At 71.2% G+C, this 56,857-nt stretch carries 47 protein-coding genes and 2 pseudogenes; 22 read left to right on the top strand and 27 right to left on the bottom strand.

Going from position 1 to position 56,857, the window contains the following annotated elements; genetic code table 11:
* Window positions 1-95 precede the first annotated feature (95 nt).
* The gene (locus ABZ484_RS18545) at window positions 96-509 is read left to right on the top strand and encodes a VOC family protein (RefSeq protein ID WP_358866951.1); all 414 of its coding nucleotides are present in this window, start codon (window positions 96-98) and stop codon (window positions 507-509) included.
* 52 nt (window positions 510-561) lie between these two features.
* Here the strand turns inward: ABZ484_RS18545 and ABZ484_RS18540 are convergent, their stop codons facing one another.
* Window positions 562-1,713 (bottom strand): MFS transporter, encoded by a 1,152-nt coding sequence (locus ABZ484_RS18540; protein ID WP_358866966.1) that lies wholly within the window; start codon window positions 1,711-1,713, stop codon window positions 562-564.
* 216 nt (window positions 1,714-1,929) lie between these two features.
* Here ABZ484_RS18540 and ABZ484_RS18535 point away from each other — a divergent pair, with 216 nt between their 5' ends.
* The 3 genes from ABZ484_RS18535 to ABZ484_RS18525 all read left to right on the top strand — a co-directional run bounded on the left by ABZ484_RS18535 (window position 1,930) and on the right by ABZ484_RS18525 (window position 3,315).
* A complete protein-coding gene (locus tag ABZ484_RS18535) occupies window positions 1,930-2,409 on the top strand; it encodes a hypothetical protein (RefSeq protein ID WP_358866950.1) in 480 nt (159 codons plus the stop codon).
* A 101-nt stretch (window positions 2,410-2,510) separates the two neighbouring features.
* Window positions 2,511-2,954 carry a pyridoxamine 5'-phosphate oxidase family protein gene (locus tag ABZ484_RS18530; RefSeq protein ID WP_358866949.1) on the top strand — a complete coding sequence of 148 codons (444 nt, stop codon included), beginning with the start codon at window positions 2,511-2,513 and terminating at the stop codon, window positions 2,952-2,954.
* 10 nt (window positions 2,955-2,964) lie between these two features.
* Window positions 2,965-3,315 (top strand): cupin domain-containing protein, encoded by a 351-nt coding sequence (locus tag ABZ484_RS18525; RefSeq protein WP_358866948.1) that lies wholly within the window; start codon window positions 2,965-2,967, stop codon window positions 3,313-3,315.
* 493 nt (window positions 3,316-3,808) lie between these two features.
* Here the strand turns inward: ABZ484_RS18525 and narI are convergent, their stop codons facing one another.
* From narI to ABZ484_RS18500, 5 genes are all read right to left on the bottom strand, one after another.
* Complete coding sequence (gene narI / locus ABZ484_RS18520; protein ID WP_358866965.1) at window positions 3,809-4,549, bottom strand: respiratory nitrate reductase subunit gamma; 741 nt, start codon at window positions 4,547-4,549, stop codon at window positions 3,809-3,811.
* Between the two features lie 35 nt (window positions 4,550-4,584).
* Window positions 4,585-5,262: a nitrate reductase molybdenum cofactor assembly chaperone gene (gene narJ / locus ABZ484_RS18515; RefSeq protein ID WP_358866947.1), complete on the bottom strand. Its 678-nt coding sequence runs from the start codon at window positions 5,260-5,262 to the stop codon at window positions 4,585-4,587.
* Complete coding sequence (gene narH, locus ABZ484_RS18510; RefSeq protein ID WP_358866946.1) at window positions 5,259-6,989, bottom strand: nitrate reductase subunit beta; 1,731 nt, start codon at window positions 6,987-6,989, stop codon at window positions 5,259-5,261. The genes narJ and narH overlap by 4 nt, the downstream gene beginning before the upstream one ends.
* A gap of 1 nt (window position 6,990) precedes the next feature.
* A complete protein-coding gene (locus tag ABZ484_RS18505) occupies window positions 6,991-10,671 on the bottom strand; it encodes a nitrate reductase subunit alpha (protein ID WP_358866964.1) in 3,681 nt (1,226 codons plus the stop codon).
* A 471-nt stretch (window positions 10,672-11,142) separates the two neighbouring features.
* Complete coding sequence (locus ABZ484_RS18500; RefSeq protein ID WP_358866945.1) at window positions 11,143-11,835, bottom strand: response regulator transcription factor; 693 nt, start codon at window positions 11,833-11,835, stop codon at window positions 11,143-11,145.
* Between the two features lie 214 nt (window positions 11,836-12,049).
* On the opposite strand from ABZ484_RS18500, the gene ABZ484_RS18495 reads away from it, so the two are divergent.
* The gene (locus tag ABZ484_RS18495) at window positions 12,050-13,201 is read left to right on the top strand and encodes a PP2C family protein-serine/threonine phosphatase (protein ID WP_358866944.1); all 1,152 of its coding nucleotides are present in this window, start codon (window positions 12,050-12,052) and stop codon (window positions 13,199-13,201) included.
* A 23-nt stretch (window positions 13,202-13,224) separates the two neighbouring features.
* On the opposite strand, the gene ABZ484_RS18490 is transcribed toward ABZ484_RS18495, so the two are convergent.
* The 4 genes from ABZ484_RS18490 to ABZ484_RS18475 form a co-directional block, all read right to left on the bottom strand.
* The gene (locus ABZ484_RS18490) at window positions 13,225-14,553 is read right to left on the bottom strand and encodes a GAF domain-containing SpoIIE family protein phosphatase (RefSeq protein WP_358866943.1); all 1,329 of its coding nucleotides are present in this window, start codon (window positions 14,551-14,553) and stop codon (window positions 13,225-13,227) included.
* 98 nt (window positions 14,554-14,651) lie between these two features.
* On the bottom strand, window positions 14,652-15,524 hold the full coding sequence (locus ABZ484_RS18485) for a carbohydrate ABC transporter permease (protein ID WP_358866942.1): 873 nt from the start codon (window positions 15,522-15,524) through the stop codon (window positions 14,652-14,654).
* Window positions 15,525-15,535: 11 nt separating this feature from the next.
* Window positions 15,536-16,483, bottom strand: a complete 948-nt coding sequence (locus ABZ484_RS18480) for a sugar ABC transporter permease (RefSeq protein WP_358866941.1) — start codon at window positions 16,481-16,483, stop codon at window positions 15,536-15,538.
* 15 nt (window positions 16,484-16,498) lie between these two features.
* Window positions 16,499-17,842 carry an extracellular solute-binding protein gene (locus ABZ484_RS18475; protein ID WP_358866940.1) on the bottom strand — a complete coding sequence of 448 codons (1,344 nt, stop codon included), beginning with the start codon at window positions 17,840-17,842 and terminating at the stop codon, window positions 16,499-16,501.
* A 280-nt stretch (window positions 17,843-18,122) separates the two neighbouring features.
* On the opposite strand from ABZ484_RS18475, the gene ABZ484_RS18470 reads away from it, so the two are divergent.
* Both ABZ484_RS18470 and ABZ484_RS18465 read left to right on the top strand, forming a co-directional pair.
* Window positions 18,123-19,964, top strand: a complete 1,842-nt coding sequence (locus tag ABZ484_RS18470; RefSeq protein WP_358866939.1) for a glycoside hydrolase family 2 TIM barrel-domain containing protein — start codon at window positions 18,123-18,125, stop codon at window positions 19,962-19,964.
* A gap of 40 nt (window positions 19,965-20,004) precedes the next feature.
* Window positions 20,005-21,024, top strand: coding sequence for a LacI family DNA-binding transcriptional regulator (locus ABZ484_RS18465; RefSeq protein ID WP_358866938.1), 1,020 nt, complete (start codon window positions 20,005-20,007; stop codon window positions 21,022-21,024).
* Between the two features lie 106 nt (window positions 21,025-21,130).
* On the opposite strand, the gene ABZ484_RS18460 is transcribed toward ABZ484_RS18465, so the two are convergent.
* Together ABZ484_RS18460 and ABZ484_RS18455 are read right to left on the bottom strand one after the other, a co-directional pair.
* On the bottom strand, window positions 21,131-22,333 hold the full coding sequence (locus ABZ484_RS18460) for a glycoside hydrolase family 3 N-terminal domain-containing protein (RefSeq protein ID WP_358866937.1): 1,203 nt from the start codon (window positions 22,331-22,333) through the stop codon (window positions 21,131-21,133).
* Between the two features lie 708 nt (window positions 22,334-23,041).
* Window positions 23,042-24,517, bottom strand: a complete 1,476-nt coding sequence (locus ABZ484_RS18455) for an MFS transporter (RefSeq protein WP_358866936.1) — start codon at window positions 24,515-24,517, stop codon at window positions 23,042-23,044.
* 681 nt (window positions 24,518-25,198) lie between these two features.
* Between ABZ484_RS18455 and ABZ484_RS18450 the strand changes: the two genes are divergently transcribed.
* Complete coding sequence (locus ABZ484_RS18450; protein ID WP_358866935.1) at window positions 25,199-25,849, top strand: TetR/AcrR family transcriptional regulator; 651 nt, start codon at window positions 25,199-25,201, stop codon at window positions 25,847-25,849.
* Window positions 25,850-25,941: 92 nt separating this feature from the next.
* Here ABZ484_RS18450 and ABZ484_RS18445 read toward each other — a convergent pair whose 3' ends face one another.
* The gene (locus ABZ484_RS18445) at window positions 25,942-27,156 is read right to left on the bottom strand and encodes a DUF6596 domain-containing protein (protein ID WP_358866934.1); all 1,215 of its coding nucleotides are present in this window, start codon (window positions 27,154-27,156) and stop codon (window positions 25,942-25,944) included.
* Complete coding sequence (locus ABZ484_RS18440) at window positions 27,153-27,623, bottom strand: YciI family protein (RefSeq protein ID WP_358866933.1); 471 nt, start codon at window positions 27,621-27,623, stop codon at window positions 27,153-27,155. The genes ABZ484_RS18445 and ABZ484_RS18440 overlap by 4 nt, the downstream gene beginning before the upstream one ends.
* A gap of 72 nt (window positions 27,624-27,695) precedes the next feature.
* On the opposite strand from ABZ484_RS18440, the gene ABZ484_RS18435 reads away from it, so the two are divergent.
* Window positions 27,696-29,189 (top strand): MFS transporter, encoded by a 1,494-nt coding sequence (locus ABZ484_RS18435; RefSeq protein WP_358866932.1) that lies wholly within the window; start codon window positions 27,696-27,698, stop codon window positions 29,187-29,189.
* A 190-nt stretch (window positions 29,190-29,379) separates the two neighbouring features.
* Here ABZ484_RS18435 and ABZ484_RS18430 read toward each other — a convergent pair whose 3' ends face one another.
* Both ABZ484_RS18430 and ABZ484_RS18425 read right to left on the bottom strand, forming a co-directional pair.
* Window positions 29,380-29,775, bottom strand: coding sequence for an NUDIX domain-containing protein (locus tag ABZ484_RS18430; protein WP_358866931.1), 396 nt, complete (start codon window positions 29,773-29,775; stop codon window positions 29,380-29,382).
* 129 nt (window positions 29,776-29,904) lie between these two features.
* On the bottom strand, window positions 29,905-31,152 hold the full coding sequence (locus tag ABZ484_RS18425; RefSeq protein ID WP_358866930.1) for an MFS transporter: 1,248 nt from the start codon (window positions 31,150-31,152) through the stop codon (window positions 29,905-29,907).
* A gap of 122 nt (window positions 31,153-31,274) precedes the next feature.
* Between ABZ484_RS18425 and ABZ484_RS18420 the strand changes: the two genes are divergently transcribed.
* From ABZ484_RS18420 to ABZ484_RS18400, 5 genes are all read left to right on the top strand, one after another.
* Entirely contained in the window at window positions 31,275-31,880 is a 606-nt protein-coding gene (locus tag ABZ484_RS18420) for a TetR/AcrR family transcriptional regulator (RefSeq protein ID WP_358866929.1), read from the top strand.
* A gap of 187 nt (window positions 31,881-32,067) precedes the next feature.
* Window positions 32,068-33,186 carry a PP2C family protein-serine/threonine phosphatase gene (locus ABZ484_RS18415; protein ID WP_358866928.1) on the top strand — a complete coding sequence of 373 codons (1,119 nt, stop codon included), beginning with the start codon at window positions 32,068-32,070 and terminating at the stop codon, window positions 33,184-33,186.
* Between the two features lie 254 nt (window positions 33,187-33,440).
* Entirely contained in the window at window positions 33,441-34,169 is a 729-nt protein-coding gene (locus ABZ484_RS18410; protein ID WP_358866927.1) for an IclR family transcriptional regulator, read from the top strand.
* Complete coding sequence (locus tag ABZ484_RS18405) at window positions 34,166-35,197, top strand: histidinol-phosphate transaminase (RefSeq protein WP_358866926.1); 1,032 nt, start codon at window positions 34,166-34,168, stop codon at window positions 35,195-35,197. Before ABZ484_RS18410 ends, ABZ484_RS18405 begins: the two co-directional genes overlap by 4 nt.
* 107 nt (window positions 35,198-35,304) lie before the next feature.
* Window positions 35,305-36,795, top strand: a complete 1,491-nt coding sequence (locus ABZ484_RS18400) for a cytosine permease (RefSeq protein WP_358866925.1) — start codon at window positions 35,305-35,307, stop codon at window positions 36,793-36,795.
* A gap of 219 nt (window positions 36,796-37,014) precedes the next feature.
* Here ABZ484_RS18400 and ABZ484_RS18395 read toward each other — a convergent pair whose 3' ends face one another.
* Both ABZ484_RS18395 and ABZ484_RS18390 read right to left on the bottom strand, forming a co-directional pair.
* Window positions 37,015-38,190 carry a teichoic acid biosynthesis protein C gene (locus ABZ484_RS18395; protein WP_358866924.1) on the bottom strand — a complete coding sequence of 392 codons (1,176 nt, stop codon included), beginning with the start codon at window positions 38,188-38,190 and terminating at the stop codon, window positions 37,015-37,017.
* Between the two features lie 732 nt (window positions 38,191-38,922).
* Window positions 38,923-39,279: a hypothetical protein gene (locus tag ABZ484_RS18390; RefSeq protein WP_358866963.1), complete on the bottom strand. Its 357-nt coding sequence runs from the start codon at window positions 39,277-39,279 to the stop codon at window positions 38,923-38,925.
* 219 nt (window positions 39,280-39,498) lie between these two features.
* On the opposite strand from ABZ484_RS18390, the gene ABZ484_RS18385 reads away from it, so the two are divergent.
* Complete coding sequence (locus ABZ484_RS18385) at window positions 39,499-40,335, top strand: MBL fold metallo-hydrolase (RefSeq protein ID WP_358866923.1); 837 nt, start codon at window positions 39,499-39,501, stop codon at window positions 40,333-40,335.
* Between the two features lie 50 nt (window positions 40,336-40,385).
* On the opposite strand, the gene ABZ484_RS18380 is transcribed toward ABZ484_RS18385, so the two are convergent.
* From ABZ484_RS18380 to ABZ484_RS18365, 4 genes are all read right to left on the bottom strand, one after another.
* The gene (locus ABZ484_RS18380) at window positions 40,386-40,949 is read right to left on the bottom strand and encodes a hemerythrin domain-containing protein (RefSeq protein WP_358866922.1); all 564 of its coding nucleotides are present in this window, start codon (window positions 40,947-40,949) and stop codon (window positions 40,386-40,388) included.
* A 478-nt stretch (window positions 40,950-41,427) separates the two neighbouring features.
* Window positions 41,428-42,459, bottom strand: a complete 1,032-nt coding sequence (locus ABZ484_RS18375; protein WP_358866921.1) for an NAD(P)/FAD-dependent oxidoreductase — start codon at window positions 42,457-42,459, stop codon at window positions 41,428-41,430.
* On the bottom strand, window positions 42,456-42,971 hold the full coding sequence (locus tag ABZ484_RS18370) for an isoprenylcysteine carboxylmethyltransferase family protein (RefSeq protein ID WP_358866920.1): 516 nt from the start codon (window positions 42,969-42,971) through the stop codon (window positions 42,456-42,458). The genes ABZ484_RS18375 and ABZ484_RS18370 overlap by 4 nt, the downstream gene beginning before the upstream one ends.
* A gap of 9 nt (window positions 42,972-42,980) precedes the next feature.
* Window positions 42,981-44,138, bottom strand: a complete 1,158-nt coding sequence (locus ABZ484_RS18365; RefSeq protein ID WP_358866962.1) for a 3-oxoacyl-[acyl-carrier-protein] synthase III C-terminal domain-containing protein — start codon at window positions 44,136-44,138, stop codon at window positions 42,981-42,983.
* 46 nt (window positions 44,139-44,184) lie between these two features.
* Between ABZ484_RS18365 and ABZ484_RS18360 the strand changes: the two genes are divergently transcribed.
* Window positions 44,185-45,048: a UbiA family prenyltransferase gene (locus tag ABZ484_RS18360; protein ID WP_358866919.1), complete on the top strand. Its 864-nt coding sequence runs from the start codon at window positions 44,185-44,187 to the stop codon at window positions 45,046-45,048.
* Window positions 45,049-45,157: 109 nt separating this feature from the next.
* On the opposite strand, the gene ABZ484_RS18355 is transcribed toward ABZ484_RS18360, so the two are convergent.
* Genes ABZ484_RS18355 through ABZ484_RS18345 form a run of 3 tightly spaced genes read right to left on the bottom strand, consistent with a single transcriptional unit; the run spans window position 45,158 to window position 51,299 of the window.
* Window positions 45,158-48,310 (bottom strand): FAD-linked oxidase C-terminal domain-containing protein, encoded by a 3,153-nt coding sequence (locus tag ABZ484_RS18355; RefSeq protein WP_358866918.1) that lies wholly within the window; start codon window positions 48,308-48,310, stop codon window positions 45,158-45,160.
* A 30-nt stretch (window positions 48,311-48,340) separates the two neighbouring features.
* The gene (locus tag ABZ484_RS18350) at window positions 48,341-49,504 is read right to left on the bottom strand and encodes an enolase C-terminal domain-like protein (RefSeq protein ID WP_358866917.1); all 1,164 of its coding nucleotides are present in this window, start codon (window positions 49,502-49,504) and stop codon (window positions 48,341-48,343) included.
* Entirely contained in the window at window positions 49,494-51,299 is a 1,806-nt protein-coding gene (locus tag ABZ484_RS18345) for a thiamine pyrophosphate-requiring protein (RefSeq protein WP_358866916.1), read from the bottom strand. The genes ABZ484_RS18350 and ABZ484_RS18345 overlap by 11 nt, the downstream gene beginning before the upstream one ends.
* Before the next feature lie 260 nt (window positions 51,300-51,559).
* On the opposite strand from ABZ484_RS18345, the gene ABZ484_RS18340 reads away from it, so the two are divergent.
* Window positions 51,560-52,006 (top strand): SPW repeat protein, encoded by a 447-nt coding sequence (locus tag ABZ484_RS18340; protein WP_358866961.1) that lies wholly within the window; start codon window positions 51,560-51,562, stop codon window positions 52,004-52,006.
* An 85-nt stretch (window positions 52,007-52,091) separates the two neighbouring features.
* Window positions 52,092-52,223, top strand: a complete 132-nt coding sequence (locus tag ABZ484_RS18335; RefSeq protein WP_358866915.1) for a hypothetical protein — start codon at window positions 52,092-52,094, stop codon at window positions 52,221-52,223.
* Window positions 52,224-52,282: 59 nt separating this feature from the next.
* Here the strand turns inward: ABZ484_RS18335 and ABZ484_RS18330 are convergent, their stop codons facing one another.
* Window positions 52,283-53,167 carry a DMT family transporter gene (locus ABZ484_RS18330; RefSeq protein WP_358866914.1) on the bottom strand — a complete coding sequence of 295 codons (885 nt, stop codon included), beginning with the start codon at window positions 53,165-53,167 and terminating at the stop codon, window positions 52,283-52,285.
* Between the two features lie 546 nt (window positions 53,168-53,713).
* On the opposite strand from ABZ484_RS18330, the gene ABZ484_RS18325 reads away from it, so the two are divergent.
* The gene (locus ABZ484_RS18325) at window positions 53,714-54,724 is read left to right on the top strand and encodes a PQQ-binding-like beta-propeller repeat protein (RefSeq protein ID WP_358866913.1); all 1,011 of its coding nucleotides are present in this window, start codon (window positions 53,714-53,716) and stop codon (window positions 54,722-54,724) included.
* A gap of 12 nt (window positions 54,725-54,736) precedes the next feature.
* Window positions 54,737-55,036: pseudogene (locus tag ABZ484_RS18320) on the top strand (TlpA disulfide reductase family protein); the annotation flags it as partial.
* Between the two features lie 361 nt (window positions 55,037-55,397).
* Here the strand turns inward: ABZ484_RS18320 and ABZ484_RS18315 are convergent.
* Window positions 55,398-55,829, bottom strand: coding sequence for a phage holin family protein (locus tag ABZ484_RS18315; protein ID WP_358866912.1), 432 nt, complete (start codon window positions 55,827-55,829; stop codon window positions 55,398-55,400).
* Window positions 55,830-56,163: 334 nt separating this feature from the next.
* On the opposite strand from ABZ484_RS18315, the gene ABZ484_RS18310 reads away from it, so the two are divergent.
* Together ABZ484_RS18310 and ABZ484_RS18305 are read left to right on the top strand one after the other, a co-directional pair.
* Window positions 56,164-56,709 (top strand): hemerythrin domain-containing protein, encoded by a 546-nt coding sequence (locus ABZ484_RS18310; RefSeq protein WP_358866911.1) that lies wholly within the window; start codon window positions 56,164-56,166, stop codon window positions 56,707-56,709.
* A pseudogene (locus ABZ484_RS18305) lies at window positions 56,706-56,857 on the top strand (hydrogenase expression protein HypE); the annotation flags it as partial. The gene ABZ484_RS18310 and the pseudogene ABZ484_RS18305, both read left to right, overlap by 4 nt.

The raw sequence follows: 56,857 nt of genomic DNA, 5'->3' as shown, positions 1-56,857 counted from the left end.
GCTTCGTGAGACCGCGTGCCGCGTCGACGGGCCGTTGTCAGTGGTCCGCGTTACTGTGCCCGCAAGTGACCCTAGGCCCCGTTCAGGAGGCACTCATGGCATCCCGTCTCAACCCCTACCTCAGCTTCGACGGCACCGCCCGGCAGGCGATGGAGTTCTACAAGGACGTCTTCGGCGGCACCCTGGCCCTCAACACCTACGGTGACGTCGGCCAGCCGGGGGGCGCGGACGCCGACCGGATCATGCACGCCATGCTGGAGACCCCGGGCGGCTTCACGCTGATGGCCGCCGACATCCCGCCCGGTATGGAGCACACCCCCGGCACGAACATCACGGTGAGCCTGAGCGGCGACGACGACGCCGATCTGCGCGGCTACTGGGAGAAGCTGTCCGCCGGCGGCTCGGTGGCCGTGCCGCTGGAGAAGCAGATGTGGGGTGATGTGTTCGGCATGTGCACGGACCGGTTCGGCATTCCGTGGATGGTCGACATCACGGGCCCGCAGAGCTGACGCCGACGCCGTAGCGCCGCCGGGCGGCCGGCCGAAGCCGTGGCGAACGCCGTCACCGGCCCGGTGATCGCACCGCCGCCGTGCGGTGGGCGAGGGCCAGCAGGGGCAGCCCGGCGGCCACCAGGACGGCCAGGGCGGCGTATCCGCAGGTGAGAGTGGCGGTAGCGGCGACGGCGCCGACGACCAGCGGGCCACCGGCGTCGCCGAGTTCCCGGCCCAGTTCGGCGGCGCCCATGGTTTGGCCGAGGCGCTCCGCGGGGGTGGCCGCCGCCAGGGCGGCGAAGCCGAGGGGTGTGATCACACCGGTTCCGGTGCCGATGAGGGCGGCGGCGAGGAGTACGCCGGCCGCGCCGGGCAACGTCGCGGCCGCGAGTCCGGCGGCGGTCACGGCGAGTCCGGCCGCCAGCCCGGTGCGCACGGTCAGGCGTCCGGCGTCCAGGGCACGGCCGGTGCGGAGCTGGACGACGGCCGCGCACAGCGCGAGCACGGAGACGGCCGCCCCGGTGGTGATGGTGCCGAGTCCGGCGGCGGCTCCGGAGACGGGCAGGAAGCCGACGCCGGCGGAGAGCGCGGCGGTGGCGGCCGCGAGGGCGCCGGTCGGGCCGAGGAAGGCGGGGTCGGCGAGCCGGCGGGCGAGGTCGAGGAGCGTCTGGCGCCCGCGCGGAAGGGGCGGCACGGGCGGGACGGCGGTCGCCACCCAGACGGCCACCGCCGTGCCGAGCACGGCCAGGACGCCGAACAGCAGGCGCAGCCCGCCCGCCCACACCAGGACGCCGCCGAGGAGCGGGCCCGCGGTGTAGCCGATGGACTTGCAGAAGCCGTAGCCGCCGAACGCCCGGCCGTGGGCGGCGGCGGGGCTGAGCCGGGCCACCGTCGCGGAGGCCGCCGGGGAGAACGCGGAGGCGGCCGCGCCCTGGCCGAGGCGCGCGGCCCACAGCCATGGCGGGCTGCCGGCCACGGCGTACGCGGCGGAGGCGAGCGCGAAGGCCACGAGGCCGCCGAGGACGACCGGGCGGGGTCCGACGCGGTCGGCGAGGCTGCCGAAGACCGGCTTGAGCAGAACCTCCGCCGCGTCGTACAGGGCGAGGAGCCCGCCGAGCACCAGCAGGGACCTGACCGCGTCGGCGGAGCGGCCGCCCAGGTTGGCGGCGATGCCGTGAGCGCCGAAGGCGGTGGTGAACCCGGCCGCGTACAGCGGCCACATCCGCGCCGCCGCGGTGCCGTCCCCGTGCCGGGCGCCGGCGCGCGCGGTGGGTGTGCCGGTCATGCGTCGCCTCCGTCCGCGGCGGGTCCGGCCCGGTGCTGGGCGGTGAGACCAAGTATCCGGCGCGCATCGCAATCCGTCGGGCTGCCTGCCACGTATGTACGTCAGCGGGAATTCCCTCGAAGACGTCCCTTCCAGTGCTCAGCAGGAGCCCCCTTGAACTCCACCCATGCCCAACACGTCCCGAACTCCACCCATGCCCAAGACGTGCCGAACTCCACCCATGCCAAAGACGTTCCGTCCTTGACCGGCGCGGCAGCGGGCTGCGCCGTGGGCAACGCCGTGCTGCACACGCTGATGATCCCCGATCATCTCGAGGAGAAGTTCTACATCGGCGTCCTGTTCGCCGTGGGCAGCGCGATCATGCTCGCGGTGGCGGCGGGGCTTGTGTTCAGGAAACACCAGGCGGTGGCCTGGCTCATCGGGGCGCTCGTCAGCCTCGGCATGATCGTCGGCTTCGCCCTGTCCCGCACCGTCGGCCTGCCGTACGGCTATCGCGAGGACGGCTGGGAGGCGCCGTACGGCCCCCTGTCGCTGCTCGTCGAGGGACTCTTCGTCCTCGCGTTCCTGGTGCGCCTCGGCACCAGGCCGACGCCCCGCACACTCAATCCACTGCGAGATTTCGCAATGCGTTAGGTGTGGGAACCCTCCGGCCTCTCGCACCGCTACGTCCCGGCGGCGCAGGACGGGGCCGACCGGCCCTATCCCGTCACCGCGGCCGCGCAGACGATGGAGGAATGCTCCAGAACGAAGGCTTTGACGCACTCGACCGGCAGGAGTGCCTGCGCCTGCTGGCCAAGGTGCCGGTCGGCCGCGTGGTGTACACGCGACAGGCGCTGCCGGCGGTCCTCCCGGTCGACTTCTCCCTGGACACCGACGCCTCCGTGCTGCTGCGCACCTCGGCGGCCTCGGACCTCGTACGCGCCATCGACGGCGTGGTCGTCGCCTTCGAGGCGGACGAGTTCGACGCCACGACGCGTTCCGGATGGAGTGTGGTGATCACCGGACGGGCCACTGTGGTGACCGACCCGGCGGAACAGGGACGGCTGTCCAAGGTCGGCCCTGACTCCTGGATGCCGCAACGGGAGGCGGTCTTCGTCCGGATCGAGTCGGAAATGGTCACCGGACGCGAGCTGGGGACCATGGGTCCGGTCGCCGTACCCACCCCGTCCCAGCCCTGAGGAGTCCCGTATGTCCGCCACCGTGATCAGCGACCTGGCCGCCGAGCTGACCGTGCCCGAGGACGGCACGCTCAGCCGCGTGCTGTACCGCGACGACCGGCTGCGCGTGATCGGCTTCGCCTTCGCCGCAGGCCAGGAGCTGACCGAGCACACCTCGGCCCTGCCCGTCGTCATCCAGGTCGTCCAGGGCCGCCTCGAGCTGGTCATCGGCGGGCAGAAGACCGAGGCACGGCCTGGGAGCTGGATCCATCTGCCCGCCCGGCTCCCGCACAGCGTGCGGGCCGCCGAACCCAGCGTCATGCTGCTGACCATGCTGCCCGGCGCCGAACCGTCGGCGTCAGGGGCGCCCACCGCGGACTGAACCCCGTTTCCGGCCGGCATCCGGCACCTGTCACGGATGCGCGCCGGTCCCGCGCTTCTTCCCGGTGCGCGGCGCCAGCCCCAGGCAGCGCGGCACATGACGAACAGGGACCGGGCTCGGGCCGCACGGCCGGTTGAGGGACGTTCGGCCCGGAGAGCTGCCCCGCGCCGGTGTCGGGGCGGAGAGCGGAGAGTGGAGAGCGGAGACCAGCCGTATGGCCCTGACCGGTCAGGGCCATTGGGCCCTGTCGACCCCGTCGGTCATCGTGATCTCCTGAGGGGGCGGCCGGGTGCGCCTGTGTCTGCGGCTCCCGATCCCCCGTCCGGGACCGGAGAGCGCACCCGGTCCGCACGGACGCGGCGGCACCCCGCCGGCCGGGCGGCGACCGACGACGAGCAGGCTCGCACCGGAGGACGGCCGCACCACTCCTCCGGCCGCGGGCCTGGGCAGCGGGCGCGCGGACGCGCCTCCGCCCGGCTCGGCGCTCGCCGGGTCAGCCGACGCGTTCCCAGCCCCTTCGGGGCGGCCTGGTGCCGAGTTCGGCGTCGCGGCTGCGGTAGACGATGTACGGGCGGGTGAGGTAGCCGAGCGGGGCGGTGAGCATGTGGACGAGGCGGGTGAAGGGCCAGATCGCGAAGAGCACCAGTGCGCTGACGGCGTGCAGTTGGTAGAGCAACGGGGCGTCGCTCATCAGGTTCGGGTCCGGCTGTACGGCGAAGATGGAGCGGAACCAGGGGGAGATGGTCTCGCGGTAGTTGTAGCCGCCGCCGGCGATGTTCGCGTCGACGGTGGCGGCGAGGCCGAGTGCGATCGTCGTGGTGAGCGCGACGTACATGGCCTTGTCGTTGCGGGTGGTCGCGGAGAACACCGGGCCGACCGTGCGGCGCCGGTAGATCAGGATGGCGAGCCCGCCCAGGGTGCACACCCCCGCGACCGTGCCCAGCGTGACCGCCACCACGTGGTACTGGGTCTCGGTGACCCCGGCCGCCGCGGTCCAGCTCTCGGGAATGAGCAGGCCGACGACGTGGCCGATCAGCACCACCAGGATGCCGAAGTGGAACAGCGGGCTGCCGATGCGCAGCAGCCGCTTCTCGTACAGCTGCGAGGAGCGGGTGGTCCAGCCGAACTTGTCGTACCGGTAGCGCCAGACGTGGCCCAGGACGAAGACCGCCAGGGCGATGTACGGCAGTACCACCCACAGCAGGATGCCGCCGGTGCCGGCCCCGGCAGCCATGGTGGGGGTGGGGTTCGGCCACGTCGTCGGGACGCTCATCGCGGGCCTCCTGCGGGGTCGGGCATGATCTGCGGCGGTGTGTAGGGGGCAAGTCCCACCTCTTCCCCGGGCGGCCCCTCGGCGGCGAGCCGGGCGACCGCGTCCCGCTCGTCGCCCTTGAGCGGTGGCAGCGTCGCGGAGACGGACCGCAGCACGGACGCCCAGGGCGAGTCCTCCTCGCTCAGCGCCAGCCGCAGCAGCTCCAGACCGGCGCGGTGCTCGGTGAGCAGGCGGTGCCCGGCGGCGGGTTCGGCACCGGCGAACTCCAGGACGACCGCGAGGTGGTCGGGCAGTTCGTCGTCGGCAGGACGCAGCCCGGCGGCCGCGTAGGCCTGCTTGAGCCTGAGCAGCGCGATACCCCGCTTACGGGTGTCGCCGTGCGCGTAGTACGTCAGGTAGGGGCAGCAGCGCTTGCGGTGGTCGAAGGTGGCGACGTAGGCGGCGGCCAGCTCGGCGGGCGTGGTCCGCCCGGCGTGCGCGGTGAACGCGAGCAGCGGGGCGCGGACCTGCTCGGGCAGGGCGGGGGCGACCCGGTGGGCCAGGGAGAGGTGCTGCGCGAACTCCTCGTCGGGGTAGGCGAGGAGCAGGGACTGCACCTGCCAGGCGTACGGATACCAGGGCTCGGTGCGCGGAATCGCGGCCCGGAGTCCGCGCCTGAGGTTCGTGGGTTTCATGGCCTGGTCCCGGCCTCTCCGCCGCTGTCCGGGGGCGTGTCCCCGCCCTGTGTCCCGGGCCGGGGCGGGAACAGGCCGGGCGGGGCGCCCTTGCCGTCCCAGTTGAGGAGGTTGACCCGGGTGTCCTTGCCGACCGGGGCCGCCGGGGTGTCGGAGGTCTGCCGGTCGCGCAGGGCGTGGAAGTTCTCCACGGCGACGGGCGCCGAGCCGCCGGAGGCCTCGCCGAAGGGGCCGGAGCCTCCCATGCCGGGGCCGCCCTCGTAGTCCAGGCTGCACTCGGTGGCCAGTTCCTCGAGTCTGTGCGCCTGTTCGGCGTGGGCGGACGGGATCACGTAGCGCTCGTCGTACTTGGCGAGCGCCAGCAGCCGGTACATGTCGTACAGCTGCTCCTCGTCCATCCCGACCCGCTCGGGGATGGCCGCGTCCGGTTCCCGGCCGAGGTTGATGTCGCGCATGTAGGAGCGCATGGCGGCCAGGCGGCGCAGCACCGCGTCCACCGGGGCCGGGTCGCCCGCGGTGAACAGTCGCGCGAGGTAGTCCACCGGGATGCGCAGGGCGTCGACGGCGGCGAACAGGTTGCGGTGGTCCTCGGCGTCCTGGCCGGTGTCGCGCACGGCGTCGACGACCGGGGAGAGCGGCGGGACGTACCAGACCATGGGCAGGGTGCGGTACTCGGGGTGGAGCGGCAGCGCCACCTTGTAGGTGTTGATCAGGGCGTGCACCGGGGAGCGCTGGGCCGCCTCGATCCAGTCCCGGGGGATGCCGGACCTCTCCGCCGCGGCGACGACCTCCGGGTCGTCCGGGTCGAGGAACACGGCGCGCTGCGCCTCGTACAGATCGGTGTCGTCGGGCGTGGTGGCCGCCTGGAGCACCTTGTCGGCGTCGTAGAGGACGAGGCCGATGTAGCGCAGCCGGCCGACGCAGGTCTCGGAGCAGACGGTGGGCAGGCCGACCTCGACGCGGGGGAAGCAGAAGGTGCACTTCTCGGCCTTGCCGGTGCGGTGGTTGAAGTAGACCTTCTTGTACGGGCACCCGGTCACGCACATCCGCCAGCCCCGGCACCGGTCCTGGTCCACCAGGACGATGCCGTCCTCGCTGCGCTTGTAGATGGCGCCGGAGGGGCAGGAGGCCGCGCAGGAGGGGTTGAGGCAGTGCTCGCAGATGCGCGGCAGGTAGAACATGAACGTCTGCTCGAACTCCAGCCTGATCCGCTCGGAGATCTCGCCGAGCACCACGTCCTTCTCGCCGTGCTGCGCGGAGCCGCCCAGGTCGTCGTCCCAGTTCGCCGACCAGGAGATCTTCATGTCCTTGCCGGTGATGAGGGACTTGGGGCGGGCGACGGGGGTGTGGTCCTGGAGCGGGGCGTCGGTCAGCGTCTCGTAGTCGTAGGTCCAGGGCTGGTAGTAGTCGTCCAGTGAGGGCAGCACGGGGTTGGAGAAGATGGTGACCAGCTTCTTGAACCGGCCGCCGGCCTTCAGGGTGAGCCGGCCGCGCTTGTTCAGCTCCCAGCCGCCGCGCCAGGTGTCCTGGTCCTCGTAGCGCCGGGGGTAGCCCTGGCCGGGGCGGGTCTCGACGTTGTTGAACCAGACGTACTCGACGCCGGAGCGGTTGGTCCATGCCTGTTTGCAGGTGACCGAGCAGGTGTGGCAGCCGATGCACTTGTCGAGGTTCATCACCATCGCCATCTGGGCCATCACGCGTCCGATGGCGGCTTCGCCGCGGGGCATGTCAGTACTCCACCTCCTGGTTCGCGCGCCGGCGGACGACGGTGACCTCGTCGCGCTGGTTGCCGGTCGGGCCGAGGTAGTTGAACGCGTACGACAGCTGCGCGTAGCCGCCGATCAGATGGCTGGGTTTGACCAGCAGCCGGGTCAGGGAGTTGTGGATGCCGCCGCGTCGGCCCGTCGTCTCGGTGCGCGGCACGTCGATCAGCCGGTCCTGCGCGTGGTGCATGTAGACGGTGCCCTCGGGCATGCGGTGCGAGACGATCGCGCGGGCCGCGACGACGCCGTTGCGGTTCACCGCCTCGATCCAGTCGTTGTCCCGCACGCCGATCTTCGCCGCGTCGGCGGTCGACATCCAGATCGTCGGGCCGCCCCGGGACAGCGACAGCATGAACAGGTTGTCCTGGTACTCGGAGTGGATGGACCACTTGTTGTGCGGGGTGAGGTAGCGCACGGTCACGCCGAGTTCGCCGGTCTCCCCGAGCCGCGGCTCGCCGAACAGCGCGTGCATGTTCAACGGGGGCCGGTAGACGGGCAGTTGCTCGCCGAGTGCGGCCATCCAGTCGTGGTCGAGGTAGAAGTGCTGGCGGCCGGTGAGGGTGTGCCAGGGCTTGCCGCGCTCGACGTTGACGGTGAAGGGCGAGTAGCGGCGCCCGCCGGTCTCCGCACCGGACCACTCGGGGCTGGTGATCACCGGGACGGGAGCCGCCTGGGTGTCGGCGAAGGTGACCTGCTTGCCCTCGTGCTCGGCGGCCAGGTCGGCGAGGTGGGCTCCGGTGCGGTGTTCCAGGGTGTGGAAGCCCTGGGTGGCCAGATGGCCGTTGGTGGTGCCGGACAGCGCGAGGATCGCCTCGCACGCGTGCACGTCCCGGGCGAGGGAGGGCCTGCCGTCCGCCGCTCCCCCGCGCACGGTGCCGTTCTTGTGCCGCAGGTAGTCCAGTTCGCGGCCGACGGTGAAGGTGACGCCCTTCGTGGTGGCGCCCAGCGAGTCCAACAGCGGGCCGAGCGCGGTCATCTTCTCGGCGACGGCGCCGTAGTCCCGTTCGACGGTGACGAGCTTGGGCATGGTGCGGCCGGGCACCGGTTCGCACTCGCCGGCCCTCCAGTCCCGTACCCGCCCGTGCGGGGTGGCGAGTTCGTCCGGGGTGTCGTGCAGCAGCGGAGCGGCGACCACGTCCTTGCGGACGCCGAGGTGGGTGGCGGCCAGCCGGCTGAACTCACGGGCGAGGGTGTCGAAGGCGTCGAAGTCGGTGCGGGTCTGCCAGGGCGGGGCGATCGCCGGGTTGAAGGCGTGCACGAAGGGGTGCATGTCGGTGCTGGACAGGTCGTGCTTCTCGTACCAGGTGGCGGCCGGGAGCACCACGTCGGAGAAGACGGTCGTGCTGGTCATGCGGAAGTCCAGGGTGAGCAGCAGGTCCAGCTTGCCCACGGGCGCCTCCTCGCGCCACACCACGTCCCGGGGGCGGGCCCCGGGCGGGGCCTCGGCGGCGTTCACGGCGGAGTCGGTGCCCAGCAGGTGCCTGAGGAAGTACTCGTTGCCCTTGGCGGAGGAGCCGAGCAGGTTGGCCCGCCAGATCGTCAGCACCCGCGGGAAGTTCTCGGGCGCGTCCGGGTCCTCGCCGGCGAAGGTGAGCCGCCCCGCCTTCAGTTCCTCGACCACGTGCTCGCCGACCGGGCGTCCGGCCGCCTCGGCCTCGTCGGCGAGGTCCAGCGGGTTGCGGCCGAAGGTCGGGTACGAGGGCATCCAGCCCATGCGGGCGGAGGCGGCGATCACGTCCGCGGTGGCCATACCGGCGAACGGTCCGCCGCTGCCCGCCGCCGCGAGAGTGCCGGCGGAGAAGGGGTCGTAGCGGAACTGGTCGCTGTGCAGGTACCAGTACGCCGTCTGGATCATCTGCCGCGCGGGCCGGTTCCAGTCGGCGGCCGTGGCGAGCACCGTGTAGCCGGTGAGCGGGCGGACCTTCTCCTGGCCGACGTAGTGGGCCCAGCCGCCGCCGTTGACGCCCTGGCAGCCGGTCAGCGCGGTCAGGGTGAGGAAGGCGCGGTAGATGGTGTCGGAGTGGAACCAGTGGTTGGCGCCCGCTCCCATGATGATCATGGAACGGCCGTGTGACTCCTCTGCGTTGGCGGCGAACTCCCGGGCGATCCGGGCCGCCCGCCCGGCGTCCACACCCGTGACCGGGGCCTGCCAGGCGGGTGTGTACGGCTCGGAGGCGTCGTCGTACGAGGCGGGCCAGCGGCCGGGCAGGCCGGGGCGGGCCACCCCGTACTGGGCGAGCAGCAGGTCGTACACCGTGGTCACCGGCCGCCCGGCGATCCGCCGCACGGGGACGCCGCGCCGCAGTACGCCGGCGCCGCCGTCCGGGGCGTCGAAGCGCGGCAGTTCGACGGTCACGGGTGCCTCGCCGCCACCGTCGGCCGACAGCAGCGGGTCGACGCCGCCCAGGTCCAGGTTCCACTTCCCGGCCCCGCTCTCGGCGAACCGGTCGCCGAGGGTGCCGTTCGGGACCACCGGACGGCACCCGGCGTCCAACAGAACGGGGCGGAACTCCGCGTGTTCCGCCGCCCCGTGCTCGCCGCCGAGGTCCGCGGCGGTCAGGAACTTGCCCGGCGCGTACGTCCCGCTCCCCGGCTCGCGCTCGTCGAGGGTGACGAGGAACGGCAGGTCGGTGAAGCGCTTGACGTAGTCCTCGAAGTACGGGGTGCGGCGGTCGACGAAGAACTCTTTGAGCACGACGTGGCCCATGGCCATGGCGAGGGCCCCGTCGGTGCCGGGCTGGGCGGGCAGCCACTCGTCGGCGAACTTCACGTTGTCCGCGTAGTCCGGGGAGACCGCGACGACCTTCTGCCCCCGGTAGCGGGCCTCGGCCATCCAGTGCGCGTCCGGGGTGCGGGTCACCGGCAGGTTGGAGCCCCACATGATCAGATAGCCGGCGTCCCACCAGTCCCCGGACTCGGGTACGTCCGTCTGGTCGCCGAAGACCTGGGGGGAGGCCACCGGCAGGTCGGCGTACCAGTCGTAGAAGGAGAGCATCACGCCGCCGAGCAGCGAGTAGAACCGGGCGCCGGCCGCGTGCGAGACCATCGACATCGCCGGGATCGGCGAGAAGCCGGCCAGCCGGTCGGGGCCGTACTCCTTGATGGTGTGCACATGCGCGGCGGCGACCATCTCCACCGCCTCGTCCCAGCTCGCCCGCACCAGGCCGCCCTTGCCGCGCGCGGACTTGTAGCGCCGGGCCCGCTCGGGGTCGGAGACGACGTCGGCCCAGGCCGCGACGGGGTCGCCGAGCCGGGCCCTGGCCTCCCGGTACATGTGCAGCAGCACGCCGCGGACGTACGGGTAACGCACCCGGGTGGGCGAGTAGGTGTACCAGGAGAAGGCGGCCCCGCGGGGGCAGCCGCGGGGCTCGTACTCGGGGCGGTCGGGGCCGACCGAGGGGTAGTCGGTCTCCTGGGCCTCCCAGGTGATGATGCCGTCCTTGACGTACACCTTCCAGGAGCAGGAGCCGGTGCAGTTCACGCCGTGGGTGGAGCGGACCACCTTGTCGTGCGACCAGCGGTCCCGGTAGAAGTCGTCCGCCCGGCGGCCGCCCTTCCTGTACACGGTGCGCAGGTCCGCGGAGACCTCCGCTCGGGTGAAGTACCGGCGGGACCGCACCAGCGCGTCCGTCAGTTCACTGTCCAGTCCCGGCCGTGGTGCTCCGCGCGCCGGTGTCGACGCCGGGTCGGTCTCCGTGGCCACCGCGCCGCTCCCTCCCGGGCCGCGCCCGTGGTCGCTCGCTCGTCCTGCCGGTCACCAGGATTTCACCGCGCGTGCGACGCTGCCGCCCGATGCGGCGGCCGGCGGCGGGGGCATGGGGCCGAGGGAATGGCGGCGAGTGGTACGGCTGCGGGCGGATGAGACGTCCGCGTTGGGGGCGGCGGCCAAGCGGTGATCCGGTTCGGCCAGGCGGGTGACGTGGCCACGCTGGGCCGGACGAGCGGACGAGGACGAGCCGCGGGCTGCGGGCTGCGGGCTGCGGGCTGCGGGCTGCGGGCTGCGGGACGAGCCATATGACGCTGGGCTGCGTGGCCGGGAGGCCCGGATGGCGGGGTCGCCGGGGCCGCCTCGGGAGGCGGGGGCGCGGGGTCCGAGCGCCGGTCAGTCGCCGGCAGGTCAGGAGGTCTCGCCGCGCAGCCGGTCGCGGGCCTGGGTGGCGATGACCGCGGCCTGGATGCGCCGCTCGACGCCGAGCTTGGCCAGCAGCCGGGAGATGTGGTTCTTCACCGTCTTCTCCGCCAGGTACAGCCGCTGGCCGATCTGGCGGTTGGTCAGGCCCTCACCGATCAGGTCCAGGATCTCCCGCTCCCGGTCGGTGAGACCGGGCAGCACATCCGGCTCCTCCTCCTGCTGCTGACCGCCCCGCAGCCGGGCCATCAGCTTCGTCGTGGCGCTGGGGTCGAGCAGCGACTGACCGCGCGCCACCGTGCGCACCGCCGCGACCAGGTCGGAGCCCTGGATCTGCTTGAGCACGTACCCGGACGCGCCGGCCATGATCGAGTCCAGCAGCGCCTCCTCGTCGTCGAACGAGGTCAGCATCAGACAGGCCAGCTCCGGGAGCCGGGAGCGCAGCTCACGGCAGACCGTCACACCGTCCCCGTCGGGCAGCCGGACGTCCAGCACCGCGACGTCCGGACGCAGCGCCGGCACACGCACCAGCGCCTGCTCGACGGTGGCGGCCTCGCCGACCACCTCGATGTCCGGTTCGTCGTTCAGCAGGTCGTGCACCCCGCGCCGTACCACCTCGTGATCGTCGAGGAGAAAGACCCGGACCGGGGTGTCGGGGCCGGCCTGCTCGCGGTCCACCATGTGTCGGTCACTCCTTGCCATGGGATCGCATTGCACAACACACCTGTCCGCACACCTTCCCCGAAGCGGGAACCGAAGGACAGGGCCGATCGGCCCTATTCGTGAGCAGGCCGCATGGTCCCGGCGGCGTTCTCCGGGTGGCCCGGCCGGAGGGGCGCGCCTACGTTCGTCCCATGGGCACCGAGGCCGAACGCCGGGCGAAGGCGACCGAGAGATGCGGGTGAGGCCCCCTGACGTCGCGCACGGCGGCACCGCCCCGATGGTGACGACCCATGTGAGCAACGGCTTCGAGGTGCCGGCACCGCCTGCCTGGATGCGGTGGCTGCCCGTCGCGTACATCATCCTCGTCGTCGTCCTCGGCTTCCTGCTGCCCTCGCAGTGGGCGACCAGCTTCCTGCTGATCGCCCTGCCCACCCTCGCCGCCTACACGCTGGGCCCCGGCCCGGTCGCGGCGATCACGGTCGTCGCCATCGTGCTGGAGGGCGTCATCGCCGGCACCGGCCACCACCAGTGGGAGGACCACCACGTCGCCGCCTACATCGCCACGGCGCTCGTCGGCATCCTCGGCGCCGCGCTGGCCGCCCACCGCCGGCGCCAGGAGCGGTCGCTGGTACACACCAACTCGGTGGCCGAGGCGTTGATGCGTACCCTGCTGCGGCCGGTGCCGCACCGGATCGGGCACCTTCTCGCGGCCGCCCTCTACCGGCCGGGCGAGGTCGGCACCATGGTCGGCGGCGATCTCTACGACATCCGCGTGACCAGGACGGGCGAGCGCGCCGTCATCGGCGACGTCCGAGGCAAGGGACTCACGGCCGTCCGCACGGTCGCCGACCTCCTCGGCAGCTTCCGCGAGGCCGCCTACGACCTCGGTGACCTCCTCTCGGTCGCCGCCCGCATGGAGCGCCGCCTGGTCCATGAGGCCGAGGAGATCCAGGACGACGAGCTGTTCGTGACCGCCGCCCTGGTCGAGTACGACGCCGACGCCGACCGTCTGACGATCGTCAACCACGGGCATGTCGAGCCGGTCCTGTTCTCCGGCGGCGAGGTCAGGACCCTCAGCGGACCGCCCGCCCTCCCCCTCGGCCTGAGTGCTCTCGGCGACCAGCGCCCCACCGCCATCACCCACCGCTTCGCCCCCGGCGACGTCCTCCTGCTGTGCACCGACGGACTGGTCGAGGCCCGCGACGCCACCGGCTCCTTCTACCCTCTGCTCGACCGGCTGCGGCAGCGCTTCGCCGGCCGGCCCGCGCCGGGCCCCGCCGACGTCGTCGACTTCCTCAACAGCGACCTGCCCCGCCACACCCGCCACTTTCATGACGATGTCGCCGTCCTCGCCATCGCCCCGCACACCGGCCCTCCACCTTGATCACCGGGTCGTTCCGGGTCCTGTCAGTGGGCGAGGCGGGCGGCGAGCAGGGCGACGTCGTCGGGGAACGTCCCGCCGCCCTGGGCGAGCAGGGCGTCGCACAGGTCGGCGAGGGGCCGTGTGGCGTAGCTGGCCGCGAGGTGGGTGGCCTGGTTCATGCCGACCTCGAGGGAGTGGTCGCGTTGTTCGACCAGTCCGTCGGTGTGCAGGAGCAGTGTCGAGCCGGGCGGGAGTGTCAGTTCGTGGTCGGGGCGCTTGAGTCCGGGGTCGACGCCGAGGGGGTGGCCGACGGTGTCGGTGTGGAGGTAGTGGGCCTGGTGTCCGGCGGTGGCCAGGAGGGGTGGCAGATGGCCCGCGCTGGCCCAGCGCAGCGGGCGGCTGCCGTCGGCGGCGGGTGCCTCCAGGCGGGCGACGAGAACGGTGGCCATGGGTCCGCCGTACAGGTCGTGGAGGATCTCGTCGAGACGGTGGAGGACCCTGCTGGGGGGTTCCTGTTCCTCGTAGGCGATCACGCGCAGGGCGTTGCTGATCTGGCTCATGACGGTGGCGGCCTCCAGGCCGTGGCCCATGACGTCGCCGACCATGAGGCAGGGAACCCGGTCGGGGAGGTGGATGAGGTCGTACCAGTCCCCGCCGATCCTGGGAGCCTGGGTGGAGGGCTGATAGCGCGCCTGCAGCTCCAGGTCGGGGAGGCCGGGCAGGTCGGGCAGGAGGCGCCGCTGGAACTCCTCGGTGGCCTGTCGCAGACGCTCGTAGAGACGTGCGTTCTCGATGGCCACGCCGGCCGCACTGGCCAGGGCGGTGACGATCTCCTCGTCGTCGTCGGTGAAGGCGCCGCCGTGCTTGTCGGCGAGGTAGAGGTTGCCGTAGATGGTGCGGCGCACCGAGATGGGCGCGCCGAGCAGGGTGGTCATGACGGGGTGGCCCTCGGGGAAGCCCGAGGCGCGGGGGTGCGCCGGCAGGTTGTCGACCCGCAGCGGGCGGGGGTCGCGGACGAGCTCACCCAGGAGTCCGGTGCCGTGCGGCAACTCGGCACCGTTCTCCTTGCGGAACTGGTCGGCGCCGAACCCGGAGGTGATCAGTTCGGAGAACCTGCCGTCCTCGCCGAGGACGCCGATGGCGGCGTAGCGTGCGTCGATCAGCCCCCTGGCGGACTCGGTGATGGTGTGCAGGACCACGTCCAGCTCCAGGGCGCTGCTGATGGTCACCACGGCGTCCAGCAGAGAGCGCATACGGCCGTGCGCGTGGGCCAGCCGCTGCAGGCCGGCCTGGAGGCGGTCCAGGTCGTCACCGCCCAGGAGCGGTGGCAGCTGGGTCTGGTGCGCGCCGCGGCTCCGTGAAGGTGTCTCCACGCCACTCGCACCTCCTCACCTGCCGCGGCCTGGTCTTTCGGGGCGGGTACCCGGCCCCCGCCGTTCCAGGCCGCGCCGCCGCGGCGCACGCCGCCCCGCTACTTGATGCCGGTCGTGGCGACTCCCTGCACGATCTGCCGCTGGAAGACCAGGAACACGGCGATCAGCGGGAGGAAGCCCAGGACCGAGGAGGCCATCACCTCGGCGTACTGGATGTTGCTGTTGCTGACCAGGGAGGCGAGGCCCACCGGGATGGTCTGGGACTTGGTCTGGTTGAGGACGAGCAGCGGCCAGAGGAAGGAGTTCCAGGTGGTGATGAAGGTCAGGATGGCGACCGTGGACAGCGCCGGACGGCACAGCGGCATGCAGACCCTCGCGTAGATCCGCCACCAGCTCGCCCCGTCGATGCGGGCGGCCTCGATCAGGGCGAGGGGGATGCCGCGGAAGAAGGCCTGGAAGACGAACACCGAGACCGGCGCGGCGATCGAGGGCAGGATCAGCGCCCAGAAGGTGCCGAGCAGGTGGAACGCCCGGTACTCGATGAACTGCGGCAGCACGAGCGCCTCGCTCGGCAGCATCAGCCCCGCGGCAACCAGGGCCAGCACCGCGGCCCGGCCGCGGTAGCGCAGGAACGCCAGCGCGAAGCCGGCCATCGAGCAGAAGGCCACCGTGAAGATCACGGCGAGTGCCGAGATGACCAGGCTGTTGAGGTACCAGGTGCCGATCGGGTGGGTTTCCCACGCGGAGGAGTAGGCGTGGAGGGACCAGCCGCCGGCGAACAGCGACGTCGGGTTCTGGGTGATCGATCCGTCCGAGCGCAGGGAGGTGGCGATCGCCCAGGCGAAGGGCACCAGCCAGATCAGGGCGAACAGGGTCAGGCACACGGCGCAGAGCCGGTTGAAGAGCGCCGCGCCGTCGGTCGCCGCGGCGCTCTTCGTCGTGGCGGGGCGCGGCTGGGTGATGGTGGTCATGAATCCTCCGCTCAGGCCGCGGTGCTGCTCGCGCGGCGGCGGCGCAGCCCGTACCAGGCCGCCGAGATCGCGACGATGACGACGAAATAGACCATGGTGGCGGCGGCGCCGTAGCCGCCCCGGTACGCGGTGAAGCCGGTGTCGTAGATGTACTCGATGACCGGGCGGGTGGACTGGTCGGGCCCTCCGGCGAGGAGCAGGTAGATCTGGTCGAACACCTTCAGCGAGGCGAGGATCTGGAGGATCAGCACCAGGCTGGTGGTCCGGCCGAGCAGCGGCACCGTGATGTGGCGGATCTGCTGCCAGGGGCCCGCGCCGTCGATGGCCGCCGCCTCGTAGACGTCCGGCGGGACGTCCTGGATCGCGGCCGTGTAGAGCACGAAGTTGAAGCCGAAGGTCCACCACAGGGTCATCAGCGTCACGGCGGTCCAGCCGCCCGAGGTGCTGCCGATGAAGTCGGGCACCGGCAGTCCGACGGCGCCGAAGACCTTCGGGAGGAGTCCGATCTGCGGGGTGTACATCCACAGGAAGATCAGCGCGACGACGGACGACGGCACGACGTACGGCGCGAAGAACGCCAGGCGGTACAGGACCCGGCCGCGCCGGACGCGGGAGGCGAGGATGGCACCGGCCAGCGCGAGGACGACCAGCGGCGGTGTGGTCAGCAGAGTGAAGAGCACCGAGTGCCACATGGCGTCCCAGAACTGCGGGTCGGTGACCACCTCGGAGTAGTTGGACAGGCCGACCCAGTCGCCCAGACCGCTCTTGACGGTGGTGGTGTTGAAGAAGCTCAGCACCACGCCCACGAGCAGCGGGCCGATCAGGAACAGCAGGTAGATCACGAGGAACGGAGCGGTGAGCAGCGCTCCGGCCCGGCGTTCGGAGCGGGAGGGCCGGTCGGCGGGCAGGGCCGCTGCGGGCGCCGTGGGTGCCGGTCGCGTCGGGACGGCGGTCGTCATGGTGACTGAAGCCTCCTACTTCATCGTGACCGGCGGTCGTGCCGTGGTGAATCGCTTCAGGTCGGAACGCAGGCTCGCCACCGCGGCCTTGGGGCCGAGCCGCCCGGCGATGGCCTCGATGACCGTCCCGCCCACGACGCTCTGGAAGTCCGAACCCGCACCGGTGTACCAGGCCTCGGGGTCGTACCGGGCGTCGAAGGCGGCCTGTACGTAGTTGCGCTGCGGCGACTGGTCGAGGAACGCCTTGCTGCGCTGGGTCGGCAGCCAGGCGGGGATGTGCCCGCCCTCGGCCCATACGGCGCTGTTGTCGAGCAGACTCCTGATGAACCGCGCCGCGTCGCGGGTCCGGGTCGCGGAGCGCCTGCCGTTGCGGGGCAGGACGAGGGCGTGCGAGTCGGCGTAGGCCACCGGTTTGGGCCCGAGCAGCGCGGGGAACGGCACGACGTCGAAGCGGAGGCCTTTGACCTGCCGGTATGCCGGGATCTGCCACTCGCCGTCGAAGAGGAAGCCGGCCTTACCCGTGCTGAACAGGGCGTTCGCGCCGGAACCGTTGAGTTCTCCCGGCATCAGGCCGTCGGCGGTGAGGCTCTGCATGAAGGCGACCGTCTCCTGCACCGCCTCCGTGTCGAGGTCGATCCTGGTGCCGGAGTCCGTGACGACCGGACCGGCCAGGCCAGAGTAGATCATGCTGAAGTAGCGCCAAGCCGTGGACGGGTCGGCGATGACCGACATCACCGCTCCGTACTGGGCGCCGCCCGCCGTCTTCATCGCCTTCACGGCGGCGAGGAAGTCGTCCTTGCCCTTGAGCGGGGTGAGGCCGTCGCCGGCGGCGTTGAGGAGGCCGGCCCTGCGGGCCAGTTCGACGTTGTAGTAGAGGACGAAGGGGTGCGTGTCCAGGGGCACCGCGTACACCGTTCCGTCCACGGTGGCCTTGCGCCAGGCCGCGGGCGTGAACTTGTCCTCGGTGATGCCCAGTTCGCCCAGTCCGGCCTTCTCGATCGGGTCCAGCAGCTCGGAGGCGGCCAGCAGCGGGAGCCGTGACAGGTGGACGATGCCGACGTCCGGGGGCGTGCCGCTCGCGGTGGCCAGTGCCAGTTTCGTGTAGTAGGGGTTGCCCCAGGCGAGGACGGTCGCTTCGACGGAGGTCCCCGGGTGGGTCTTCCTGAACCTGTCCTCCATGAGCACCATGTTGGCGCCGTCACCGCCGGTGAACAGGTTCCAGAAGATGATGTCCGCGGTGTTCGGCTGAGAGCCGGTCAGGCCGGACGCGAGCGGGGAGGAGCATGCCGCGCGCGCTCCGGTCAGGGCGAGTCCACCGCCGAGGGCCAGGAGCCGTCGGCGCGCCATCGCTCCACTCATAGGGGTGTGCACCTCGTTGATTCGATGTGGCCTCGATGGCGCAGACCCTGGCACACGATTTACAACGATGCAATACACCGGTGGAAAGTAGTCACATCCGAGGTCACATCCGAGGTCCGTGTCTTTCCCGGCTTCACATGATCTGCCGCGCCGACGGCACCGTTCCGCTCCTCGATCCGTCCTTGCATCGATGTAAACGATCACTCATGATGGCAGCACTTCGACCGTGCAGACGCCGTGGCCGGGGACGTAGGGAACGGCAGAGGGAGGATCCGTGAGGGTGAGCGAGCAGGACGGGACGTATCCGAGGCCGATCCTGCGACGGGAGCGGTGGCACAGCCTGGACGGCGTCTGGGAGTTCGGGTACGACGACGCCGACGAGGGCGAGCGCGCCGCGTGGTTCGCCGAGGAGGTGCCGGGCGCGTTCGACCGGGAGATCACCGTCCCCTACCCGCCCGAGGCTCCCGCCTCCGGCATCGGCGAGACCGCGCCGCACGCGGTGGTCTGGTACCGCCGCCGCATACCCCACGAACTCCTCGCGGCCGGCGACGGACGGCGGGCGCTGGTGCACTTCGGAGCCGTCGACCACCGGGCGAAGGTGTGGCTGGACGGCCGGCTGGTGGCCGAACACGTGGGCGGTCAGACCCCGTTCACCGCCGATGTGACCCATGCGCTGCGCCCCGGCGCCGACGAGCACCTGCTCGTCGTCCGGGCCGAGGACCGGCCGGCCGACCTCGCTCAGCCGCGCGGCAAGCAGGACTGGCAGGACCGCCCGCACGAGGTCTGGTACGAGCGGACCACCGGCATCTGGCAGACCGTGTGGACCGAGACGGTGGCCGCCCAGCACCTCACCGACCTGGCCTGGATCCCCGACCCGGCGCGCGGCGTGCTGGCCGAACTCACGCTGGCCCAGGTGCCGGCCGCCCCGGTGACCGTGGAGATCGTGCTGAGCCGCGACGGCGAGGTGCTGGCCGAGAGCACCGGCACGACGCGCACCCCGCGCTGCCGGATCGACCTCGTCGTCCCCGCGCTGCGCAACGGGATCGACCGCGAGGAACTGCTGTGGAGCCCCGAGCGGCCGACCCTGCTCGACGCGCGGGTGACCGTGCGCGAGGCGGACACGTCCGTGGTGCTCGACACGGTGCACAGCTATGTGGGCCTGCGCAGCGCGGGCGTCGGCCGCGGCGCCTTCCTGCTGAACGGCCGCCCCTACTACGTGCGTTCGGTGCTCAACCAGGGCTACCGCCCCGACACCCTGATCGCGAACTCCGGGACCGCCGAGCTGCGCCGCGAGGTCGAGCTGATCAAGGCGATGGGCTTCAACGCCGTCCGCGTCCACCAGAAGGCCGAGGACCCACGCTTCCTGTACTGGGCCGACCGGCTCGGTCTGCTGGTGTGGGGCGAGACCGGGGCCGCGTACGAGTTCGGCACCGAGGCCGTGGAGCTGCTCACCCGTGAGTGGCCGGCCATGGTGCGGCGCGACCGCAGCCACCCGTCCATCGTCACCTGGGTGCCGGTCAACGAGAGCTGGGGCGCCTCGGACATCCCCCGCGACCCCGCGCAGCGGCACTACTCCCTCGCCCTCGCCCATCTCACCCGGGCCCTGGACCCGACCCGGCCGGTGATGTCCAACGAGGGCTGGGAGCACACCGACAGCGACATCCTCGGCGTGCACGACTACTCCTCCGACCCCCGGGTGCTGACCCGGCGTTACGGCGACGCCGCCGCGTTCGACCGGCTGCTCGAGGGCCCCGGTCCGCAGGGACGCGTACTGTCGGTCGGCCCGCGGCAGAGGGAGCGGTACGCCGCCGGTGACGCCCCCCTGATGATCACCGAGTTCGGCGGTCTGTCGGTACGCGCGGACGACGGCGACTTCTCGTACACCCGGACCGGCTCCGAGGCCCAGTACGCGGCACTGCTCGGCGACATCTTCGGCGCGCTGCACGCGAGTGAGGTCGTCGCGGGCTTCTGCTACACGCAGTTCATGGACACCGCCCAGGAGACCAACGGCCTGCTGTACGCGGACGGTTCCCCGAAGCTGCCGCTGGAGACGATCCGCCGTATCGTCACCGGCGCCCAGCCGGGTCCCGACGAGAAGCCGGAGCCCCCGTCCCTCCCGTGATCGCGGATAGGATCCCACCGGAGGGGAAGGAGGTGCGGCGGTGGCGACCAGGCCGAGGATCAAGGACGTCGCGGAGTACGCGGGCGTCTCCCCCAAGACCGTCTCCAACGTGATCAACGACTTCGAACACGTCTCGGAGCACACCCGGGCCGCCGTGCGGGAAGCCATCGAGGCGCTCGGCTACCGGGTCAACCTCGCCGGCCGGCAGCTGCGCCAGGGCCGCACCGGCATGATCACGCTGGCGGTCCCCGAGCTCGACGTCGCCTACTTCTCCGAGCTGGCCAAGCACGTGATGGCCGCGGCGGACCGGCGCGGCCGCACCGTACTGCTGCACCAGACCGGTGGGGTCCGCGAGCGTGAACTGTCCGCCCTGCACGGGTTCGACGCCCAGTTCACCGACGGGATCATCCTCAGCCCGCTGTCGCTGACGCCGCGCGACCTCGCCACACGGGACACCCGGCTGCCCGTCGTCCTCCTCGGGGAGCGCCAGGCACCGGGCGCCGTGGACCATGTGGGCATCGACAACGTCGCCGCCGCCCGTGAGGCGACCGAGCACCTGCTCGCCCGGGGCCGGCGCACCATCGCGGTCGTCGGCGGAGCGGTCCGGGGCCGGCAGGGCACCGACAGGCTGCGCACCAAGGGCTACCAGTCGGCCCTGCGGGCGGCCCATGTCCCGTTCACACCGGATCTGGTCGTACCGGTCGAGCACTACCACTGGCAGGACGGCGCCCGGGCGGCGACCGCCCTGCTCGAGGGGCAGCCACGCCCGGACGCCCTGCTGTGCCTGAACGACCACCTCGCCCTGGGCGCGCTGCGTGCCCTGCACGAGGCCGGCCTGCGCGCCCCCGACGACCTCGACGTGGTCGGGTTCGACGACATCGAGGCCTCACGTTTCAGCGTGCCGAGCCTCACCACGATCGCTCCCGACAAGGAGGCCATCGCGGACATCGCGGTGTCCCTGCTGATCGACCGGATCGACGGGCCGGGCGCGGAGGACGCCATCGACCGCCTCGTCGGCCACCGGCTGGCCGTGCGGGAGAGCACCGGCGAGCGCCGCTGACCGGCGCGCCGCGTGCCCGCCGGCGATTGCTCGCGCTCGGGAGGGAGGGCTCGCTCGGGAGCAGCGCCGGGTCGGGAACAACGCTCGCCAGGGAGCAGCGGATCGCTCAGGAGCAGAGGTTCACGTGCCGGACGGCCAGGACGTGCCCCGCCGCGTCGACGAGGCGGCTGCGGGAGAGCTGTCCACCGTCCACCGCCTTGGTGATCGCCGTGGCGATCGCGGACGTCTGGGAGCTGACGTCGCCCTTCAGGTCGAACATGACCATGTCGGCGCCGGAGCGCAGGGCCTGGACGGCGGCGGCGGGAACGCTGAAGCCGGCGGCGGAGATCGCCTTGGCGCTGAGCGAGTCGGTGACCACCAGCCCCTTGAAGCCCAGCTTGCCGCGCAGCTCGCCGATGACGCTGGGTGACAGGCTCGCCGGGTTGGTGCCCAGGCCCGGCACGATGTTGTTGGCGACCATGATGGCCGGGGCACCGGCCTTGATGGCCGCTGTGAACGGCGGCACGGCCACCTTTTGCAGGGTCGACCAGGGCAGGGTGCGGGCGGGGCCGAAGTCGGAGTTGTAGGTGGAGCCGCCGATGCCCGGGAAGTGCTTGACGACGGGTATCACGCCACCGGCGCGCATCCCGTTCATGTACGCGACACCGGCCTTGGAGACCACCGAGGTGTTGCCGCTGAAGGACCGCCATCCGTCGGGGTTGGTCTTGCTGGGGGCCACGTTCCTGCCGTCGACGTCGACCACCGGCGCCAGGTTCATGTTCACCTGGGCGGCCGCCATCTTGGTGGCGACCTTCGTGACGTTCTGCTGGATCTGGGCCGGGGTCCAGTGCGCGCCCATGTACGCGGCCCACGGCAGGGATCCGACGAGGTTGGCCATGCGCTGGATGCCTCCGCCCTCCTCGTCGGTCATCACCAGCAGGCCGAGGTGGCCGGGCACGTGGGACTTCAGGGTGTTCAGCCGGGCGCCGAGGTCGGAGGGCGCCTTGCTGCCGAAGAGCAGCACTCCGCCCGCGCCGGCGCTCACCTCGGAGGTGGCGTCGGCCACCGAGGTCTCCGACACCGGGACGGCGACCGTCAGCATGGCCAGCCGGCGGTTCGACCACCCGGCCAGCTTCGAGCTGTTGGTGCACGCCTTGGCGGTCGCGGTGGCCGTGAGGTCCGGGGCGAGCGAGGGATGCGAGGGCTTGGCGGGACCGGAGGCCGAGGACGCGGCGGGCGGGGGGAGGGACACGCCGGGACCATTGGAGTGCGGAGTCGCCTTCGGGGTGCCGGTGCCCGCGCCGCAGCCGGCCAGGACCACCGCCGCCACGGCGGCGGCGCCCCTCGCTCTGCGGGCGCCGGCGGCCCGGCCGCGCAACCGCCGGGGTGCTGTCGAACTGCTCCGTGCTGCTGTCGCGCTGCCCCGTGGTGCTGTCGCGCTGCTCCGGAGTGCTGTCGCGCTTCTGCTGTCCCGGTACGACGAGAGATTCATCGCCCGATCTCCTTTCGGAACACGCGACGGCACCCGCCGCGCTGAGGGCCGTATGAGCATGAGGTGGGCCTCGCGAAGCGTGAGATGCGCTCCGGTCCGTTTTTGTTCGCTCGTCCGCGGGCGACGTCACACCAGCATCTCTCGTTTCGGAGTCGGCCGAAAGGCGGGCCTGGAAGACCGGCCTCGGGCGCCCACCGGCCTCCGTCAGGGCGGCCCGCGAACAGCCGAACGTGACGTACCGGTCCGAAGAGCCCCCTCGCCCGGTGGGGCCGACGGGCCCGGCGCCCGGGTCGAGACGGCGCGGCGCGTGTGGGCGGTGACGTCCCCGACGATGCGTCGGGCCCGCGAGCGGGCCCGACGGATGCCGGAACGGGCCGAGCCGGGTGCCCGTGCACTCGACGCGGGTGATCACCGTGTCGCCGTCGGCCCGCTGCTCCTGGACCGGATCTGTCTTGGTCTTGGCCGTGCCGCGGCCGGACGCGGGCACATGGTGGACGGTGGCGGTCACTTGGTGGACGCCGGCCGTCACTTGGTGGACGCTGGCCATCACTTGGCGGGGCGGGGCAGGGCGAGGCTGACCGCGGCGGCGACCAGCACGAGTACCAGCCCGATGCCGCCGACCCACTCGAAGGCGGAGGCGTACGAGCCGACGCCGTGCGGGGTGCCGAGGGCCCCGAAGAAGACCGAGCCGATCGCGGCGACGCCCGCGGCGCTCGCGAACTGCTGGGCCGTGGTGAGCACCCCGGCCGCCGCGCCGGCCTGCTGCGGGCGCACCCCGGCGAGCACCGAACCGACCAGGGCGGGCACGGCCAGGCCGTTGCCGAGGCCGATCAGCACCATCGGGCCGATCAGCCGGGCCGCGCTGGTGTGGTCGCCGGAGGCGGGCAGCACGACCAGCAGGACGACGAACCCGATCGCGGCGATCGAACCACCGGTGGTGATCATGCGGCTGCCGTAGCGGGCGGTGACCCGCTGGGAGGCCATGGACGCGCCGGAGAAGGCCAGGCCCAGCGGGGTGAAGGTGAACCCGGCCTCCAGCGGCGTCAGTCCGAGCCCCGACTGGAGCACGAGGGTCAGGGTGAACATGAAGCTGAAGAACCCGGCGAAGGTCGCGATGCTGACCACCAGGCCGCGGCTGAAGGCCCGGTCGGCGAAGAGCGACAGGTTCAGCAGGGGCTGTCCACCGCGGCGGGCCAGTCCGCGCTCCCACAGCAGGGTCAGCGCCATCGCCGGCACCGAGGCGACCAGGCTGATCCACGTCCACACCGGCCAGCCCTCGGTCCGGCCGAGGACGAGCGGCACGAGGGCCAGCGCCAGGCTGACGGGGACACCGACGGCACCGATCGGGTCGAGCGCCGGCCGCGCGGTGGGCTTGCGGCGCGGCAGCAGCCGGGCCGCGAAGCCCAGCATGACCAGGCCGACCGGCAGGTTGACCAGGAAGATCACCCGCCAGCCGAGGCCCGCCACGTCCGCCTCGAGGAGCGCCCCGCCGAGCACCTGTCCGGCGACCGCGCCGACGCCGACCGTGACGCCGAACCAGGACAGCGCCCGTGCCCGCTCGGCGGGCGGGAAGGTCGCCGTGATCAGCGCCAGCACCTGGGGCACCATGGCGGCGCCGGTCAGGCCCTGGACCAGCCGGGCGGCGACCAACTGGCCCGGCGTCTGGGCGATGCCGCACAGCAGCGAGGCGACGGTGAAGGCGATCGTGCCGGTGAGGAAGACCGCGCGGGCGCCGTACAGGTCGCCGAGCCGGCCGCCGGTGACCAGACCGCTGGCGTAGGTGAACGCGTAGCCGGCGACGATGAGTTCGAGCGCGGCCTGCCCGGCGTGCAGACCGTGCTCCAGTGACGGGGCGGCGACGTTGACCACGTAGAGGTCGAATTGCGCCATGAACATGGCCGCCAGGATCACCGGCAGCATCAGCCAGCGCTTGGCGTACGGGCCCGAGTCGGCCTCGGGGACCGGGGCGGGCGCCGCCGGGGCCTCCGAGGCCGCGGCGGCGTCCTTCTGGGTGAGAGACATGGCAGTGGGGTTCCTTCTGGAGTGGTGGTTCGTGGTGGGGCCTCAGACGGCCTTGGTCCATCACGGCGATCTCCTCGATCACCTTGCGCATGTCGTACGGGCGGTCGCCGTCGGCCGGGCCCAGGTCGAGAAGCGCCTCACAGGGCGGGTCGGCCGGGTCGCTGCATCTGGGCGCGGACCGCGTCGAGTTCGGCCGCCCTGCCGCGCAGGTGCGTGGTGCTGCGGCGGTGCGGCCGGAGGTAAGCGGGGCTGAGTAGCCGTCATGGGGATGTCTCCATCGCGGAGTTCGACGCGACCGGAACCGGTCGACCCGACGGATCAAACATACACTCGGGTTCATTGAACAGCTAGAGACTAAAAATAGATCCAGATACAAAAAGATCGACCGGACCCACCCTCGAGGCGGTCTTCGCCGAGATCGTCGGGAACGGCCTGCCACTCCAGCCCGCGATCAGTGGACAGGTCGACATGCTGCGCACCGCCCGCCGAGCGGCACGTGTGGCGGCGCGGCGGGTGCGCCGTCGCCCGGCTGCGCCCGGTCGGCGGCCCCACGGCCGCGGACGCTCGGCACGTCAGGCAGCACCCCTGCCCCTCGAATGCGACTGCACGACATACTTGAACTGTGGTACATCAATTTGGAGGGGGAGGGATCTGATCACCAACCAGCAGAACGGAGTCACTGTGAGCGCGACGGGAGCAGTGGACCAGGCGCCGGCCCCACTGGGCCGACGGGAACGCAACAAGATCAGGACGAAGGAGCGGCTGTACGAGGCGGCCCTCACCCTGTTCACGGAGCAGGGCTACGACGAAACCTCCATCGACGAGATCGCGGAACGGGCGGACGTCGCGCGCGGCACCTTCTTCAACTACTTCCAGCACAAGGAAGACCTGCTTCGCACCTGGGGGGAGAAGCGACGCGGCGCCCTCACGACGGCCCTGGCCTCGGACGGCCTCGGCGGCGGCTCAGCCGCCGAACAGCTGCGCCACTGCATGACGGTGCTCGGCCGGATGAGCGAGGAGCACCAGAAGGAGACCGGCGCCCTGCTCATGGCCTGGGTCCGAGCGGGACACCCCCTGGTCGAGGAGCCCTACCTCGCCGACCTGTTCGCCCAGATCGCGGCCACGGGCATGCAGCGCGGCGAGTTCCGCGAGCGGGTCGCCCCCGAGCACGTCGGCAACGCCCTTCGTGATCTTTACCTCGGCGCCCTCTACCGCTGGTGCGGTCGCCCCGAAGGCTCGACCGGCACGCTGACGAAGGAACTGCTCGCCGCCCTCGACCTGATGCTGCACGGCCTCGTCTCCCCGGCCACCCCCGAGGAGACCACCCGCTGACCCACCGAACCCGGATACCGGAGGGCGGCTCTCCGCCACCGGATCGCGGGCAGCGCCTGAGCGGCGACCGACCGACCGTCCACGGGCAGTGGCTATGGTCTTACCCGGCCGGCCCGTGACTCCAGATAACGTTGTTCGGCAAGGCTGGCGGTGGCCTTCGCGGCGCGCCGGTAGTGCTCGTAGGCACCGGCCGTGTCGCCGATCTGCTCCAGCAGATGTGCCCGTACGGACAGCAGCCGGTGATGCCCGGCCATCCTCGCGTCGCTGTCCAGGGCGGACAGCAGGGCCAGCCCGGCCGTCGGGCCCTCGGTCTCGGCGAGCGCGATGGCCCGGTTGAGCGTGACCACGGGGTTGGGTGCGATTCGTTCGAGAATCAGGTAAAGGGCATGCACCTGGGGCCAGTTGGTCTCCTCGGCGGTGGCGGCGTCGGCGTGGGTGGCGGCTATGGCGGCCTGCAGTTGGTAAGGCCCCAGTGCCGGGCCGGCCAGCGACGCCTTGACCAGCTCGGTGCCCTCCTCGATCAGCTCGCGGTCCCACTTCGTACGATCCTGTTCGTCCAGCGGGATCAGGTCGCCGGCCGCCGTCGTACGTGCCTGCCGCCGGGCGTGGGTCAGCAGCATCAGCGCGAGCAGCCCGGTGACCTCGCCGTCCTCGGGCAGCTGCGCGTGCACCATCCGGGCCAACCGGATCGCCTCCTGCGCCAGGTCGGCGCGGTGCAGCTCGCTGCCCGAGGAGGCGGTGTAGCCCTCGTTGAAGATCAGGTACAGCACGTGCAGGACGACCCGTAGCCGCTCCTCCAGCTTCGGGCCCTCCGGCAGGGTGAACGTGCTGCCGGCGGCCTTGATGCGCTGCTTGGCCCGGCTGATCCTGGCCGCCATCGTGGCCTCCGGCACCAGGAACGCGCGGGCGATCTCAGCCGTGGTGAGGCCGCCGATCGCCCGCAGCGTCAGCGCCGTCTGAGAGGCCGGAGTCAGTGTCGGATGGCAGCACAGGAACAGCAGGACGAGCGTGTCGTCCGTGTCCGGTACGTCCTCGGGCACCACCTCGGCGGCGGCCGCCACCGACTCCCGCTCGCGGCGCGCGTGGTCGCTGCGCATCCGGTCGATGAGCCGTCGGGACGCGACGGTCATCAGCCAGCCGCGCGGATTGTCCGGCACTCCGTCGGCCGGCCACTGCACGGTGGCGGCGAGGACGGCCTCCTGCACGGCGTCCTCACATCCTTCGAACTGGCCGTGCCGGCGTACGAGCGTGCCGAGGACCTGCGGCGTCAGTTCCCGCAGCAGGTCCTCGAAGGCCGGTGCTGTCATGCCTCCAAGTGTCCGTCAGCGAACATCACCTGGCGCACCTCGACCCCCAGACCCTCGATCGCGGCGTCCGGGATCTGCGCCGCCAGCTCGATCGCCCGCTCCTTGTTCTCGCAGTCGATCAGGTAGAAGCCACCCAGATGCTCCTTGGCCTCCAGGAAAGGCCCGTCGGTCACCACCGGCTGGCCGTCGCGCACGGTCACCACGGCTGCCTGGGACGGGTCGACGAGGGCCTGCGTGGTGATGAACTCGCCGGACTGCTTCAGCGCCTCGATGAACTTGCCGTGGCCGTCACCGATCGCCGCCTTCTCCTCGTCGGTCAGCGCGTCCAGCACGGCCGGGTTGATGTGCAGGCTGATCAGGAACTGCATGTCGTACTCCTCGTGGTTCGCGAGCCCCGGCGGGGCCCTTCGCCCGGTGGTCGGAGCCGCCGCCGCCGTCTTGACATCGACCACCGGAGAATCTCGCACGAATCGATGTCAAGGATCGCTCGGCCGCTCCGACCGACAGGCGAAACGTCGAGAGAACAGAGAGTTTCGGATATGCGAGTCAATCGGGCGTGGCTGGGGCTGGTCCTCCTCATGCTGCCGACTTTCCTCGTCGCGTTGGACACGACGGCGCTGCTCCTCGCGCTCCCGCGGCTGAGCGCCGACCTGGGGGCGGACAGCGTCGAGCAACTGTGGATCAGTGACAGTTACGGTTTCGTGGTGGCCGGCATGGTCATCACGATGGGCACGCTCGGCGACCGGATCGGCCGCCGGCGACTGCTGATGATCGGGGCGGCGGCGTTCGCGGTGCTGTCGGTCGTGGCCGCTTTCGCAGTCGACCCGCTGATGCTGATCGTCGCGCGTGCGCTGCTCGGTGTCGCCGGCGCGACTCTGGCGCCGTCGACCCTGGCGTTGATCACCAGCATGTTCCGTGACGAACGCCGGCGAGGGAAGGCGATCGCGATGTGGGCGACCTGCCAGTTCGCCGGCGGCGCGATCGGACCCGTGCTCGCCGGGTTCCTGCTCCAGTACTTCTGGTGGGGCTCGGTGTTTCTGGTCTCGGTGCCGGCGATGGCCTTGCTGCTGATCGCAGGGCCGGTCCTGCTGCCGGAGTTCCGCGGTGACCGGGCCGGACGGCTGGACCCCGCCAGCGTGGTCATGTCACTCGCAGCGGTACTGCTGATGATCTACGGCATCAAGCAGCTGGCAGCCGAGAGCGCGCCGCTCGTGCCGGCCGCCTCCCTCGTCGTAGGCGCAGCCATCGGATTCGTGTTCGTACGGCGGCAGCTGCGGCTGGCCACGCCGCTGCTGGACCTGCGACTGCTGCGCAATCGTCCGTTCACGGCCGTGCTCCTCGCCCTGGTCTTCGCCGGCATCGCCATGGCCGGGACGGGCCTCCAGGTGACCCAGTACCTGCAGAACGTGCTGGGCCACTCCCCGGCCGCGGCGGCGGTGCTGTTCGCGCCCATGGGCCTGGGCGTGGCGGCCGGCACCATGGCCGCACCGGCGCTGGCCAGGCGGATGAAGCAGACGACCGCGATCGCCGGCGGGCTGGTGGTCTCGGCGCTGGGCGGCCTCCTGCTGGTCGGCGTCGACGGTACGCGCGCCCTGCCGCTGGTGATGACCGGCATCGCCGTACTGGCGCTGGGCACCGGGCCGCTGTTCGCGCTGGGCACCGGGCTGATCGTCGGGTCCGTACCACCGGAGCGCGCCGGGTCGGCGGCGTCGATGTCGGAGACCGGCAACTACTTCGGCGGTTCTCTCGGTTTCGCGCTGCTCGGCGTGGCGGCTGCCGTGGTCTACCGCAGCCGGATGGACGGCACGTCCGACTCGCTGGCCGGCGCGGTCGCCGCCAGCCGACACCTTCCCGCCCGCCAGAGCGCCGGCCTGCTGCACACCGCGAGGGAGGCGTTCACCGCCGGCCTGCACCTCACCGGTGTCGTCGCCGCGCTCGTCTTCGCCGGGCTGGCCGTACTGATCATCACGATGCGCCCGGCGATGCGGACCACCCCGGCCGCAGTTCCCGGCTACGAGACGACGCGCTCATAGACGCGTCGACCCGTCACGCAGCGCCTGGGGCAGGCTCCGGTGAGACGGGTGACGGTGTCCTCGACGCCTTCCTCGTCCAGCGTGGAGCAGGACCTCGACCGTCCGGCCGCCCGACACGTCGACGACGGCTTAAGCGGAACATCTTGTCGTGCTCCTCGATGAAGGGGCGCTGTCGACGGCAGTGCCCTGCTCAGAACAGCGACCCCGCCTCGTTGAGGTGGTCGAAGACGGCCTGGCTCGCGGTGGAGACCCGGTGGCGGTCGCCGTAGCTCAGCCAGGCCAGTTCCTCCACCTCGCTGCGGGGCGCGAGCCGACCGGTGTAGTCGCCGGTGAAGCAGGTCATCCGTACCGTCACGCCCGGGTCGCGACCGTCGGCCTGGGCCTCGAACGTGCCCAGCGGTGACACGCTCTCGGCGCGGAGGGAGACGCCGACCTCTTCGGTGACCTCCCGCACCAGCGTCTGCACGTCGCTCTCGCCCGGCTCCCGCTTGCCGCCCGGCAGGTAGTAGAGATCCTTGCCGCGGGACCGCGCGCACAGGACGCGTCCGTCCTCGATGCGGACCCAGGCCACCTTGTCGATCACCACGGCCGTTCCCTCGCTGTCCTTCGCTCCCCCGTGCTGCTCCGGCCCGTGCGGACAGCACCGTCGACGTTACCCATCCGTCCGTCGGCGGACCAGCCGACTCCGTGGCGCCGCTCCTGGTGAGTGGAGCTCTCAGAGGGTGGCGTGTTCTCGTACGGGCTCTTCGTGTCCGGCCATGTGCCGGGTGGTTTCGCCGGACTGACGCTTGGTCGGCGTCGTGACGAACGAGGCTGCGGCGAGACAGGCGACGACGGCGCCGTAGCCCACGGCCGTGTGGAGCAGGCCGAGGTGTGGCACGGTGAAGCCCGCGACGACCGCCGGGACGCTGAAGGCGAGGTAGCTCACCACATAGACGGCGGCGAAGAGTTCGGCGCGCTCGTCGGCGGCGGCGAGCGGCGCGACGCTCGAGAGCGCGCCGAGGAACGCGGCGCCGAAGCCGAAGCCGGCCAGTGCGGTCATCGCGAAGAAGAGCGCGACGCTGTGCAGGCCGAGCGCGGCGAGGGTGCCGAGCACTCCGAGACAGAGCGCGGCGGATCCGAGCCGGTTGGTCCGCCGGGCCGGGTGGCCGCGCAGCAGGACGGAGCCGAGGGTGCCGGTCGCAGTCAAGGTGGTGATGACGAGGCCGCCCACGAGGTGGTTGTGCAGGTGCAGGACGCCGAGCGCCAGCGACGGGGCCAGAGAGAGGTACAGGCCGCCGAGCGCCCAGACGGCGATCAGGCCCGGCAGCGCGCTCAGGAACGCGCGACGGGCCGTACGCGGCACGCGCGCCCGGGGCGACAGCGAAGCGAGAGCGCCCGGGCGGCGCCCGGCGGTCTCCGGTATCAGCGTCAGCGCGGCGGCCGCTGCCACGAACCCGGCGATGAGCAGCGCGAAGACCAGCACCCGCGGCGCCGGGGCGTACTGGACCAGGAGGCCGGAGCCGAAGGCGCCGACGGCGAGGCCGAGCGTGGAGGCCGCACCGTTGACGAGCGCGCCGAACCGTGGGTTGTGCTCCGGTTGCAGATCCACCAGGACGGCGGAGAGTGCGCCGGTCGCGGCGCCCGTGGCGAAGCCCTGCACCGCGCGGGCGGCGAGCAGAAACCCGATGCCGTGGGCCTCGGCGAAGAGCAGCATCGCGCTGGCTTCCAGCAGCAGCGAGCCGTAGAGCAAGGGCTTGCGGCCCAGGTAGTCGGACAGTCCGCCGACGGTGGTGAGCGCGAGCAGCAGGAACAGTGCGTAGACGGCGAAGACGACGGTCAGCATGCCGGAGGAGAAGCCCCAGGCGGCCTGGTACACGACGTAGAGCGGGGAGGGTGCGGCGGCGGCGAAGGTCAGCAGCAGCAGGGCCGCGGCGGCCAGCCAGAAGGCCGGCGTCCGGGAGAGCCGGACAGGACTCGACATGAGGACCTCAAGGAGAGTGCTTCGACCCCGGCAGGGAGCCTTAAAGCAAATCGAATGGCGTTAGCGGGAGAGTACACACAGCTCCACCGCTAAAGCCAACAGAATTGCATTAGCATGAGGGAGTGAGCGCCGAGCATCCCGAACCCCGTCCTTCGGCCGGTCCGGTCCGTCGTGAGGGCGGGCGCAGCGCGCGTGTGCGCGCGGCGGTGCACAAGGCCGTGGCCGAGCTACTCGCCCAGGGCGGCGCCGAGCAGCTGAGCATCCCTGTCGTCGCGACCCGCGCGGGTGTCAACCCGACGTCGGTCTACCGACGCTGGGGCAACATGAGCCGGCTCCTGGCGGACGTCGCGGCCAGCAGGCTGCGCCCGCACGACCCGCCGCCGGACACGGGCAGCCTGCGGGAGGACCTGCTCCGGTGGGCCGAGCAGACCCGGGCCACCATCACCACTCCGGACGTCCAGGCACTGCTGCGTCACTCCGTCAGCCAGGCGGCGACCACCCCCGGGCCGACCCCCCGTATGGCCGCGCGCGAGCAGCAGCTCGCCACCATCCTCGCCAACGCCGAACAGCGCGGAGAACGGACACCGACCCTGAACCAGGCCCTGGACTACCTCCTCGCCCCGCTCTACCTCCGAGTCATCCTCAGCCTCGGCCCCGTCGACCCCGACGGCACCCGCCGCCTCGTCGACGACCTCCTCCGCCACTACGCCGGTGGCTGCACGGCCTGACCAGGTCACAAGGCGTGCCGGCCCACTGCGGGCCCGCCGCCCCGCACGAGAAGCGGGCCGAGGGCGACGACCGCCCCGATCTGCCGTGCAACGCAGGACGTTCCGCGCACGGCCTGGCTGGCAGGCATCGGCCGGTATCGGGGAGTGTGGAGGGCACAGGTTCCGACCGAGACGGCGGGAGCGGCAGGTGACACGTCCTGACGAGGGCCGGGCCCGGCCTGGTGTTCCGCCGGGCGGCGGCCGCCTGCTGCCGCTCCTCCTGCTCGTCGTCGGCGTCGCTCTCGACCTGTCCACACCGCGGGATGTGAGCGCCGCGGCGTGCTTCTCGGCGGCTCCGGTGGTCGCCGCACCGTTGCTGTCGCTGCGCGGGACCGTGCTCGTGGGGGTGACCGCGTGCGCCACCGACCTGGGAGTGATGGCGTACTTCGGCGCTCTGCGGGACGCGGGCGCCTACAGCGGATGGGTCACCATCGCGACGATGGCGGTGCTCGCCGTCTTCCTCAACCGCCTGCTGCACCGCCGCGAGATGCGGCTGCGGTCGGCACGGGGCGTCGCCGTCGTCATGCAGCGTGCCGTGCTGCCGCAGCCGCCCCCGCGCATCGGGCCGCTGCTCATCGCGGCTCGTTACGAGGCTGCCCTGGCCGACGCGGAGCTCGGCGGCGACCTGTATGCGGTGCAGGACACCCCGTACGGGGTGCGCTGCCTGATCGGCGACGTGCGCGGCAAGGGACTGGGCGCGATCGAGGCGGCCACCGTCGTGCTGGGCGCTTTCCGGGAAGCGGCCGAGCGGGAACCGGCACTCACCGGGCTCGCGGAGTGGATCGAGCAGACCCTGCTCCGGGAGGCCGCACGGCGGCAGGGGCTGGATCAGGCCGAGGACTTCGCCACCGCTGTGCTGGCGGAGATCCCGCGGCCGGGTGACCGGGTACGCCTGGTCAACCTCGGGCACCCCGCACCGCTGCTCCTGCTGGAGGGGGCGGTGCGCCCCCTTGAGCCCTCACGGACGGCCCTCCCCCTGGGCCTGGCACCGCTCGGCGACGACACCGGCCACGTCGACACCGTGGCCTTCCCCGAGGGAGCCAGCCTGCTGCTGTTCACCGACGGGGTCACCGAGGCCCGGGATCTCGGCGGCGCTTTCTACGATGCCGCCGCCCGGCTCACCGGGCACATCGCGGAAAGCCCGGACGTGCTGCTGGACACGGTCCTCGCCGATGTCCGCAGGCACACCCGCGGGCGCGTCACCGACGACATGGCTCTGCTCGCCCTCACCCACGTCGGAGGCGCCCCCGCCGCCGGCCCGAACTGAACCCGCCCGAACGGCCGCCGAGGAGCGGCCACCCGCGACCGCCGCAGTGATCACCTGGTCCGTACCCGACACCCCGGCCGTCGTCACCGCCCGATTCCTGGTGACCTGACGGTGTCGGCTCCTGGTGACCTGACGGTGTCGGCTCCTGGTGACCTGACGGTGTCGGCGTGCGCCGACCGTTGACATGGCGGAAATTCGATCCCTACGATCGTTCGCATAAACGACCGTTATTCGTATATACGAACGGAGCGGTGATGCAGGCCAGTTCGGTCACCCGGGCGCTGTGGATTCTGGATCTGATCGCCCATGCGGACAGGCCGGTCCCGCTGCGGCACATTGCCGAAACGCTGGAGATTCCCAAGAGCACGGCACACGGCATCCTCCGAGACCTGGTCCGGGAGCGGTTCCTCGACGTGCGGGAACCGGCCACCTACACCATCGGGATCAAGGCCTTCGAGGTCGGAGCCGCACACCTGCGGACCGCCGGCCTGGACGGCTTGATCGCCGGGGAGCTGGCCCGCCTGTCACGGGCGCTGGACGTCACCGCGCACTACGCGGTGCTCGACGGCACGGAGGCGGTGTACCTGTACAAGCAGGACCCGCCGGGTCCGGGCGTCCAGCTGGCCAGTTCGGTCGGCGCACGGCTGCCCTCACACCTGACGGCCGTGGGCAAGTGCTGCCTGGCCTGGCTGGAGCCGGCGCAGGCGACCGCGCATGTGGCCTCCGCCGCGGCCGACGATCGCGCGGCGCTCGCCGCGGAACTCACCGACGTCCGCAGCCGCGGCTACGCCACCGACCACGGCCGGGTCGCCGACGGCATCGAATGCGTGGCCGCCCCTGTCTTCGACGCCGCCGGCCCCAAGGGCGCCGTGGGCGTCAGCTATCTGCGCGGCAGCGCGTCGCGCGTCGAAGACACATTCGTCGAACACGTCCAGCAGACCGCGCAGCGGCTGACATCCATACTCGGAGGAACCCCGCAGTGATCCGTCCCAGACCCTGGCTGCACGCCATCCACCCTTATCGGCCCGGGAGCCACGCCGTCACCGCCGACGGCTCGATGGCCTCGAACGAGTCACCGCTCGGCGCCAGCCCGCAGGTCGCCCTGGCCGTGGCGGCCGCCGCCGGGGCGGCCCACCACTACCCCGACCCGCTCGCCGACACGCTGCGCGCGGAACTCGCGCACCGGCACGACATCGACCCGGACCAGATCCTGGTCGGCAACGGCTCCGACGAGCTGATCTACCTGCTGGCGTGGGCCTACCTGGCACACGGCGGCCACGCGGTGTGCGCCGACCCGGCCTACCGCATGGACGAGATCAGCAGCATGGTCGTCGACGCCCGACTCACCCGCGTACCCCTGCGCCGGTGGACCCACGATCTCGACGCGATGGCGGACATCGACGCCGACATCGCCTACGTCGTCAACCCGCACAACCCCACCGGCACCGCCCACACCCACTCCGCCCTCGAGCGGTTCGCCGAGAACTGCCGGGCGCATCTGGCGGTCTTCGACGAGGCGTACATCGACTTCACCGACGACCCCGACACCACCACCGCCATGCCTCTGGCCCGCGAGGGCCGCGCCGCGGTGCTGCGCACCTTCTCCAAGATCCATGGCCTGGCCGGGCTGCGCGTCGGCTACCTGGTGGCGAGCAAGGAGATCGTCGAGACCTTGCGCACCGTCCGAGCCCCCTTCTCGGTCAGCACCCTGGCCCAGGCCGCCGCGGTCGCCGCCCTGCGGGACGAGCCGCACCGACAGGCCGTGCGAAGGCACACGCTGGAGCAGCGCACCGTACTGACACAGCTGCTCACCGATGCCGGCTACCAGGTCGTGCCCTCCCAGGCCAACTTCGTCCTGGTCCGCGCCACCGACGAGGACGCACTCGTCGACGGTCTGGCCGCCCACGGCATCAGCGTCCGACCCGGCAGCACGCTGGGCGTTCCCGGCACCGTCCGCATCAGCGTCCCCACCGCCAAGGGCCTGAGCCTGCTCCAGCAGGCCCTCGGCTGACCCTGCGCCTACCCGCACACTCAACGACCCACCACACTCAACGACCCACCACGCTCAACGCCTCACCACGCTCAACGTCACCACGCCCACCGAAGGAGCCGACCGGCATGAGCCCCGCAGACCCGCCCAGAACCGCCCCCGTCCTTGAGCAGCGCACCATCGACGTCGTCCCTGAGGGGGAACGACACGGCACTCCCTTCAGCCAGTTCACGCTCTGGTTCGGGGCGAACATGCAGATCACCGCAGTCGTCAACGGCGCACTGGCGGTCGTCTTCGGTGCCGACCCGCTGTGGGCCGTCGTCGGCCTGCTGGTCGGCAATCTGCTCGGCGGCGCCGTCATGGCCCTTCACTCCGCGCAGGGCCCCCGTCTCGGACTGCCGCAGATGATCTCCAGCAGGGCCCAGTTCGGGGTCCTGGGCGCCGTGCTGCCCCTGGTGCTGGTCATCGTCATGTACCTGGGTTTCGCGGCGACCGGCACCGTACTGGCGGGGCAGGCCGTGGACGAGATAGCGCACACCAGCACGCGTGCCGTCGGCATCGTCGTCTTCGCCGCGCTGACCGCCGTGGTCGCCGTGCTCGGCTACCGCTGGATCCACGCCCTCGGGCGCGCCGCCACCGTGCTCGGCGCCCTGGGCTTCGCCTACCTGGCGATCCGGCTGGTGACCACGGTGGACGACCTCGGCAGCCTGTTCGGCGCCAAGCCCTTCGACGGCGCGACGTTCCTCCTGGCCATCTCGCTGGGCGCGGGCTGGCAGCTCACCTACGGTCCCTACGTCGCCGACTACTCCCGATACCTGCCCCGCAACACCTCACCGCGCGTCACCTTCCACTGCACGCTGTGGGGAAGTGTCGTCGGCTCCCAGTGGTCCATGACCTTCGGAGCGGTACTCGCCGCGCTCCCGGCCGCGGCCGGGGCCGGCTTCCTGGACAATCAGGTGGGTTTCCTCGGCCACCTCGGCGGCGGAGGCGCCATTGCCGTACTGATCTACCTGGTCATCGTCGTCGGCAAACTGACCGTCAACTGCCTCAACGCCTACGGCGGGTTCATGTCGATCCTGACCACCGTCTCCGCGCTCACCAACGAGCGCCGCGTCTCCCAGCGGACCCGGACCCTCTACATCACCGCCTTCCTCGCCACCTCCATGTTCATCGCCCTGCTGGCCAGCAACGACTTCCTGAACAACTTCAAGAACTTCGTGCTGACCCTGCTCATGGTGTTCACCCCGTGGAGCGCCATCAACCTGGTCGACTACTACCTGATCTCCCGGGAACGCGTCGACATCCCCGCCCTCTACGACCCCGACGGCCGCTACGGACGGTGGAACGCCGTCGCCCTGGCCTGCTACGCCATCGGCGTCGTCGCCCAGATCCCCTTCCTCGCGCAGACCCTCTACACCGGACCGGTCACCACCGCGCTCGGCGGAGCCGACATCTCCTGGATCGTCGGCCTGGTGGTCACCGCGGCGCTGTACTACGCCCTGTACCGCAAGCGCTCGCGCGCACCGCAGCGCATGGTCTACCCCGACGGCTTCCTCGACACCGGGCAGTCCCTCGGGCAGACGGACACGACCCGGCCCGCGGCCGAGACCGGCAGCTGAGTCCTGGCAGGCAAGGGGACCGAGCAGCACCCTGCCGGTCCTTCGGCTCCCCAGCCGTGGCCGTGTCCCCGGCGGCGTCGCCGCCGGGGACGCCGCCGTCCTCGCGCGCCGAGTCGGTGGTCAGTGAACTGGTCACCAACGCCGCCCAGCGCCGAACAACTGACCGCCGACGACGCCGGTTCGGGGAGCCGGGGGCCACGCCCCGGGTCACCGGACGCGTCACGAGGGCTGAATGAGCCCGGACTTGCCGTAGATGGTCGCCAAGCGTGCGCCTTCCGGGCCCGAGGCGAATCCCATGCCGATGCTGAATACGCCGGGCTCGGCGAGATCCGGAATGTAGACCCCGAGACCTTCGGGTTCGCGGTAGTCCAACGTGTACGCGGCCGCGGTGTAGCACGGATTGACGTTGACGTTGAAAGGGGAAGGCGGGGCCGGGGAGAAGGCGCCCGTGGTGAGGTCCACCGAGCTGATGAACGTGTTGCCGATGTCCGGCTGGGAGATCACCACGTCCTGACCGTTGATCTTCTCGGTCGAGCCGTAGGAATTGCCGTGCAGCATGTAGAGGTATCGGCCGACGACGACATAACCCTGGAGGAACGGGTGGCCGTACGTGGTGAGAGGCCACCCGGGGACCGCGGTGATGTCCGGCTCGTCGATGACCGCGAGCGGCTCGCTCCAGATGCCGAGGCGCGCCAGGTCGAGATCGTGTACCTGGTACTTCTTGACTCCGTCCGTGTCCTGATAGCGGACGACGAGTCGGCCGTAGACCGGATCGATGCTGGCCGTGTTGACCGTGGAACCGGACACCGGCGTGTATTTGGCGAGGTCGGCGGAGGTGGAGTCGAGCACCTGGCCATTGGTGAAGGGGAAGCGGGCCAGGCGCCGGCCGCGGCTGGTGCCGTCGCTCAGTGCGACAGCGTCGACCTCCGTCCACAAGTAGGCCGAGCCGCCGACCGGTTCGACACCGAAACTCATCCCATGACCGAAACCACGCAGGTACATATAGCCGAGAATATTGCCGGCCATATCCCACTTGGTTATTGTCAGGTCGCCGTGCAGATTGCGGTCCGCGCTGCTGACCGGGGCGGACTCACCGGTCAGTTTCAGACCTCCCTGCGTCACCTGCGCCAGGTATATGTGTCTGTTGGCGTTGTCATATCCGAACGACTGGATGATGGTGGCGTCCTTGGTGGCCTTTCCGCGTATCCAGTTGTTCGACGCGCTGTTCAGATCAAGCCTCGGGGAGGGCACCAACAGGGCCGAGCCCGGGGCGGGAGAAGTGGCGGCCGAGGCCGTTCCCGCGCCGAGGGACGTGGTCGCGGCGGTGAGCGCACCGGCACCGCCCAATGCGAGCAGGGAGCGGCGGCTGGGACGAACGTTTCTGTCCGAGTTCATAGTGCCTCATCTAATACTCCAGCACGTCCCATACGCCAGCGATCGCGATTCCTCGCGTCGGAGGGAAACTTGGGGACGGAAGTGGGCGTGTGGTCCGCGCGCGTCCACGGCACCCAACGCTGATGGAGACGACGGGGCCACTGTTCACCCCTCCCTCGCTACGGCGGGGGCTGCGATCAAGGTCTCCAGCCCGGTGCCTGTGGTGAGTGCGGCCCGCTGCTGAGCGGTTGGCTCAGGTCGCCGAGGCGGCGGTGTCCACGGGGTGGGCTCCAGGTCGGTTTGCACGCCGCTTCGGGCGGCCACCGGGCGCATGCCGTCGGCCACGAGCCGGGCCAGCGTCGGCACGAGCGGGGTCGCGAAGCGCCGCCAGGGGTCGCTGTGTCCCAGTAGAGGGTATCGGCGGTACGGGTGGCGCCGAAGGGAAGAACGCCGGGGGCGTTACGCCGAGTCTGTTGGACCCGGGCTCCATAGTAGGTACGGCGAAGTCGGCCGGCGGATCGCCGAAGATCTCGGCGAAGGCGTTGACGAGCTCACGGCATCCGACGACCCCGACCAGTGGCCGGTCGTCATGCACTGTCAGGACGACGTAGAACGCGAGCAAGGACTCGACTGCCGCCCAGTCGACAAGGCCAAGAGAACCGCCGTATCACGACCGCCTGCCGGTATGTCACCGAGGCGGTGGAGCTCCTGGCCGACTTCGCGCCCACTCCGATCACGAGCGTCGGAAGGACGTCACATGGCCGCGGCGAACGCGGCGGCGATGGCAGTGTCGACACGGGCGTGGACGACCAGGCGGGTGCAGTGGGTGTCGGTGTCCGCCTCCGCCTCGAGAATGCGCCGCGCTGCGGCGCTGTGGGTGGCCACAGACACCAGGACGCCGAGAGGACCGCACAGACGGTGGGCCTGAAGAGCCACACCGACCGCTGCGTCGCCTGGAGCGGGCTCGTCCAGAACGATCACGACGGGCGCCGGCCTGTGCGCGCGGACCAGGTCGCTGATCGCCTGGGCCAGTACGGGCCGGTCGTCCCTGCCGGGGTCACCGTCCACCGTGATGACGAGCACGCCGTGCTCGATCCCGTAGGACAGCATCACGCCCCGATTCTCCGCACGGCCGTTCCGGCTGTTAGCCGAGTACCCCGGGCGGGCCGTGTGATGCGCGTCGGGAACGCGCTGAGGGGCGGAGCGTAGCCGGGGAACCGCCGCGGGCAGGACTCTGGCTTCCTGCCGGTCCGGGAACGGGTGTAAACCCACGGCCGCCGATCACTCGGGACGGAATGGGTGATTCATGAGCGACGAGGGGAGTCGGCCGTGCAGCACAGGCCGCCCGAGGGCACCTCGGAGATCTTGTTCATCGGCAACGCCACCCTGCTGATCCGCTACGGAGAGCTGACGCTGCTGACCGATCCGAACTTCCTCCACCGCGGGCAGTACGCCCACCTCGGTTACGGGCTGGTCTCGCGCCGGCTGACCGAACCGGCCATCGACGTGGCGGAACTGCCCCACGAGGACTTGGACGCCGTGGTGCTCTCCCATCTGCACGGCGACCACTTCGACCGGGTGGCCCGGCGCGGGCTGGACCGGGGCCTGCCGTTCGTGACCACCCCGCACGGCTCCCTCGTGCTGAAGCGTCTGTTCGGCTTCCGCCGCGCCACCGGCCTGCGCACCTGGCAGAGCCACACCCTGCGGCACGGGGATTCCTCCGTACGCATCACCTCACTGCCCGGCCGCCACGCGCCCGGCCCGGTGCGGGCCCTGCTGCCGCCGGTGATGGGCAGCCTGCTGGAGTTCGGCGACCGCTCGGGGGACATCCGGCTGGTTCTCTATCTCTCCGGCGACACCCTGATGTACGACGGCCTGCGCGTGATCGCCGAGCGGTACCCGGACATCCATCTTGCGGTCCTGCACCTCGGCGGTACGACCCTGCCCGGAGGCCTGGTGGTCACCATGGACGCCGAACAGGGCGCCGACCTGCTCGACCTGCTGCGCCCGCGGCGGGCGCTGCCCGTTCACTACGACGACTACACGGTCTTCCGTTCCCCACTCGAGGACTTCCTCGCAGAGGCCGGGCGTCGCGGCCACGACGCGCGTCTGGTGCGGTGCGCCCCGGGCGAGCGGGTGACCGTCGGCGCCGAACGCACCGCCTGACCGGCATGTTCGGGGCGGGCGGCTCCCGATGCCGGGCGTGATCCTTGTTCTCAGTCGCGCTTGCCCCGGCCGGTGAACATGTCGCGGGCCCGGTCGACCATCCCCGTTCCCGGAGCGAGGAGCTTGTTGAGCGGCGGCGTGCTCGGGGCCGCCGGGTGCGGACGGGTCGGGGCCGTCTTCTTGGCCTCGCGCACCTTTTCGCCCAGTTCATCGAGGGTTTTCGGGGGGCAGGAGTCGGCCAGCAGGCGGAACAGGCGATCTTCTTCGTCTCTGACGTGGGCGGTCACCGACGTCTTGAGCCGGCCCATGAGCGTGTCGAATTGCGCGTCGCCGGGCCGGCAGTCTTCCAGCTCCTTCAGCATGTGCTCCACTTCGTTGTGGTCGGCGATCTCCTTGTCGGCGAGGTCGTCACCGTCGTCGACGAACCGCCGCACCGCCGGATACAGGTACTCCTCCTCGGCGACCGAGTGCCGTACGAGCTCCATGGTCAGTTGATCGGCCAGTTGTCGGCGCCTGGGGTCGGCTGCGGCCTGGGTCTCGATCTCCGCGAAGAGCTCCTCGACTTCCCGGTGGTCGGCTGTCAGTTCTTCGATGACGTTTCCTCCATGCCCCATGGTGGAGCACTCCTTCCCTCGTATGAGCCGACTCCGTGTCTGCCCAGGGCCCGGTTGCCGTGCCGGCCGCAGCGCCGGTCCCGCCGGGCCGGAGACCCGGAGCGGAGATGCTCGCTCGCCGCGTCGAGTGGCATCGGCGATGCCGCACTGCCCGGCCGGGGCCCGACGGCTACCCCGTGACCGGGTGTGACGGGTGACCAGGTGTGACGGGTGGCCGGGTGTGACGGGTGCAACCGCCTCAGGAGGCGCGGGCTTTCGCTTCCCCGGGCTTTCCGCCCGGCTCCCGGCTGCCTGGCGACTCTTGGCCTCTGCCGACCCCGCTTCCAGGAGCGTGCCACAGACCGCGGTGAGCCGCCCGACGAGGCGGGCAGGCGGCCCACCAGATGGGGGACGAGGAAGCGGATGAGGGCGGCAGCGGAGGTCTTGCGGCCCGGCCGGGCGACGGGTGGCGGGGGCCCTTGGGCGGCGATGGCGGGGTTCACGCCAGTGCGTTGACCACTGTCGTGAACAGGCGTGGCAGGCGGGCGGCCGTGGGGACGATGCGGTGGGCGAGTGCGGGCCGTTGACGGGCTCTGACCAGCAGATCGGTCAGGAGCCGGTGGCGCCGGGTCGCTCGGCTCCAGTCGGTCTCGTAGCGGTTCGGTGTACTGCGGCTCAGGTTGGCGACCAGGGCCTCCGCGCCGATGAGGGCGAGGGAGAGGCCTTCGCCGGTCAGTGCGTCGATGTATCCGGCGGCGTCACCGACGAGCAGGACGCGCCCGTGGGTGCGAGCGCGGGCCTTTTGGCGCAGCGGTCCTGCGCCTCGCACCGCGGTCACGGCCTTTTCCCGCGGGAGGCGGGTCGCCAGTGCGCGGAAGCTCTCCAACTGGGTGGTGAACGGGGCTCGCTGGGCCGTGAGCAGGGCGACGCCGACCAGTTCGGGACCGAGCGGGGTGACATATGCCTCCGCGTGCTGTCCCCAGTGCACTTCGACGTACGGCGACCAGGGGGGCACCGCGTAATGCCGGCGCAGCCCGTATCGGGGTAGCCCGCGGGTCGGCGTCTGCAGGCCGAGGGAGCGGCGCACGGGTGAGTGGAGGCCGTCGGCGGCGACCAGCCATCGGGCGCGCAGTCCTGTGCCGGGGACGGTCACGCCGGTGGCGTCCTGCCGTACGTCTTCGACCCTCATGCGCAGCATGGGCACCCCCGCGTCCAGCACGGCCTGGTGCAGGGCGTTGTGGAGGTCGGTGCGGCGCGCGCCGAGGCCGGGGCCGTGCCGGAACGCGGCCTGGACCTGGCGGAGTCCCTGGACATAGCGGATGCCGGTGATGGGGTGGCCCGGGACGTCAAGGCCCAGGCGGGTGAGGGCGCGAACGGCGCCGGGCATCAGGCCCTCACCGCACGCCTTGTCGACGGGCGCCCGCCGTGGTTCGGCGATGACGGTGTCGAGACCGGCGCGCGCGGCGTGGAGGGCGGTCGCGAGGCCGGCGGGTCCGCCTCCGACGATCAACAGATCGTGGCCGCCGCTCACGCCGGCTCCGCTCGGGTGAGGGCCGTGTTCTCGCAGCGGACACGGACGGCGAGCAGCATCGCGTTGGCGACGGTGAACACCGTGGCGGTCAGCCACGCGCAGTGCACGAGGGGCAGGGCGGCGATCTCCACGACGACCGCGACGTAGTTGGGGTGGCGCAGGAAGCGGTAGGGGCCGGTGCCGACCAGGCGTGCTCCGGGAACGACGATGACCCGGGTGTTCCAGTACGGTCCGAGTGTGGTGATGCACCACCACCGCAGGGCTTGGGCCGACACGGCGAGCCCCAGCATGGGCCAGCCCAGGGCAGGCAGGAACGGCCGGGCGGCGAGCACGGGTTCGAGCAGGCAGCAGGCCAGCAGGCTCGTGTGCAGGGCGACCATGACCGGGTAGTGGCCACGGCCATGCTCCACACCGGCGCGGGCCCGGGTCCAGGCCGCGTTGCGCCGGGCCACGAGGAGTTCGGCGACACGTTCGGCCGCGACGGCCAGGACGACAAGCGGGTACCAGGGCATGAGGATCACTCACCAGCGCAGCAGGACGAGTTCGGAACACAGTCCCGGCCCCATCGCCAGCAGCACGCCCCAGGTGCCGGGATCGGGACGGCGGGATTCCCGGATGCTCTGCAGGATGTGGAGGACGGAGACCGAGGACATGTTCCCTGCTGTCGCCAGTGAGGACCGCGCCCGGTCGAGGGCATCGCCGCGCAGGCCGAGGGTGTCGGCCACGGCGGAAAGGACCCTGGGGCCTCCCGGATGGCACACCCAGGTCCCGATGTCGTCGGCAGTGAGGCCGTGCTCGGCCAGAAAGGCCCGCACGTGCCGGCCGAAGTGGTCCCGGACGACACCGGGGACACCGGCGTCGATCACCACGCGGAACCCGCCGGCGCCGACGTCCCACCCCAGGAGCCGTTCGGTGTCCGGGTACAGGTGGCTGCGCGTGGCGACCACCGAGGGGCCGGCCGTCCTGTGCGCCTCGCCGCCGCGGAAGCCACCACCGCGATCGCCGCGTGCGACGAGTGCTGCCGCGCCGTCACCGAACAGGGCGCCCGCGACGAGGTTGGCGCGGGAGTCGTCGCGCTGTTGCAGCGTCAGCGAGCACAGTTCGACCGTGAGCAGCACAGCGGTGTCGTCGGGATGACCGCGCAGATAGTCGTGCACCCGGGCGAGGCCGGCGGCGCCCGCCACGCAGCCCAGGCCGAAGACCGGAAGCCTCTTGACGTCAGGCCGCATCCCCATGCGTCCGGCCAGCCGGGCGTCGAGCGACGGGGCGGCCACGCCGGTGATGGAGGCACACACCAGCAGGTCGACATCGGCGGGCGCCAGCCCCGCCTCCTTCAACGCACTGGTGAGGGCCTCCTCGCCCAGTTCCAGGCCCGCCGCCAGCCAGGCGTCGTTGCTCTGCCCGAAGTCGCCGAGAGCGGCGTACCGCTCGATCGGCAGGACGAGATGCCGCGTGCGTACGCCCGCGGAGGCGTGCAGGCGGCGCAGCAGGGCGCGGTCCGCCCCCGGGGGCAGGCACAGGTCGCCGATCGCCTCGGTGAGCTCGTCCTGTGCGTAACGGTGGGGCGGCAGCGCCGTACGTACGGCGGCGACCGTGGTCGCGGCGGCGGGCACGGCTGCCCGGCACGGCGCGGCGGGCGGCCTGGAAGGGACACGGTCGACGATCACAGGAACACGCATGTCGCTCATGCATTCCTCGTCCTGGATGTCCCATTACCTTGCAGGGGTGTCTCTCCACCCATCTGGGGTTCTCGCCCGCACCACGACCTACCTCCCGGCGCTGCTGCGTTCCTGCCATCTGGAGCCGGCGGTCGCCGTGACGGTATTCGTGACAGCCCTGGCGGTCGCGGCGGGCCGCGGGGCGGCGGGGTCGGCGGCAGTCGCCGCGGCCGTGCTGACCGGTCAGCTCTCCATCGGCTGGTGCAACGACGCCGCCGACGCACAGCGCGACACAGCCTGCGGGCGCCGCGACAAGCCGGCGGCCACCGGGGAACTCCCGCCCCGCATGGCGGCTGTCGCGGCCGGGACAGCCCTGGCCCTGTGCGTGCCGCTGTCGCTGCTGAGCGGCGCCGCCGCGGCGGCGGCACACCTGGCGGGCATGGTGGCCGCCGGATGGACCTACAACCTGCGCCTGAAGCGCACAGTGCTCTCACCACTGCCCTATGCCGTGGGCTTCGGCTCGCTGCCGGCCTTCGTCACCCTCGGTCTGCCGTCACCGTCCGGACCCGCCTGGTGGGCGGTGACGGCGGGAGCGTTGCTGGGTGTGGGCGCGCACGTGGTCAACGTGCTTCCGGACATCGAGGCCGACCTCGCGACCGGTGTGCGAGGGCTGCCGCAGCGGCTGGGCCGTCCGGCCTGCCGCTGGCTGGCCCCCTTCCTGATGCTGGCGGCCGTGGGCGTCCTCGCCGCCGGACCGTCCGGGGCGGTGGCGCACTCGGACTGGGCACTGGCAGCGGCGGCCGGGATCATCTCGATCGCCGGTACAGCTCTGTCGTCCGTGACCCAGAGCCGCTGGCCGTTCCGGTCGGCGATCGCGGTGGCCGGCATCGCGGTGGCACAACTCCTGCTTCGCGGCTCGGACCTGGCCTGACCGTGGCCTGCGGCCCGATCGGGTCAGCCGTGGGACGCTGGAGTCCCCGGCGCGCCACGAGAGGTCACGGAGGGAGTGGCGGAGGGCACGGTCCGTGATGACCGGGTTCTCAATGGCGTGCCGCGCGCATCCCGAGTGCCGCGAACGCGGCCGCGAGCGCGGCAGCGGCGGACACTCGAAGTGCCCGTCGACGCCATGGGGGTGCCGGCCGCGGTGCCGTGCCGCGTTCGGGCCGTCCCGAGAGGCCATGGGCGCCTTTGTCGCGGGCCATCTTCATCACTTCGGCGACGTGCAGGGCCTGTCGTCCCGTGCGCGCGTCCTTGATCTGCGTCGTGCAGGAGAAGCCGTCGGCGACCACCAGGCAGTCCTTGTCGGCCTCGCGGACCGCGGGCAGGAGAGCCTGTTCGCCGCAGTCCATGGAGATCTTGTACTTGCCGGATTCGAAGCCCCAGGACCCGGCGAGGCCGCAGCACCCACCCTGAAGGTTCTCGACGTCCAGGCCCATCTTCTCCAGCAGCTGCTGCTCCGGGCTCATGCCACCGGTGGCGCGCTGGTGGCAGTGGCCCCACATCAGTGCCTTGCCCTCGAGGGCGGGAGGCTCGATGCCGAAGGCCTGGAAGAACTCGGCGAAGTGGTAGGCGTTGCGCGTGAGTCGTTCGGCGTCGTCGTCGTGCGGGAGCAGCTTGGGCAGCTCGTCCTTGAACACGGCAAGACAGCTGGGTTCCATGCCGACGACGGGTGTGCCGGCCCTGATGTGGGGCCGCAGGATGTCCAGCACACGGTGGAGGTAGCGTTCGGCGGTGTCCAGGAATCCGTAGTCGTACAGGGGCCGTCCGCAGCAGATGTGCTGCTCCGGCATGATCATCCGCCAGCCCGCGGCCTCGATGGCCTCCACGCAGGCGACGCCGACCTGCGTGTGGAAGTGGTTGTTGAAGGTGTCCGGGAACAGGACGACGGGGCGCCCTGTCGGATTCGCGGTACCGCCGCGCCGGGTGAACCACTCCTGGAGCGTCATGGGCGCGAAGCGGGGCAGCGGTCGGCGGCGGTCGATGCCCGCGGCGAGTTTGGCGAGGCGGGACAGTCCGGGGGTGTGGGTGACGAAGTTGACGATCTCCGGAACGCGTGAGGCGATCCGGGCGGCCTGGTCGATGAACCCGAAGGCGTAGGCGTAGCGTGGGCGTCGGCGGCGCGGCGACTTGTAGTGATGGTGCAGGAACTCCGCCTTGTAGGTGGGCATGTCGACGTTGACGGGGCAGTCGTTGGTGCAGCCCTTGCAGGCCAGGCACAGGTCGAGGGCGTCGGCGACCTCTCGGGACTGCCAGCCGTCAGTGATCACGTCGCCTTGGAGCATCTCGAACAGCAGCCGGGCACGGCCGCGGGTGGTGTGCTTCTCCTCCCGGGTGACCTGGTAGCTCGGGCACATCGTCGTCTGGGCCTGCGGGACACGGCACTTGCCGATCCCCACGCACCGCAGGGCGGCGTGCGCGAAGTCCCCGCCGTCCTCCTCGTAGGCGAACTTGGTCTTGATCCTCGGCGGGTTGTAGTCGGTGCCCAGCTTCAGGTTCTCGTCCATCGGGTAGGGGTCGACCACCTTGCCGGGGTTCATCTTCCCCTGCGGGTCCCAGATGGCCTTGAACTCGCGCATGGCCTGGAGGAGTTCGGGCCCGTACTGCTTCTCCAGCAGTTCACCGCGCTGCTGGCCGTCACCGTGCTCCCCGGAGACCGAGCCGCCCATCGCGACGACCAGGTCGGCGGCCTCCTCCAGGAACGCCCGGTAGGTGGCCAGGCCCTCGGCGCTGCGCAGGTCGAAGCTGAGCCGACTGTGGATGCAGCCCTGGCCGAAGTGGCCGTACATGGCGCCGGTGATGCCGTGCCGGTCCATCACCTCGCGCAGTGCCCGCACGTACTCGCCGATCCGGTCCGGCGGGACCGCGGAGTCCTCCCATCCCGGCCAGTGGTCCTTCCCGTCGGGTGGGAACGCGGTCGATCCCAGGCCGCTCTCGCGGATCGCCCACAGGTGCTCGCTGGTGCCGCCTTCCTGCTTGCTCCCGGCGATCCGGACGCGGTCCCGCTCGTACCCCTTGTCCTCGGTGAGCCACCGCGCGAAACCGTGCGCCTGCGCGACGGATTCCTCGGGGGTGTCCGCGCCGAACTGGACGAGGAGCCAGGCCCCTCCACCGAGGCGGGGCAGCTCCTTGATGTCCTCCACGTTCATGTTCTGCAGCTGCTGGTCCTGGATCAGCTCGTCGTCCAGGGCCTCCAGACCGATCGGCCTGAACCGCTCGACGATCTCCGAGCAGTGCTCGGCGGCATCGGCGAGGTCGTCGTACTCCACGACCACGAGGGTGCGCTGCAGGAGCGCGGGGGTGAGCATGAGAACGGCCCGCAGGGCGGTGGCGCAGGTGCTCTCCGTGCCGACCAGGGCTCGGGCGACGTTGAAGCCGCGTTCGGGCAGGAGTTCGTCGAGGTTGTAGCCGGACACCCGGCGCGGCACCTGCTCTGCCGGGCCGAAGCCGGCCCGGATCTGGTCGGCGTACTTGTCGCGCAGGTCGCGCAGCGCGGCGTAGATCTCCCCCTTGCGACCGCCGTCGGCGATGATCCGGTCGAGGTCCTGCTCCTCGTTCACGCCGACCCAGAAGCGCTCGCCGTCGTAGGTGACGATCTCCAGGGCGTGTACGTTGTCGCTGGTGCGGGGCCCGGGGCCGTACAGCTGTGACTGCACGGAGTGGATGCCGCACGAGTTGTTGCCGATGTTGCCGCCGATGGCGCACCGGGAGTGCGTGGAGGGGTCGGGTCCGAAGACGAGGTCGTGGCGGCCGGTGTGCCGGTTCAGTTCCTCGTTGATGACGCCTGGCTCGCAGGTGACCAGGCGGCGGTCGGCGTCCAGCTCCCCGATGGCGGTGAGGTACTTGGAGTGGTCGATCACGACGGCTTCGTTGACCGTCTCGCCGGACAGGCTCGTGCCTCCCCCGCGATTGAGGATCGGTGCGCCGAAGCGGTGGCAGACCTTGTGCACCGCCACGACGTCGTCCAGCGTGCTGGGGATGACGACGCCGATGGGGACCTGGCGGAAGTTGGATGCGTCGTTGGCGTACAGGGCCTGTGAGGCGGTGTCGAAACGGACCTCGCCGTCGACCGCCTTGCGCAGGGCTCGCTCCAGCCTGCCGACGTCGAGGGTCTGCCGGGCACGGGGCGGGCCCGCGATCTGCGGGTGGGTCTTGGTCGGCACCTCGCGCGTCGCCCGCCGTGCTGCCTTCGCCATCGGGTCCTCATCTCTCCTTCGCGAGCCTGATCAGGCCGGCCTGGCCCCGTACACGCGGTAGGGCTCGCCGTCGGCCCACTTGACGTCCAGGCCGAGCCCCAGGCGGGCGGTGTCCGGCCGCAGGGCGCCGTCCGCGGGCGACAGGGTGCCGTCGAACAGCAGGTCCTCGACCCGTACGTGGTCGTGGAAGTACTCCAGGTGCCGCAGCCGTCGAACGGCGCAGAAGGCGTGTGCGGAGATCGCCGGGGCGCAGTGCGCCGACAGGTCGAGGTCACGGGCCGCCGAGAGCCCGGCCACCTCCAGCACACCGGTGATGCCGCCGCATCGGGTGACATCCGCCTGGAGGCAGTCCACGGCGGGACCCTCCACGAGGTTGACGAAGTCCCGCATCGTGTACGCGTACTCGCCGGCGGCGATCTCGAGGCGCGCCGGTCCGCGCTCGCGCAGCAGGCGCAGTCCGTCCAGGTCGGCGGAGCTGACGGGTTCCTCGAACCAGCGCACGTCCCACTCGTCGTGGAAGCGGCGCGCCCAGTACAGCGCCTCCTTGCGGCCGAGCGCCCCGTTGGCATCGGTGAAGAGTTCCGGCTCGTCACCGACCGCCTTGCGCACCGTGGTCAGCCGGAGCGGGTCACGCTCGGGCCGGCGCGAGGTCTTCAGCTTGACACGGCGGATGCCCTGGTCCACCCATCCGGTGAGCTGGTCGGTGAGGCGGTCCAGGGAGTAGTTGGTGAAGCCGCCACTGCCGTAGACGGGCACGCGGTCGTGATGGGCCGGGAGCAGGCGGACCAGCGGGAGCCCCAGCAGCCTCGCCTTGAGGTCCCACAGCGCCACGTCGACCGCGGACACCGCCATGGCTCCGACCCCCGGGCGCCCGGCGTTACGGATCCGCACGCCCATCCGCTGCCACAGTGCCGGGGGCGAGAACGCGTCCTGGCCCTTGATCGCCGGCGCCAGCATGGATTCGACGAACGCGGCGGCGGACACGTCCCCGTAGGTGTACCCGAGCCCGGTCCGCCCGCCGGCGTGCACCCGGACCAGCACGATGGTCGTGGACTCCCAGTCCAGCGTTCCGTCCTGCTCCTTGCCGTCCGGGCCGTCGGTGGGCACCTCGAAGGCGTGCACGTCGACCGCGTCGACACAGCACTCGGCCGGGGCCGGGCCGGCCAGGACGGGGGCCCCTGTGTCAGTCCCCATGGTGGCGTCCGGGAAGACGCTCGGCGTACTCGGTGAGCTTCTGCCGCACACCCTTGGTGGCGATGCCCACCCTCTCCGGATCGTGCACGGCGGCCTTGGCGGCCTTCTTGCCCTGTTCGGTCATGATGTGCGGCGGGATCGGCGCGATCTCCTGGTCCACCTTGAATTCCAGCACCACCGGGCCGTCACTGGCGAGCGCCTCGTCCCAGGCGTCGCCGACCTTCTTCGGGTTGTCGCAGTACACGCCCTTGAGACCGAGGAGCTCGGCGTACTTGGCGTACGGGACGTCCGGGATGTGCTGCGAGCCCGGGAACTTCGGGTCCCCGGCCATGGCCCGCTGTTCCCAGGTGACCTGGTTGAGGTCCTGGTTGTTGAACACGCAGAAGACGAACGGCGCGGGTCCCGACAGCCGGTCCAGGTACCGCTTGATCGTGATCATCTCGTTCATGCCGTTCATCTGGAAGGCTCCGTCGCCGACGAAGGCGATCACCGGCCGGTCCGGGTAGGCGAAGCGTGCGGCGATCGCGTACGGCGTGCCCGGCCCCATCGTGGCCAGCGTCCCGGACAGGGAGGCCCGCATGCCCTTGCGCAGCTTCAGATGACGCGCCCACCAGTTCGTTCCCGAACCCGAGTCGGCCGTCAGGATGACGTCGTCGGGCAGCCGGGGCGACAGCTCGGCCGCCACGGCCTGCGGGTTGATCTTCCCGCCGAAGTGCTGGTCGGACCGCTTCTCGCAGACCGCGTTCCACTCGGCGACATCTTTTTCGATCTTCTGCCGCCAGCTGCGGTCCTCCTTGCGCTTGAGCAGCGGGAGCAGCGCCTTCAGCGTCTCCTTGGAGTCTGCGACGAGATGGGCCTCCATCGGGTAGCGGATGCCGATCATCCGCCCGTCGATGTCGATCTCGACGCCCCGGGCCTGGCCTTCGTCCGGCAGCCACTCGGCATAGGGGAAGCTGGTGCCGACCATCAGCAGGGTGTCGCATCCCTGGATCATGTTGTCGCTGGCCTTGCTGCCGAGCAGGCCGATGGGGCCTGTGACGAAGGGCAGGTCATCGGGCAGCACCTCACGGCCCAGCAGCGCCTTGGCGACGCCGGCGCCCAGCAGTTCGGCGCTCTGAACGACCTCGCTGTCCGCGTGGGCGGCGCCTTGGCCGATGATCATGGCGACCTTGCTGCCGGCGTTCAGCACGTCGGCCGCCTTGCGCAGCTCGCCCTCGTCGGGCAGCACCCGGGGACGGCTCCAGCCGACACTGGAGAAGACCGCGCCGTGCGTCTTCGGCGGCGACGGCTGCGCGTCCGACTCCTGCACGTCCTCCGGAATGATGACCGTGGCGACACCACGGGTGGTCAGTGCCGTCTTGAACGCCCGGTCGATCACGTGCCGTGCCTGCGCCGGATGCGTGACCATCTGACAGAACTCGGAGACGTCCGCGAACAGCTGCTCCAGAGCGATCTCCTGCTGGTAGTGGGAGCCCAGGCACAGCTGCTTCTGCTGCCCCACCACCGCGACCACCGGCTGATGGTCCAGCTTGGCGTCGTACAGCCCGTTCAGCAGGTGGACCGCGCCGGGACCGGAGGTGGCGGTGCAGCAGCCCACCTCCCCGGTGAACTTGGCGTGGGCGCACGCCATGAACGCCGCCATCTCCTCATGCCTTACCTGGATGAACTCCGGGTGCCCCTGGGCCCGGTCGAAAGCACCGACCAGCCCGTTGATCCCGTCACCCGGATAGCCGTAGACCCGCTCGACTCCCCACTCGGTCAGACGCTGCAGGACAAAGTCGGCCACCAGTGGCATGTCTGCTCCCTCGGACGCACTTTCGCCGCCACGATGAGTGACCCGTGAACGGCCCGTGTAAACCGTGCGGGCGGCGCCACCACCCTCAGGCCCGCGGCAGTCGGCGCACGACGCGCACGGGTGCGAACGCGGGCACCCACAGCCCCACTTTCAGTGATGCACATCACATCAAGGGATCACAGGAGACTGAATCAATAACCCCAATCGGGAAAACCGAATAAAAAGCATATATTCATCTCCATGGAGAGGAGATGACAGCAATGTCGTATCCGCAGCACGCCACGGGCATGACCACACACCCGGAGATGGCGGAGATGCGTGAGCGGCTGGAACGTACGGCGTCCAGCGGCAGGGTGATCGCCGTCGAGGGACTGATCCTTCTGGCGGGCGTGTACGCGGCGATCTCGCCGTGGGTGGTGCACTTCTCGGGCCAGCCGAACATCACGGTCAGCAACCTGATCGTCGGCATCACCGTCGGCCTGATCGGACTGGGCATGGCCCTCGCTCCGGAGCGGATGTTCCGCGTGGCGTGGGCGGTCGCACCTCTGGGCATCTGGCTGGTGATCTCTCCGTGGGTCGTCACCGCAACCCACGGTGCACGGGCCGGCATCGTCTGGAACAACTGCTGGATCGGCGGCGTCACAGCGCTCCTGGGACTGATCGCCATGGGCCTCACCATCGGCGTCGCACGCAAGCCGCTTCGATAGGACCGGGACCTGCCGCCCTTGTCAGGGGGAAGGCGTCAAGGGCCGCCGGGAACAGCCGGCAACGTTCCAGAAGAAGGCGATCCCCATGAACCTCGTATGCGGAAAGGCCCTCTGCGCAGCGGCGGGCGTGGAAGAAATCTTCCCCTGGTTCGTCATCATGTTCGCGATCTTGATTGTGGCCCTCGTCGTCATGCTGCTGAAGACCAGGCACCGTTGACGTTCGCCGTCGGCGGCGGCCTCACGTCCTTCGGGCATGCCCTGTTGCCCGGCCGACGGCTACGCCTCCGGACCGGCACGGGCGTCTTGCTGTTCCTCCTGCCCGGCCTCGCCGGCAAGAAGCGGGGAACGGGTCAGCACCATGACGGCGGCGGCCACCACGCCGGCCGCCACGACCGACAGAACGATGTAGAGGCCGCCACGGACGGCTTCACCGAAGACAAGGACGCCCCAGAGGATCGCAACGACCGGGTCGGACATCGTCAGCGCGGGCTGGCTGGCCAGCAGGCGCCCTGCTTGCATCGCCGACTGCAACAGGAACATCGCTCCGGCACCGGCCACGATCATGGCGTAGAGCTGCCAGCTGGTGAACACGGCACCCAGGCCATGGGTGAACTCCACGGTCACGCCCTTGATCAGCGCGGCGGTGAAGCCGAAACCGCAGCCGGTCGCCACGCCCAGCAGCGCCGCCTTGCGGGCGCCGGCGCCGGTGAAGCGGGCCCATACCACCACAGCGGCGACCACCAGCACGTTCAGCCCCGAAGCGAGCGCCCACTTGAGCGCGGTGGCGTGTGCCGTGGAACCGTGAGCCGGGGAGAGGAAGAACAACAGCCCTGCCAAGCCGGCGATCATCGCCACCGATGCCGCCCACTCCCGGACACCGAGTCGGCTGTGAAAGACCAGCGACGACAGCACGAGAGTGGCAGGCAGCTCCAGAAGGAGCACGGGTTGCACCACCGAGAGCTGGCCGTGGCTCAGCGCCGCGGCCTGCAGCAGGAAGCCGGCGATGATCGAAGCAACGCCGCCGAACCATACCCGCCGGTGCAGCAAGCTCCACACCAGCCGCCAATTGAGGCTCTCGCTCTCCGGGCGCTCCCGCGCGGCCTTGCGCTGCAGCACGGAAGCCAGAGCATTGGCGATCGCAGCCAGCACGGCCAGCGGCACACTCAGCACGGCGCGCCACGCCCAGGTGTCAGCACCCGCGTCAGCACACACCCGCTCGTGTGAGGCACTGGGCGGAGGAGCACATACGGCCGTGCGTCGGGGCGGCATTGCGGTCGTGGCGTCGCCGTCCGCCGGACTGCTGTGCGTCTGTTGCCCCGTCCCCGCGAGGAAGCGAGACGCGCGGCTTTGGACACGGGAAACCTCTCCACTCCACACAGAGACAGGGACCGGGCTGCCGGGCCGCTCCAGGCGCTTGGGACGGTCACTGGCCGACCAGGTGCCATCGCACGGTAGCTGTTCGAGGCCTACCCCGCCTCTCCGAATGTGCGGACGGATTCCTGGAGGTCGGCGGCACGGTCGTGGCGTGACTCGCAGTTGATGGGCGCTCAGCCTGGAACGGCCTCGTGCGATCGCGTGAAAACGGCACATCGGCGTTTAGGCCGGTGTGCCGGGGCACACCCAGTGCACATGGAGCAGCGGCACACGCCGGCACAGGGCCCCGCGTGCGCGGTGGACCACTCCCATGGCGTCCGGATGCACTGCCCCGTGGGAAAGGGGCCGGAGGCGGTCGTGATCGACCCGGACCGGCGGCGGGTGTTCGTGGCCTGTTCCCGTGGCAACGCGGTCACGGCACTGGATCTCGACCGGGCTGCTCCCGTGTGGCGGGCGGCCGTGGGACGCGAGCCGATCCCGATCGTGCTGGATGAGCCGACCGGGCGCCTGTTCACGGCGGACGCGCGTTCGGACACGGTGTCGGTGCTGGACGCCGACAGCGGCGACCGGATCGCGCGGATTCCGGTCGGCGCCTACCCCGCCGGGCTGGGCCACGACCCCGGACGGCGTCGGCTCTTCGTAGGCAACACCGGCGGCGGAACGATCACCGTGGTCGACACCGACCGCCTCACGGTGCGGGGAACCGTCCCGGCGGAACTCGGTGCGGGCAGTATCGCTGTCGCCCCGGACTCCGGCCGTGGGTACTGCGCGAACTTCCTTGCCGGATCGGTGACCGTCTTCGACACGGACACACTGGAGCCACTGGGCCGGATCGCGGTGCGCGAGGGGCCCTGCAAGGTCGTGACCAATCCGGCCGCCGGTCACCTCTACGTGGCCAACTCGCTGCACGGCACGATCAGCAGAGTGTCGCTCCGCAGCGGTGCCGTGCTCGACGAGGTCCCGGTGGAGCGCGCACCGGTCGGGATGTGCGTGGACGCGGCGGGCCGCCGGCTCTACGTCTGCAACCGTGGTGCGGGAACGGTCAGCGTCCTGGATGCCCGTAGCGGTCGGGAGAGCCACCGGATCATGGTGGGCAACGCTCCTGGCGACTGCGCCCTGGACCCGGTCGCCGGCACCCTGGTGGTGTCGAACGCCGGCAGTGGCACCTTGAGCTTCGTCGACCGGCCCTGGCTGCCCGGCGGGCGCGCGCCCTCGGCGGAGCACCCGCTGGTGGGCCGGCCGCTGCCCGGCTTCGAGCTGCCGGATCTGCGCGGCGGCCGTATCCGCACCTCGCGGGAGTGGTCCGAGAAGAAGTATGTGATCAACTTCTTCGCGAGCTGGTGAGGCCCGTGCAACGCGGAGGCGCCGATCCTGGAGAAGCTGCGCCGCCGTACGGCCCGGTCCGGGCTGGACGTGATCATGATCAATGTATGGGAGAACACCGCCCCGCAGGCGGAGGCGGCGGACTTCGCGGCCGTGTGGGACATCGGTGCGACGGTGCTCCTGGATACCACTGGCAGGTATGCCGCCCGTCTGGGGATCCGCGGTGTCCCGACCAACGTGCTCGTCGACGCACACGGAATCGTACGTATGGTCGGCGGCACCACGCCCGCCGAGCTGGATGCCGCGGTGCGCAATCTGCTGGCGGAGGACTGAGCCCGTGCGCCGACGCAAGCCCCGTGCCCTCGGCGGACGGCGCGGGTGGCGGGCAGTCACGGGGGGTCTCACGCGCCAGACGTAGGTGAACCCGCTACACGGGGTACGGCACGATGATCCGGCATGGGACGTGGGGAGCGGGGCCGGGCCGCCGGACGTATGGGTGTGCGGCATCTGCTGTTGCTCGTGTTCGGAGCAGCCGGGGCACTGGGCTGGTCCGGCGATGGAGGTCAGGTCGGGCTCTCGCCCTACCGTGTGGCGGCCACGCCGAGCACACACCACGTGTCGCGCCCGCCACCCCGCCACAGCCGGCGACCGGTGCGCCGGCCCGTGGACCGCCGGAGGGTCGGCGACTGGCGGCTCACGCGCCCGGATCGGGCGCCTCCGGTTCCGGCGTCGGCGATGCCGAGTCCAGCTTCTCGGCTTCCTTGCCCAGAGTGTCGGCGGTCGCGTCGGCGGCGGCGTTCATGCGGTTGCACGCCGCCAGGGCGAGGGCCGCGGCGCCGCAGCCGTACACCCCGGTGAGCACTGCGGCCGCCCGGACGCGCGGCATGACAGCCTCCAGGCCGCGCAGCGCGGTCTCATGTGCCGAGCACAGCGCCAGGAGCCCGCACACGCCCGCGCCTGCGAACAGCGCCCCACCCGCCCCGAACCTGCGCAGGCCGGCCATGAAGTCGTGCCGCATCGCCCTGACCTCGCGGCGCACCAGCTCCGCGACGTCCTGTCCCAGACGGCTCGCGGCGTCGCTCACTCGGCCGGCACCCGGTGACGCCTCGTCGCCCGGTGTCCCCATCGTCGCCTCCCGCACTCGTACCGGCTGCCCGCTGCCACGAGTGCCACCGGCCGGGAGCGGCCAAACACCGGGTGACGACGGTGCGCCGGACCGCCGGACCACCGGACCGCCGCGGTCCTCCGGTGGCTGGTGTCGACGCCCCGCACCCATGAACGGGCAGGGACCGCCGTGCTGGACAGCGTCGGCAGCCAGGCGCCTCCCGGCCCTCCTCACCGCACCGAAGTCCCCGTACGACCGGCGCCGCTCACTCGACTGCCCCGGCAAAAAGGGGCGTTCCCGGACGACCGGTGTGACCCTGGTGCAGGGACGGACGGCCCTGACCGGGAAGGGTGCGATGGACGCAATCGAGTTGCTGAAGCATGACCACCGCATGGTGGAACAGCTGTTCCGCGACTACCATGCCGCGGCCTCCGAGACCCAGCGACGCGGGGTGATCGAGCTGACCATCCGCGAGCTGTCCAAGCACGCGGCGCTCGAGGAGATGATGGTCTACCCGATGGCCAAGAAACTCCTCCCGGACGGTGCACCACGGATCGACGAGCACCTGAGCGAGCACATGGCCGTCAAGAAGCTACTGCATGCTCTCGACAAGCTGCCCGCCGGAGACGACCGCGAGAGCGACCTCATGGACCAGCTCAGGCGGGAGGTCGAAGAGCATGTGCGCGAGGAGGAGGGCGAGCTGATGCCCGAGCTGCGCGCACGCCTCTCCCAGCAGGACCTGGACGAGCTGGGCCGGCTCCTCGATCAGGCCAAGCGGAGCGCGCCGACCCGGCCCCACCCGAACGCACCCGACCATCCCCCGGCACTGACGGTGCTCGGCCCGGTGGCCGCCGCCTACGACCGGCTCCGCGACCGTCTCCAGGGAAGGCCGAGCACATGACCGTCCAAAGCGGCACCAGCGAGGTGAGCCGGGAGCCCCAGGGCGCCGGTGAACGGGCAGGTTTCGACGAGATCCACATCCTCTGGATCTCGGAGGGCATGAGCTGCGACGGCGACACCGTGTCCATCACCGCGTCGGGCCAGCCCGC

Origin of the sequence: Streptomyces sp. NPDC006393 (assembly GCF_040628575.1) — a bacterium.
Taxonomy (GTDB): Bacteria; Actinomycetota; Actinomycetes; order Streptomycetales; family Streptomycetaceae; genus Streptomyces.
Note: the sequence above shows the minus strand (reverse complement) of the source record. Positions and strands in the feature narration are given on the sequence as shown.

Coding starts and splice junctions, on each gene's coding strand:
- ABZ484_RS18400 (WP_358866925.1), top strand. CDS start 35,305: ATGAGCCCCGCAGACCCGCCCAGAACCGCCCCCGTCCTTGAGCAGCGC.
- ABZ484_RS18315 (WP_358866912.1), bottom strand. CDS start 55,829: ATGGGGACACCGGGCGACGAGGCGTCACCGGGTGCCGGCCGAGTGAGC.
- ABZ484_RS18500 (WP_358866945.1), bottom strand. CDS start 11,835: ATGGTGGACCGCGAGCAGGCCGGCCCCGACACCCCGGTCCGGGTCTTT.
- ABZ484_RS18410 (WP_358866927.1), top strand. CDS start 33,441: ATGCAGGCCAGTTCGGTCACCCGGGCGCTGTGGATTCTGGATCTGATC.
- ABZ484_RS18480 (WP_358866941.1), bottom strand. CDS start 16,483: ATGACGACCGCCGTCCCGACGCGACCGGCACCCACGGCGCCCGCAGCG.
- ABZ484_RS18340 (WP_358866961.1), top strand. CDS start 51,560: ATGTCGTATCCGCAGCACGCCACGGGCATGACCACACACCCGGAGATG.
- ABZ484_RS18345 (WP_358866916.1), bottom strand. CDS start 51,299: ATGCCACTGGTGGCCGACTTTGTCCTGCAGCGTCTGACCGAGTGGGGA.
- narH (WP_358866946.1), bottom strand. CDS start 6,989: ATGCCCCGCGGCGAAGCCGCCATCGGACGCGTGATGGCCCAGATGGCG.
- ABZ484_RS18545 (WP_358866951.1), top strand. CDS start 96: ATGGCATCCCGTCTCAACCCCTACCTCAGCTTCGACGGCACCGCCCGG.
- ABZ484_RS18455 (WP_358866936.1), bottom strand. CDS start 24,517: ATGTCTCTCACCCAGAAGGACGCCGCCGCGGCCTCGGAGGCCCCGGCG.
- narJ (WP_358866947.1), bottom strand. CDS start 5,262: ATGAAACCCACGAACCTCAGGCGCGGACTCCGGGCCGCGATTCCGCGC.
- ABZ484_RS18370 (WP_358866920.1), bottom strand. CDS start 42,971: ATGCCCTGGTACCCGCTTGTCGTCCTGGCCGTCGCGGCCGAACGTGTC.
- ABZ484_RS18350 (WP_358866917.1), bottom strand. CDS start 49,504: ATGGGGACTGACACAGGGGCCCCCGTCCTGGCCGGCCCGGCCCCGGCC.
- ABZ484_RS18390 (WP_358866963.1), bottom strand. CDS start 39,279: ATGCTGTCCTACGGGATCGAGCACGGCGTGCTCGTCATCACGGTGGAC.
- ABZ484_RS18540 (WP_358866966.1), bottom strand. CDS start 1,713: ATGTGGCCGCTGTACGCGGCCGGGTTCACCACCGCCTTCGGCGCTCAC.
- ABZ484_RS18395 (WP_358866924.1), bottom strand. CDS start 38,190: ATGAACTCGGACAGAAACGTTCGTCCCAGCCGCCGCTCCCTGCTCGCA.
- ABZ484_RS18380 (WP_358866922.1), bottom strand. CDS start 40,949: ATGGGGCATGGAGGAAACGTCATCGAAGAACTGACAGCCGACCACCGG.
- ABZ484_RS18525 (WP_358866948.1), top strand. CDS start 2,965: ATGTCCGCCACCGTGATCAGCGACCTGGCCGCCGAGCTGACCGTGCCC.
- ABZ484_RS18310 (WP_358866911.1), top strand. CDS start 56,164: ATGGACGCAATCGAGTTGCTGAAGCATGACCACCGCATGGTGGAACAG.
- narI (WP_358866965.1), bottom strand. CDS start 4,549: ATGGCTGCCGGGGCCGGCACCGGCGGCATCCTGCTGTGGGTGGTACTG.
- ABZ484_RS18355 (WP_358866918.1), bottom strand. CDS start 48,310: ATGGCGAAGGCAGCACGGCGGGCGACGCGCGAGGTGCCGACCAAGACC.
- ABZ484_RS18435 (WP_358866932.1), top strand. CDS start 27,696: ATGCGAGTCAATCGGGCGTGGCTGGGGCTGGTCCTCCTCATGCTGCCG.
- ABZ484_RS18445 (WP_358866934.1), bottom strand. CDS start 27,156: ATGACAGCACCGGCCTTCGAGGACCTGCTGCGGGAACTGACGCCGCAG.
- ABZ484_RS18425 (WP_358866930.1), bottom strand. CDS start 31,152: ATGTCGAGTCCTGTCCGGCTCTCCCGGACGCCGGCCTTCTGGCTGGCC.
- ABZ484_RS18365 (WP_358866962.1), bottom strand. CDS start 44,138: ATGCGTGTTCCTGTGATCGTCGACCGTGTCCCTTCCAGGCCGCCCGCC.
- ABZ484_RS18335 (WP_358866915.1), top strand. CDS start 52,092: ATGAACCTCGTATGCGGAAAGGCCCTCTGCGCAGCGGCGGGCGTGGAA.
- ABZ484_RS18530 (WP_358866949.1), top strand. CDS start 2,511: ATGCTCCAGAACGAAGGCTTTGACGCACTCGACCGGCAGGAGTGCCTG.
- ABZ484_RS18475 (WP_358866940.1), bottom strand. CDS start 17,842: ATGAGTGGAGCGATGGCGCGCCGACGGCTCCTGGCCCTCGGCGGTGGA.
- ABZ484_RS18495 (WP_358866944.1), top strand. CDS start 12,050: ATGCGGGTGAGGCCCCCTGACGTCGCGCACGGCGGCACCGCCCCGATG.
- ABZ484_RS18485 (WP_358866942.1), bottom strand. CDS start 15,524: ATGACCACCATCACCCAGCCGCGCCCCGCCACGACGAAGAGCGCCGCG.